The sequence below is a fragment of the Blastomonas sp. AAP53 genome, from assembly GCF_000331245.1.
Taxonomy (GTDB): domain Bacteria; phylum Pseudomonadota; class Alphaproteobacteria; order Sphingomonadales; family Sphingomonadaceae; genus Blastomonas.
On record NZ_ANFZ01000006.1, the window covers coordinates 1 to 56,412 of the forward strand.

The following is a 56,412-nucleotide window of genomic DNA, read 5'->3' on the forward strand; positions in this document are numbered from 1 at the left end:
CCCCCCCCATCACCCCCAAACCCCACCAATCCGCTCCGCTAGTACCCCGCGCACCCGCGCCATCACCGCCTCTGGCACCGCGTCCGCCTTGCGCACCAGCAGCCCCAAAGTCCGCATATGCGCGAAGTCTTCCATCGGCACGCGCGCCACGCCCGGTGCGGTGAAACAATCCGGCATCACCGTCACGCCGACGCCTGCTGCGACCAGCGCCAGGATGCGGTCGTCGTTGCGGGATCTTGCCGCGAAGAAGGGGCGGACGCCTCTTGCCGTGAAGTGCTGGCTGGTCGCAGTGAGCAGCTCGCAATGGCGGCGCACCAGCATCACGTTGTCGGCGAGCTCGTGCGCGGCGATTCTGGCGCGCTGGGCAAGCGGGTGGCTGGCGGGCAGGGCGAGGCCATAGCCTTCGGTTGCGACGGGATCGAACTGCGCGCGGTGGCGTCCCTGCGGCTCGGTGGTGATGGCCATGTCGATCCGCGCCGCGTCCAGCCGGTCCTGCAACTCGCTCGCGCGGCCCTCGACGAACTCGGTGCGCAGGCCGTCGATCTCGCTCAGGCTATGCGCGATCGCGGCGATGATGCCCGAGGGGAGGGTGGAAAGCACGCCCAGCCGCAGGATCGCATCGGGCCGATGCTGCTTCATCGCCTCTTCGGCCAGGTTGAACTGCGCCTCGATCCGCCGCGCGTGCTCGGCGAACTGCGCTCCCGTTGGCGTCAGGTCGACCCGCCGGTTCGATCGGTGGAACAGCCGCTGCCCCACGCTCTCCTCCAGCCGCGCGATGCCCACCGACAGCGTCGGCTGGGTGACGTTGCAGCTTTCCGCCGCGCGGGTGAAATTGCCATGCTCGACCACGGCGAGGAAGTAGCGCAGCAGATAGCGTTCGATCATAGATGCCGTCTAGGATAAACCCCGGTCGATATCAATTTTCCTTTGTTGACGGATGGCGATAAAACCGGCGCAATCATAAGCCTCTGGAGAGGATGCCATAATGTCCAATATGCCCGATTTCGACTTCGCTCTGGGCGAGGCCGCCGACATGATCCGCGACACCACCGCGCGCTTTTCCGCCGACAAGATCGCGCCGATCGCCGCGAAGATCGACGCCGAAGACTGGTTCCCGATCGAGCTGTGGCCGCAGATGGGCGCGCTCGGCCTGCACGGCATCACCGTGGGCGAGGAAGACGGTGGCCTGGGCCTTGGCTATCTGGAACACGTCATTGCGATGGAAGAGGTGAGCCGCGCGAGTGCCTCGCTGGGCCTGTCGTATGGCGCGCACTCGAACCTGTGCGTCAACCAGCTGCGCCGCTGGGGCAATCCGGAGCAGAAGGCCAAGTATCTGCCCGGGCTGATCTCGGGCGAGCATGTCGGATCGCTGGCGATGTCCGAAGTGGGCGCGGGCTCGGACGTGGTCTCGATGAAGCTCAAGGCAGACGCGGTTGCGGGTGGATACCGGCTCAACGGCACCAAGTTCTGGATCACCAACTCGGCTTATGCCCAGACGCTGATCGTCTATGCCAAGACGGGTGAGGGATCGGGCGGGATTACCGCGTTCATCATCGAAAAGGACATGCCGGGATTCAGCATCGGCCAGAAGATCCAGAAGATGGGGATGCGCGGCAGCCCCACGGCGGAGCTGGTGTTCAACGATTGCTTCGTGCCGGAAGAGAACATCATGGGCCCGCTGAACGGGGGCGTCGGCGTGCTGATGAGCGGGCTGGATTACGAGCGCGCGGTGCTCGCTGCCGGGCCGCTGGGCATCATGCAGGCGTGCCTCGACGTGGTGCTGCCCTATGTGCGCGAGCGCAAGCAGTTCGGATCGCCCATCGGATCGTTCCAGATGGTGCAGGCCAAGGTCGCCGACATGTACGTCGCGCTGAACAGTGCGCGCGCCTATGTCTATGCGGTGGCGCGGGCGTGCGATGCGGGCAAGACGACGCGCTTCGATGCCGCAGGCGCGATTTTGCTGGCCAGCGAGAACGCGGTGAAATGCTCGCTCGAGGCGATCCAGGCTTTGGGCGGGGCAGGCTACACCACCGACTGGCCGGTCGAACGCTTCCTGCGCGATGCCAAGCTGTACGATATCGGCGCGGGGACGAACGAGATCCGCCGCTTTCTGATCGCGCGCGAACTGATCGGAGCGCGGTGATGACCGCGCCCACGCTCGATACCAAGATCGACACGAATTCAGAGTCTTACCGCGCAGCATACGCGCACAACGTCACCTTGCGCGATGAGCTGTGGACCAAGGTCGCCGAGGCTGCCTTGGGCGGCAATGCCAAGTCGCGCGAGCGGCACACATCGCGGGGCAAGCTGCTGCCGCGCGAACGCGTCGAACGGCTACTCGATCCGGGCTCGCCTTTCCTCGAGATCGGCCAGCTGGCAGCGTGTGATCTGTATGATGGCGAGATCCCCGGCGCGGGCATGATCGCCGGAATCGGTCGCGTCTCGGGCCGCCAGTGCATGATCGTGTGCAACGACGCCACCGTCAAAGGCGGCACCTATTACCCGATGACGGTGAAGAAGCACCTTCGCGCGCAGGAGATCGCCGAGGCCAACCGGCTGCCGTGCATCTATCTGGTGGACTCGGGCGGCGCGAACCTGCCGCACCAGGCCGAGGTCTTCCCCGACCGCGACCATTTCGGCCGCATCTTCTTCAACCAGGCGAACATGAGCGCGAAAGGCATTCCGCAGATCGCCTGCGTGATGGGCAGCTGCACCGCGGGCGGCGCATACGTGCCCGCCATGTCTGACGAGAGCGTGATCGTCCGCAACCAGGGCACGATCTTCCTCGCTGGTCCCCCGCTGGTCAAGGCCGCGACTGGCGAGGAAATCAGCGCCGAAGATCTGGGCGGCGGCGACCTGCACGGGCGCAAGTCGGGCGTGGTCGATCATGTCGCGGAGAATGACGAGCACGCTCTCACCATCGTGCGCGATATCGTCTCGCACCTGGGGCCGATCCCCAAGCCCAATATCGACCTGCGCGATCCGCGGCCGCCCAAGTTCGATGGCGAAGAGCTGTACGGCATCATCCCGTCGGATGTCCGCGCGCCGTATGACGTGCACGAGGTGATCGCGCGGCTGGTCGACGGTAGCGAGTTCCACGAGTTCAAGGCGCTGTATGGCAGCTCTTTGGTGTGCGGCTTTGCGCATATCTGGGGGATGCCGGTCGCGATCCTCGCCAACAACGGCGTGCTGTTCAGCGAGAGCGCGGTCAAGGGCGCGCATTTCATCGAGCTCGCCTGCCAGCGGCGCATTCCGTTGCTGTTCCTGCAGAACATCAGCGGCTTCATGGTCGGCGGCAAGTATGAGGCGGAAGGCATCGCCAAGCATGGCGCCAAGCTGGTGACCGCGGTCGCAACCGCGAGCGTGCCCAAGGTCACCGTGCTGATCGGCGGCAGCTTCGGTGCGGGCAATTACGGAATGTGCGGGCGCGCGTATTCGCCCCGGTTCCTGTTCAGCTGGCCCAATTCGCGGATTTCGGTCATGGGCGGCGAACAGGCCGCGTCCGTGCTGGCGACCGTGCACCGCGATGCCGACAGCTGGACGCCCGAGCAGGCCGAGGCGTTCAAGCAGCCGATCCGCGACGACTATGAAGCGCAGGGCAGCCCCTATCACGCCACCTCGCGGTTGTGGGACGACGGCATCATCGACCCCGCGCAGACGAGGGATGTGCTGGGCCTGGCGTTTGCCGCGTGCCTGAATGCTCCGGTCGAGGAGGGCACGCGGTTCGGCGTGTTCCGGATGTGAGGGAAGGGGCAACCCAACTCCGTCACCCTGAACTTGTTTCAGGGCCCATGGCGCATGCCGCGCGGCGGCACAGGATTAAAGCCAAAGCCCACCGCCAGGTCCACCCAATGCGGGTTGTCGCTCTCGATCAGGTTGATCTTCCACTGCCGGTGCCAACGCTTGAGCTGCTTCTCCCGCTCGATGGCGCTTTCCATCCTGTCGAACAGTTCGAAGCGCATCAGACGATGGACCTGATAGCGCGAGGTGAAGCCTTTGAATGTATCGCTGCGGTGTTCGTGCAGGCGACCGAGAAGGTTGGACGTCACGCCGATGTACAGCGTGCCATAGGGTGCGCTGGCCAAGATATAGACGCACGGCTGGCGGTCGATCATCGCCCGGAAAATGCCGTGAAATGGGCCCTGAAACAAGTTCAGGGTGACGAAGAAGGTTGCGCCCCATGCTGAAATCCCTCCTCATCGCCAACCGGGGCGAGATTGCCTGCCGGATCATCCGCACCGCGCGCGCCATGGGTGTGCGCACGATCGCGGTGTATTCGGACGCCGACGCCAAGGCGCTGCATGTGCGCTCTGCCGATGAGGCAGTGCATATCGGGCCGTCGCCTGCGCGGGAATCCTACCTCGTGGGTGAGAAGATCATCGCTGCCGCTAAGCAAACCGGCGCGGAGGCGATCCATCCGGGCTATGGCTTCCTCTCCGAAAACGCCGAGTTCGCGCAGGCCGTGATCGACGCAGGGCTGATCTGGGTGGGGCCGAAGCCGGATTCGATCCGCGCGATGGGGCTCAAGGATGCGGCGAAGAAGCTGATGGATGCAGCGGGCGTTCCGACCACACCGGGCTATCTGGGCGACAATCAGGACCCCGATTTTCTCGCCCAACAGGCCGCTAACATCGGCTATCCGGTGCTGATCAAGGCGGTCGCGGGCGGCGGCGGCAAGGGGATGCGCAAGGTCGATGCACCGGCGGATTTCGCCGACGCACTCATCAGCTGCAAGCGCGAGGCGGCGGCGAGTTTCGGCAACGATGTCGTGCTGCTCGAAAAATGGATCGAAAGCCCGCGGCATATCGAGGTGCAGGTGTTCGGCGACTCTCACGGCAATGTCGTCCACCTGTTCGAACGCGATTGCTCGCTGCAGCGCCGCCACCAGAAGGTGATCGAGGAAGCGCCTGCGCCCGGCATGGATGCAGCGACGCGCGAGGCGGTGTGCGGTGCGGCAGTGCGCGCGGCCAAGGCAGTGGATTACGAAGGCGCAGGCACGATCGAGTTCATCGCCGACGGCTCCGAGGGGCTCCGCGCGGATCGCATCTGGTTCATGGAAATGAACACGCGGCTGCAGGTCGAGCATCCGGTGACCGAGGAAATCACCGGGGTCGATCTGGTCGAATGGCAACTGCGCGTGGCGAGCGGGGAGCCATTGCCCAAGCGGCAGGATGAGCTCAGCATCAACGGCTGGGCGATGGAAGCGCGGTTGTATGCGGAGGACCCGGCGAAGGGGTTCTTGCCGAGCACGGGGCGGCTGGAGAAATTCTACCTCTCACAAAGCAACCGGAGAGATGGTCCCGTTCGCATTGATACCGGTGTGGAACAGGGGGCAGAGGTTTCGCCCTTTTATGACCCGATGATTGCGAAAATGATCGTCCACAGGAGCTCGCGCGATGAGGCTATGGACGCGTTGGCAACCAAGCTGGGTCATTCTCACTGCTTTCCAGTCAAATGGAACGCCGGCTTTCTTCGAAATCTCGTAAGCCACCCTGAATTCGCGGCAGGTGAAGTTGATACAGGCTTTATCGAGCGAACGCTTGATGCTGTTCTTCCATCGAGTAAACCGCCAGAAAATGTCCTTGAAGCTGTTGGCCTCTTGGCATCGCAACATGCTCAAGGCCGATACCCAGAGGGAACCACTGACATTGATCAGGAAAGTGAGCAAGCTGCTGGTCTTACGGGTTTCAGACTTAATGCTACCCCACGGCCAGCAACAATCTTGGTCGAGTTTGATGGAGCGGTTCTTGAAGCACCTGTCTCAGACAAGTCCATCTGGGATATTCCCATGGCTAAGACGGTCGATGGGGGTATTTTTGCGTTTGACTACGAGGGCTGGTCAGGGTTTTTCCGCCTGTATCGCGCTGGTGGTTCGGGCGTGGGCGCAGCCTCTTCCGGTTCCATCCTCTCCCCCATGCCCGGCAAGGTCATCGCGGTGGATGTCACGGCAGGCCAATCGGTCACCAAGGGGCAGAAGCTGCTGACGCTCGAGGCGATGAAGATGGAGCATTCGCTCGTCGCGCCGTTCGATGGCGTGGTGGCGGAGCTGAATGCCAGCGAGGGCGCGCAGGTGCAGGTTGAGGCGTTGCTGGTGCGCATTGAGGCGGCGGAGTAGCGCGCAGTTGGATGAGGGTGATGGTGCGGCGCGTGACAACGCTGGTGTTGCTGCCCCCTCTCCCAGCTTCGACTAATTCGCTTCGCTCATAAGTCTTCGCAATCCTCTCCCTCGAAGGGGAGAGGGGGCGGGACGCGAAAGGGATAGGAAAAACAATGGCAGGCAAATTTTTCGACGAGTGGACCATCGGCGACAGGATCGAGCATGAGATCCGCCGGACGGTGACCGAGACCGACAATCTGCTGTTCAGCACGATGACGCACAATCCGCAGCCGCTGCACCTTGATGTCGAGGCGGCGAAGGCAAGCGAGTTCGGGCAGATCCTGGTCAACGGCACCTTCACCTTCAGCCTGATGGTCGGGCTGTCGGTGGGGGATACGACGCTCGGCACGCTGGTGGCGAACCTGGGCTATGACAAGCTGGTCATGCCCAAGCCGGTGTTCATCGGCGATACCATGCGCGCGACCAGCGAGGTGACCGACCTCAAGGAATCGAAATCGCGCCCCAATGCCGGGATCGTGACCTTCACGCACGAGTTGATCAACCAGCGGAACGAGGTGGTGTGCCGCTGCCTGCGATCGGCGTTGCTAAAGCGCAAGCCTGATTGACGATCGCTGTTCTCCGGCTTTCGTCGGAGAACGGCTTAGCATTAAGCGTTGGGCAATTTTCGTATACGAAAAGCTGGTCGCCCCCTTGACCCCGCGACACTGGCCTGCGTCTAATGCGACCCACCAAACTGCTGTCCATCCGGGGTCTCATCATGCGCGCATCTCCTGTTCTCCTTTCACTTCTGCTGGGCGCTGCAAGCCTTTCCGTCCCCGCGAAGGCGCAGGACGATGCGCCGCCGCCGACCGCCGCTGCCGCCAAGAAGCCTGCACCGGGCCCGATGGATGCGAAGCTGAAGGCGCTTTACGACGCCGAGTGGGAATGGCGGCAGAAGGAGAATGCGCAGGTCAGGGACGGCAAGGGCTGGGTGCAGGGCGACCGCTTTTCCAGCGAGACCGCGGCCGATCAGGCGCGGCGGCTGGCCTATTGGACCGATGTTCTGAAGCAGCTCGATGCCATCCCGATGGACCAGCTGTCGCCCGAAGAGCAGGTCAACGCCGCCGTGTTCCGCCAGTCGGTGTGGGAGAACGCCAACAGCATCGCCTACAAGACCTATGAAGCGCCGTTCAACAGCGACACGTTTTTCTGGGGCGGGCTGAACCCGCGCGCGGGCTATGCCAACGCTGCCGGATATCGCCGCTATCTCGGGCGGATGAACGATATCCCGCGCTATTTCGAAGAGAACACCGTCAACATGCGCGCTGGCCTTGCGCGCGGATACACCGTGCCGCGCGTCGGCATCGAAGGCCGCGACAAGACGATCGAGGCCTATACCGTCGCGGGCGAGGCGAACCCGTTCTACGACGCCTTTCGCACGATGCCCGAAAGCATCTCGGCAGCCGAGCAGGCCGCGCTGCGCGCCGAGGCGCTGAAGGCGATTCAGACATCGGTCGTGCCCGCGTACACCAAGCTGCTCACCTTCATGCGCAGCGAATACATGCCCCAGGCGCGCACGCAGATCGACGCCTATTCGCTGCCCGACGGCAAAGCATTCTATCAGGACCAGATCAGGCTCTACACCACGCTCGACCTGACGCCGGAGCAGATCCACGAGATCGGCCTCAAGGAGGTCGCGCGGATCGATGCGGACATGCAGGCGACGATGAAGCAGATCGGGTTCAAGGGCAGCTTCCCCGAGTTCCTCAATTTCATGCGCACCGATCCGCAATTCTACGCGAAGACCCCGCGCGAATTGCTGTCTTACGCGGCCTATGTCACCAAGAAGATGGACGGCAAGCTCAAGGAGACGTTCAACCTTCTGCCGCGCTATCGCTTCACCATCCGCCCAGTGCCCGACGAGATCGCGCCGATCTATACCTCCGGGCGCGGCGGGCTGGAGAGCTGCCTGTTCAACACCTATGATCTGCCGTCGCGGCCCTTGTACAACATTCCGGCGCTGGCGCTGCACGAGTGCAATCCGGGCCACAGCTTCCAGGCCGCCGTCGCACTGGAGGCCCCTGACCGGCCCGATTTCCGCCGCCAGATCTATTTCTCGGGCTATGGCGAAGGCTGGGGCCTGTACACCGAATGGCTGGGCACCAAGCTGGGCATCTATGAGACGCCCTATGAGGAGTTCGGCCGGCAGACGTTCGAGATGTGGCGCGCGGTGCGGCTGGTGATCGATACCGGCATCCACACCCAGGGCTGGAGCCGTCAGCGGGCTATCGATTATCTGGCCAGCCATACGGCGCTGGCGCAGCGCGATGTCGAGACCGAGGTCGACCGCTACATTTCCTGGCCCGCGCAGGCGCTGGCCTACAAGCTGGGCGAACTGGCGTTGCGCAAGATGCGAAGCAAGGCCGAGGCCGAGCTGGGCGCAGCGTTCGACCAGCGGCCGTTCCATGATGCGTATCTCGCGCTGGGATCGGTGCCGCTGCCGGTGATGGAGGCGCAGATGGAAAAGTTCATCGCGGGCGAAAAGGCGAAGCTCGCCAACGCGGGCAAGGATGCGAAGTGAGCGTATCACGCTTGCGGCGCTGTTCCTGACACCCTGCGTCGCCTTTGCTCAGGCGCCGACGCCAGAGGCCGAAATCCGCAACGTCATTGCCGATATGCAGGCGGCGTGGAACCGCGGCGACTTCGAGGGCTATATGCGGGGTTTTCAGAGCCCAGGCGTGGTGTTCGTCTCGCGCGGGCAGTTCCAGGACGACTGGCAGGGCACGCTCGACCATTATGTGCGCGATTATGGCGGCGCGCCTGAGCGGCGCGGTGCCTTGCATTTCTACGATATCGAGGTGGAGATGCTGAGCGATGATGCCGCGCAGCTGATCAGCCGCTATCATCTCGACCGCGCAGACAGCCCGCAATATGGCATCAACACCCGGCTGATGCGGCGGGTCGGCGGACGCTGGGTGATCGCGCTCAACCACGTATCGTCGACGGCAACGCCTGATCCGAACGATCCGGTCGCAGCGCACCGGCCATGAAAAACCCTCCCCATGGCGAGCACGGGGAGGGTCTCTCGAAATTCCAGCGAAAGCTTATGCCTTGCGCGTGCCAGTCATCGCCATGGTACCGAAGGCGCCTGCCTTGACCTGGCCGGTGATGGTGTCGCCATCGACGGTGGCGGAGCCTTCCAGCTTCATCGGCATCGGCACCTTCATATCCATCGTCCAGGTCAGCGTGTTGCCGTCGACCTTGCCGTCGGTGATGTCGAGCGCGCCCATCTGGCCGGCGTTCGATCCGGTCCAGCTGTCACCATCGACATTGACGGTCAGAACCGACTTCTGGTCGCCCATCGGCGATTTGGTCACGCAATCATATTGTCCAGCTACTGACATGTTCAGTCCTCTCTTGGGTGGTTGAAGTAAAATTACAGGCTTATTTGTCTCCGGCTGCCGGGGCAGCACGGCGAACTTCGATCGGCATGTTCAATGCCTTGAGCTGTTCCTCGATCTTGGCGGCATCGCCCACGATCACCCAGGTCAGCGTCTTGGGGTTGAGCGCTTCGCGCATCGCTCCGTTAAGCTTTTCAGCACTCATCGCGCGATATTTCGCCGCCAGGCTTTCGGCATAGTTGGTCGGGCGGCCGAACAGGGCATCCGACTGCATCTGCGACAGCACCGAAGCCGAGCGCTCATAGGTGCCCGCCAGCTCCAGGCTGTTGCCCTTCACCGTACGGTCCAGCTCTTCGGGCGTCACGCCCTTGTCACCGATGAAGCCGTTCATCTGCTCGATGATCGCGGCCACCGAAGGACCGGTCTGGTTGGTCTGCACCGGAGCGAAGGCGAGGAACGGCACGTCGTTCTTGGGTCGCTGGATCAGCGTGCGGGTGCCGTAGGACCAGCCCTTGGTCTCGCGCAGGTCCATGTTGATGCGCGACAGGAAATCACCGCCGAGGATGTCGTTGGCGGTTTCCAGTGCCAGCAGGTCGTCGGTGCCCTTGGCCTTCAGCACCTGGCCCGCCAGGATCAGCGACTGCGGCGAATTGGGACGGTCGATCAGGATGATGCGGCCCTGACCTTCGGGGATCGCTGCGCTGAAATCCTTCTGCATCAGCGCCATGCGGTTCGATGGCCACTTGCCGAAGCGCGCCTCGAGTATCGGCATGATGTCGGTGAGCGTGGTGTCGCCGACAACGAAGATCGACGCGCGCTCGGGCCGCATCCACTGGCTGTGATAGGCCGCGATCTGGTCGCGAGTCAGCTTGGAGACCACCGCCGGGTCACCGGTTCCGGTCAGCGGCACGCCATAGGGGTGGCTGGTGCCATAAAGAAGCGGCGGCAGGTTGCGCAGCGCGATGCCCTGGGGCTGGGTGTTTTCCGCCTGGATGCGGGTGAGCTGCTGCACGCGGACGCGCTCCAGCTCCTTGGCATCGAAAGCAGGCGTGCGGATGATATCCGCCAGCAGGTCGAGCGAGGCACCCAGGTTGGGCTTCATCGCGCTCATCGACACGATGGTGCGGTCAAGGTCCGACGATGCATTGATGTTGGTGCCCAGCCGCTCCTGCGCTTCGGCCAGCTGCACCGAATTGAGCTTTTGCGTGCCTTCCTGCAGCAGCGCGATCATCAGGCTGTTGGTGCCCAGCGCGTCCTTGGGATCGCTGGCAAAGCCCGCATCGAAGCTGACGGCGACACGCACCACCGGCACGGCGGTCCGGCGGGCAAAGCGCACCTTGACGCCGTTGGACAGCGTCGCTTCCTCGACATCGGGGAAATCGAGATCGGGCACCGCGCCTGCTTCGGGGAACTTCGAACGATCGATCGCCGCCAGCGGCTGCTTGCTGGCAGAGCCTGCCGCGATCGCATCTTCGGCCATGGTCGAATAGAATGCGGGTGCTGCCAGAACGCCCGTTCGAGCCAGGGGGGTGCGCATGGCGGGGCCAGAGCCGGTGGCCTGGCCAGCGCTGCCGCCGGCGACCTCTTCATACGCGTCGCGTTCGCCCGGCAGCACGTGCAGCTTGGCGACGGGGCGCGTCAGCCACTTCTTCATCGCGGTCGTGACCTTTTCAGGCGTCATCGCCGCCAGCATGTCGAGCTGCTTCTTGTAGAACGCAGGATCGTCCGAATAGAGCGCGCCTTCGGCCAGCGTGACGGCCTTGCCGCTGAAGCCGCCGACCTGTTCCAGGCCGGTGATGCGGCCTGCAGCTTCGCGCGTCGCAACGCGCTGCACTTCGTCGGCCGTGGGGCCATTGGCGATGAAATCGGCAAGGATGGCATCGAACCGCTTCGATACGGCATCGACGTCCGCGCCCGGCTTCACGTCGACATAGGCTTCGAACACACTGCCATGGACGAACGGTTGCGCAGATGCCGTGACAGCAACTGCGGTCTGCTCTTCCCGAACCAGAATGTTGTCGAGCCGCGAGCTGGCAAGTCCGCCCAGCACAGTGGCGGCCACATCAAGCGCGGCATAATCAGGATCGTTCAGTCCCGGCACGGTCCAGAAGCGATACAGGCGCGCGGTCGGCACCTTGTCCTTCATCACTGCGACCTTCTCGGCATCGAGCGTCGGCAGCGGTGGGTTCAGCCTGGCAACATCGGGCCCCTCGGCAATGTCGCCGAAATACTTTTCGACCAGCGGCCGGGCTTCGGCCACGTTGATGTCACCGGCGAGCACCAGAATGGCGTTGTTGGGCCCATAATGATCGGTGAACCACTTCTTCATGTCGTCGAGCGAGGCTGCCTGCAGGTCCGCCATCGATCCGATCGTCGAGTGGCCATAAGGATGCTCGGGCGGGGTCAGCATCTCGATCTGCTTGTATTCGACCAGGCCATAAGGCTGGTTGTCACCCTGGCGCTTTTCGTTCTGCACCACGCCGATCTGGTTGGTCAGCTTTTCCTGGGTGATGCCGTTGAGCAGATGGCCCATGCGGTCGCTTTCCAGGAACAGCGCGCCTTCGAGCCCTGCCTTGGGGACGGTCTGGAAATAGTTGGTGCGATCGAACCAGGTGGTGCCGTTGTAATCGGTCGCGCCCAGCTTTTTCAGATACTCGAAATAGTCGCCTTCGGCGTTTTCGGAGCCGTTGAACATGATGTGCTCGAACAGATGGGCATAGCCGGTCTTGCCCTTGGGCTCGTGCTTGGAGCCGACATCATACCAGATCGACACCGCGACGATGGGCGCCTTGCGATCCTCATGGATGATCACGGTCAGCCCGTTATCGAGCATGAACTGCTGATAGGGGATGTTGACCGTCTTGACGAGGTCGGCGACCGGGGCTGCCTGCTGGGCATGTGCCGGGGCGAGCGCCACGGCCAGGGCCAGCGAGGAAACGGCAATAAGCGAACGGAAGGGCTTGAGCATGGGAATGAGCCTCTCTTGGGAGCGTGTCTGTTTGTCTTGTTCGGGTGTCACCGGTCGGTCGATACACCGCCGGCGCCGCCACCCGTTGCTGATTGAAACCATAAGGACTGTCCGCCTCGTTTCAAGCTGCAATCATGGGCGATACCGTCGTTTGGCATGGGGCATCAGCGCTTCTCGGGTGAAATAGACGGGCTTCGTTTTGTGTTCGACGAACAGCTTGGCCTGATCGGTGTAATGCGGGCTGTCGGGCCGCGTGGTTGCTGCGCCAAAGGGCTGGATCGAGCGCGATACGACATTGCCGTCCGCATCCCATTCGACGAACTGGATGAAGCTGTCGCCATGGCGCACGGCAAAGCGGCCGTCCTTTTCGTCGACATCCCACAGCGTCGCCGCGCGCAGGGTATCCGATCCGCCGTCCATCGGCAGATCGACCTTGCCCTGGCGCAGCCGCAGCACGGTGCCCAGCTTGGGGTCGAGCGAGCCGAAATGCTTTTCCAGATGATCGATCGCGGCCACCAGCTCTTCGCGCGCATCGGGTAGCGGCAGGCGGCGATAGCTCTGCCGCATCGCCGGGCGCATCAATATCAACGCCAGCGCGTCACCCTTGCCCTTGCCGTCCATCTGCCAGTCCCACGCGCGCAGCAGCGCCTGCGCCTGTGTGATCCTCTTGTCGCCTGCGGGCTTCACCGCGAGCAGCGCGGTGACCCATCCGGTCGCGTAATCCGATTTGTCATAGCCGACATCGTACTTGATGCGATCCAGCGTCGCCGCATCAATGGGTCCAGTCGCCTCGAACAGCTTGATCGCTTGGCGCGCGCGGTTGGTCATGTCGGTTTCGATGCCCATCAGCGGGGAGAAGCTGGCGGGGTCAAGCTCATCGCCGGGGCCGGCGGCGACATAGGGCGTGTTGTTGGCGTTCATGATATAGCCCGAGGCCGGATTGACCAGCAGCGGCACCTGGCTCCACGGCAGATGGCTCTTCCAGATCAGCTCGCTGCGATTGCCCGGAAGCACGCCACGCCAGTCTGCGCCGGGCTTGCGCGCCGGGAACAGCGCATTGTACGACATCGCGATATTGCCCTTGGCATCGGCATAGATGAAGTTGGTCGCGGGCACGCCCTGGATCGCCATCGCCGCCTTCCACTCGTCAAAATCGCGCGCCTTGTTGATGCGGAAATACTGTTCGAGCATCTTCAGTTCGTCGATCCCGGCATAGCGGATCGCGAACGCGCCCTTGGCGTTCACGATCACCGGACCGTGCGCCGAACGATAGACGGTCTGCGGATAGGGCAAGGTGAACGGCCCCATCTTGACCTTCAGCCAGACGCGCCTGGCTTCAAGATTGCGCCACGTTCCGTCGAGCCGATACTGCGTCTTGTCGTCGTTGAGTTCGAGCTTGTAGACGTCGATCAGGTCGGGGCGGTTGACCGTGTTGGTCCAGCCCAGGGTCTTGTTGTGCCCCAGGAACGGATAGGGCGACCCGGGGAAGGTCGCGCCGGCGAAATCCCAGCCTTCTTCGGAATGCACCACCAGTTCATACCACGCCACGCCGCCGCGCCAGGGCTGGTGCGAGTTCGAGACCAGCCGGGTGACATTGTCGGCCGATCGGGCAGGCGCAACGGCAAAGGCGTTCGATCCGTTCATGTCCGGCTCGGGACCGATCGGCGTCACGCGCGCCAGCTCCTTGCCGGTGAGCCTGGGGCCGCCTTCGATCGGTAGATCCTTGTCCTCGACCAGCGCGCCAAGCACCGAATCAAGCCCGAAGAAGAACGGCGAGCGCAGCACGAATCCTGCGGCGATATCGCGGCCATTGAGCGGGAACAGGCCTGACAGGCGGACTTCGTCGGGGTGCTTGTCGGCGTAATGATTGAGGCCCGCCGCATAGGCATCGAGCAGCGCGCGGATGTCGGCGGGCAGGGTCTCGTACTTGCGGTCCACGGTGCCGCGAATGTCGAGCAGATGCGCGGCAAAATCGACTTTCGCGCCATCCGCCCCGGTCAACGCCCCGGTACGTGCGCGGGTCATTGCGGCGACCTCCTGGATCGTCGAGAAATCGTCCTCGCTATGCGCATAGGCGACGCCGTAAGCGACGTCGGCGTCGGTCCTGCCGAAGATATGCGGCACCCCGAAATCGTCGCGGACAATCTCGACGTCATAGGTGCGCTCAGGTGGCGCCTTGACCGACTCTGCAACCAGTGGCTCCCAGACGGCGAGCGCGATGGCGGTGACAGCGATGAGGACGACGAGGCCGAGAGCCAGGCGCTTGAGGATACGGAGCATGCCCGCACTGTATCAGCGTATTGCCGCGCGTCTACTGACAATGATGTAGGTAGGCGCGCGACGTGCAGGTCACCGCGCGCCCGATCAATCGCTTAAGCCGTTTCCGCCGCGATCGCCTGCTCGATCATCCGGCGCGAGCGCACCCCGCCCGCGTCGATGTTGAGCAGCAGCAGCTTCCGTTCGGGATAGCGGTCGAGGTTCTTCTGCTGGCGCTCGAGCATCTCCATGTCCTCGGCGAAGATCTTGCCCTGGCCGTCGCGGATCGAATCGGTGAGCTGCGTATCATCCACCGCAAACCGGCGCGCCATGCCCCAGAAATACCAGTGCGAGCCCTCGGTCTCGGGCGTCATGAAATCGACCACCACCGAATAGGCCTTGCGGTCGAGCGGCGCATCATAGCCGCCTTCGCCGACCGGTGCGACGCCGACCTCGATCTCGACGCTGCTCGGCAGGTGGAAATGGCAGACCTGCCAGCGATCGACCGGGCCGTCATCGGGCAGGCCAGCGCCGCGCAATGCCATCGCCCAGAACGGCGGGGCGCTGATCGCGTCCATGAAGCGGCTGGTCACCACCTCGTCGCCGACGATCCGGGTCTTGACCGGAGCCTCGTCGATTTCCTTCTGGCCGATGCTGGTCGAATGCACATAGGTCTCGTGCGTCAGGTCCATCAGGTTGTCGACCATCAGCCGGTAATCGCAAGCGATGTGATACAGTCCGCCGCCATAGGACCAGCCTGTGTCCTCGGCCCATTCCAGGTGGCGCAGCTTGGCGGGGTCGGCCTGATCGGCATCGCCGGGCCATACCCAGATGAAGCCATAGCGTTCGATCACCGGGAAGGTCCGGATGGGCGGAAAGCCGCCGACGCGCTGGCCGGGCATGCCAGTCGTCTTGCCTTTGCACCCCATCGCGAGGCCATGATAGCCGCAGACAAGCGCGCCATCGCGCAGGAAGCCAAGCGAGAGCGGCGCGCCGCGATGCGGGCAGAAATCCTCGAGCGCCGCGACTTCGCCTTCGGGGCCGCGAAAGAACACCATCTGTTCGCCGCAAATGGTGCGGCCGAGTGGCTTGCCGTCGATCTCGTCCGGCATGCAGGCGACATACCAGGCGTTGCGCGGCCAGGGGGCCGTCGCGCCCTGCGCTGCGCGGTCTTCCAGATCGGGGGCGGTGGCCATGAACGTCTCTCCCTGCAATGTTCTTATTGGATCCAATAATATCGTTTTGTGATCGGTGCAAGCAGGAACAGGGGGCTTGCCGCGCGATACGCAACGGCTATGAACACGCGGCATGGATCAAGCGATGAAGCCCGGCCAGCGCGTGCTGTTTGCGCTGCGCAAGATGATCGTTTCGGGCGAGATTCCCGATGGCACGCGGATCGCGGAGATCGGCACGGCAGAGCGTTTCGGCGTCTCGCGCATGCCGGTACGCACCGCGCTGCGCACGCTCGAGCAGGAGGGACTGGTCGCCCGGCTCGGGCGGCGCGGCTATGCCGCGCGCGGGCCCACGCCGACCTCGATCGAGGATGCGATCGAGGTGCGCGGCGTGCTCGAAGGGCTGGCGGTGCGGATCATCGCCTCAAGGCCGATTGCGCCCGCCTTTGCGCGCAAGCTCAAGGCGTGTCTGGCGCAAGGCGACGCACTGTTTGCAGGCGACGATTTCGTGGCCGACGATATCGACCGGTTCTACAGCTACAACCTCGCGTTCCACGACCTGCTGCTCGACGCGAGCGGCAACAGCGCGATCACGGTTGCCCTGTCGCGCAACAACCACCTCCCGCTGGCCTCGGCAGGCGCGCTGGCCGTGGATTGGGACGACCTCGCCAGCGCCCGCCACCACCTGCACGCCGCGCACCAGGACCATCACGCGGTTGCCGCCGCGATCCTTGCAGGCCAGCCGGACGAAGCCGAGTCCCGCATGAGACGCCACGCCCGCGCCGCGCTGATCCCCGGCATGATGCCGCTGGTCGGGCCGCTTTGAGGGGGGCGAGGGGGGCGAGGGGGGCGTAGATTGACTCTCCTCCCGTGCACGTGGGGAACGTCTAATTCCTTCCCGATCCGGATGCGAAACTAACCACCCGCGCTCATTCCTGAAACAAGTTCAGGACAGGCCCTGAGCCGCGGGCTTCAAGAAAGCTGCCTTGTAGCAAGCGACCCGATATCAGCCTTTTGCATTTTCCGCATTATGAGGCTTGCTGGCGATTGAAAAAGCGAAGATGTTTCAAAAACGCGGGCGCGCTGGCAGCTTACCTTGTATGCTTGATGCTTTGTTTTGTTTTGTATCGTGCTCATCTCATCGACAGCTACCCGTTTTCCAGCTAATGATGGCTCGAATAGAAATAAAGCTTCGACAATGTGATATTCTACCCACAGAACAGAGCCGGGGTACAGGATGCAAATAAGACGACTGCGGGTGCGGAATTTCCGCTCTATACGGGAGGAAACTGTCGAGTTCGGAGCCCAAACGGCCCTTCTCGGTCCCAACGGAGCAGGCAAATCCACCATCCTTCGCGCTCTGGATCGCTTCTACGGCCAATCTACCCAGATGGACCCTGACGACTTTTTTGGGCGCAACTTCGCGGAACCCATTGAGATCGGGATTACTTTCGGGTCCTTGTCAGAAGCTGAGCTTGAGCAGTTCGGATCACGGGTTCAGGGCGGCGAAATGACCGTCGTGAGGATATTCGAAGCCGGCGCCCGAAACACTGGACGGTTCCACGGGATGGCTTTTCAGCACGCCGGCTTTCAACCCATCCGTACCGCCGACAACGGAGTGCTCCGCCGGCAGACCTACTCTGCCATCCGAAACCAGGGCGGAATTTACGCGGACCTCGCAACCGCCACGAACGCCGATCAAGTCACTAAAGGCATGGCCGAATGGGAACAGCATCATCCCGATCAGTGCGAGCCGATGCTGGATGATGGGCAGTTTTTTGGGTTTACCAACGTCGCCAAAGGGATGCTCAATAAGGCGAGTATGCTAGTGTTCATCCCTGCCATCCGGGACGTCGTCGCAGACGCTGCAGACTCGAAGGGCGCTGTTGTCGCTCAACTTATCGAACTGCTGGTGCGAAGCGCCATCCAGCGCCGTAATGACGTTCGCGATTGGCAAGCGAGGGCGTCCGAGGAGTATCGTGCGCTCACCGATCCAGAGAACCTCCATGAACTTGGAGAGCTTTCGGACCAGTTGTCCGACACCCTACGTGTTTTCTACCGGGACGCTGCGGTCGCCCTGCAATGGAAGCCCGCCGTGGATATCTCTGTTCCCCTTCCAACGGCTGATGTTCGCTTGGATGACGACGGGTTTGAGGGACCAGTCGACCGCAAGGGCCACGGTCTCCAGCGAGCACTCATTCTCACGCTGCTGCAGCACCTTGCGGTTGCGGTCTCGGCAAACGCCAACGACCCCAATCAAGACGAAGCAGAAGAACTTCAAGATGAAGTTCCGGAGGCCCAAGGCGGTGGCTGGGAAATGCCCGGGTTGATTTTGGCGGTTGAAGAACCCGAGCTTTACCAGCACCCTACGAAACAGCGTCATTTTGCTTCGGTCTTGACGAAACTAAGCAGCGGCGCATTGCCGGGTGTCGCCACCAACACCCAGGTTATTTTTGCCTCACACTCCCCGCTTTTTATCTCTACAGACCGCTTCGACGAGATACGTCTGGCTAGGCGGAGATTGGTCGCCGGACAGGACTTCAAAGAGTGCCATCTATCGAGTGCCAGCTTGGATCAGATTGCGAGGCGGCTTGAGGAAATTCACGCAGTTCCCGAGGGCAACTTCAACGCGGAGAGCGTCAGGGCTCGGCTCCACGTCCTTCACCAAGAGGTTGCAGAAGGGTTCTTTGCCGACTTGGCTGTTCTTGTTGAGGGGCCTGGCGATAAAGCAGCATTGCTCGCTACAGCCGGGATGCTCGGGATTGATCTCGAAGGCCTCGGGGTTGCCATACTGCCGATCGGCGGCAAGACGCAGATCGACCGACCGGCGCTAATCTTCGAGGTCCTTGGTATCCCCACGTTCGTCCTGTGGGATTGCGACAATGGCGAGGCTGCGGAATGCAACCGCGCCCTGCTGCGGATGTGCGGTGTTCCCAATGAACAGCTCGTCAATGCAGTGCACAAGATCGAACCTCGTTTCGCTTGCTTTGAGGACAAACTGGAGACGATCTTGGAATCGGAAATCGTTGACCTAGAAGCTCATATTAACACGGTACGCAATGCGTTTGGCATTCAAAAGAAGGCGCAGGTTCTCAAGTCAGAGTTTGCAATGAGGGAAGTTCTGGTTCGCGCTGGTGAAGCGGGGCAGCGAAGCGCTACAATCGAGAACATCGTCCACGCTATAGCTGCTTTGGCGGGACATGTACCGACCTAACCATCTGGGACGCAGCGAAGATTTTGACGTTATCTGATCATGGCTTTTCTATCATCGTTCAAAGGAAGAGTCGCCTTCTCTGGCCCAAGGATGCGAATGGCATGTCTCCACCAAGATGCCACCAGTCCCCCCGATAGCACTTCACCCGAAACGCAGCCGCCAACTGAAACGCCGCTTCCAGCCGCTTATCCCCCAACCGCTATCGCAATCCACTCCACCAAAGCCGCGCTGACGGCGTCTGGCGTTTCCATCGGCGCCATATGGCCTGCGCCCTCGAACACGACCATGCGCGCGTTCGGGATAGCGGCGGCCATCGGTTCATGCTGGTCAGGCGGGCTCCAGCGGTCGAGTTCGCCGACGCCGATCAGGACGGGGCAGGCGATCTGCGGGAGCAAAGGCGCGGCGTCGGGGCGGTTCACCAGCGCTGTGATCTGCTGGCGGTGAATCGCGGGGGTCATGCGTTCGACCATCGCGTACAGCTGCGCGCGCAGGACGGTGTCGCTTTCCAGCAGGCCGGGTTTGACCATCGGCGGCAGCCAGATATCGGCGAGCGCGGTCATGCCTTGCCCGGCGCTGATATCGAGCATCGCCTGGCGCTTGGGTAGCTCCTCGGCGCTGGCCGGGTGCACGCCGGTATCGAGCAGCGCGAGCCGGGTGACTCGTCCTGGTGCCTGCCGCCAGACCTCGAGCGCCACGCGCGCGCCCATCGAATGCCCTGCGATCGCAAACCGTTCGGGCGCGAGGCTGAGCACGTGCTCAGCCATCGCGGCCATCGAATCCTGCTGCGTCAGCGCGGGGATGATGACGTCGTAATGCTCCGACAGGGCAGCAGTCTGATGCTCCCAGACCACTGCATCGCACAGCAGGCCGGGGACGAGGATGACGGTTTCGCGGGTGCTCATGATGTCAGGGCTCTACATCGGGCAGGGGCACCCCGTCCACTGTCACCGGTGCGGCCTCGATCAGCACGAAGACGATCCGGCATGTCTCAGTGGCCGACGGATTGCGCCACAGGTGGATCGTGCCGCGCTGGACGATGATGTCGCCCGCTTGTGCTGTGGTCACAGCGCCGTCGTCGAGCTCGAGCTCGACCGCGCCCGACAGCACGATGCCGTAATCGATGCTGCTGCTGCGGTGGAATGGGGACGTGCCCCCTGGAACCATGTCGACGATGCGGATCACCGACCCCTGGTGCAGCGTTAGCCCGGCTTCGCGAAGGCGGCCGTCGGTCTCGTCGTTGTTGTCGGCGGGAACGGTGGCGGTGGTCCACACGAGGCTGAACGCTGCGTCGCCCGAGGGGATCGGCTCGACCGGCAGCAGGTCGTCGCTGCGGATGATCGCGCGGCCGCCCGCGTCATGGCCGGTGACGATGCGGCGGACGGGAGGCGAGGCGGGGGCGCTCATCCCTTGACCACCTTCTGGTCGATCGCGCCGAACAGCACGCTGCCATCGGGCAGGCGGCTTTCCATGCGCACGGTATCGCCAAAGCGCATGAACTGGGTGCTGGGCTTGCCTTCGTCGAGCATCTCGATGCCGCGCCGCTCGGCGATGCACGAAGAGCCGATCTCGCGGAAGTTGCTGTTCGAGACCGTGCCCGATCCGATGATCGTGCCCGCGCACAGCGAACGCGTGCTCGCGGCATGCGCGACCAATTCGTGGAAGCCGAACTCCATGACCCCGCCCAATGCATCGCCGAACCGCTTGCCGTTCCAGTCGACGCTGAGTGGAAGATGCACGCGGCCTTCGCGCCAGGCGTCGCCCAGCACGTCGGGCGTCACCGCGAATGGCGCGAACGAACAGGCGGGCTTGGCCTGTACCCAACCGAAGCCGGTCTTCATCTCGATCGGCGCGATGGCCCGCAACGACCAGTCGTTGATCTGCACCAGCAGCTTGATGTGCGCCATCGCCTCATCAGGAGTGACGCCCATCGGCACGAAATCGGTAATGATGCCGAACTCGCCCTCGAAATCGATGCCGTCTTCCTCGCGCGGCAACGGAACATCAGCGGTAGCGGAGAGGAACTCGTGCGACAGGCCCTGATACATCAGCGGACGCCCCGGCGGCGGCGGTTCGGTACCGAACAATGTCTCCATCAGCTCGCCATGGCTGCGGAAGGCGGAGCCATCGAGCCATTGCCACGCGCGCGGCAACGGCGCGGCAAAAGAAGCGCTATCGGTGCCGTCGCCTTCGCCAGCCGCCAGCCGGTCGGCGAGGGCGCGCAGTGCGGGTTCGGCGGTGGCCCAGCTCTCGATCGCGGCCTGCAGCGTGCCAGCGACGGCGGTGGCAGGGAGGTAATGGCTGCCATCGGCGCTGACGACGACCAGCGCGCCATCGGGCATACCGTTATCCAGGGTGGCGAGTTTCATGGGGTTGGCGGTCCTTTCGTGAATCAAAGGTCGGCAAGGGCGTGATCGACCAGGGCAGCGAGGCTGCCATCGTGGTGCAGGCCCAGAGCGTCGGCGGCGAAGGTGGTGAGCGGCGGCTGGCAGCCAAAGGCGGCTTCTATCGCCGGATCGGGTGCGTAGCCGACCAGTGCCGCTTCGTGCCCGGTCTGGCGAGCCACCTCGGCCACCAGATCGCCGATGCGCACACGCAGCGCGGGCAGGTTGAGGCGGCGGCTGGCAGGATCGTTCTTCAGGTCGAGCGCCGCAACCAGTTGTCCGGTCAGCGCGCGACGCGACAGCAGCCAGCACGTCGCTTGCGCAGAAACCGGCAAGGTGATCGGCTCGCCTGCCTTGATTGCGTGAAACAGGTTGCTCAGGAACGCCGATTTCATGCCGGACGGAGCCATCGGACGCGCGACAATGCCGGGCAGCCGCAGCGAAAGCCCGCGCACTCCGCCGCGCCGGGTCAGCGTGGCGATCCACTCCTCCATCATCGCCTTGTGCGCGCCGTAGCGCAGCATGGGGCGCACAAGCGTATCGTCATCGACATGCGCAGGCAGCGGTTCGCCGAACACCGCGATGCTGCTGGCGAACAGCAGGCGCGGGGCGTTGCCGTGCGCGGCGGCGGCGTCGATCAAGGCCATGGGGGCAGCGACATTGATCCGCGCGGCCAGCGCCGGGTCGGTTTCCGCAGCTCCCCCGGGGATGGTGGCAAGGTGGATGATCGCGCTCAGGGGCTCTGCGGTCAGCTGTGCGACCAGCGCCGGATCGTCGATTTCGCCGGGCAGGGCGGAGACGCTGGACAGGCCGGCGCAATCCAGGTTCGTCCGGTCAGTGGCGATGACACGGTGGTGCGGGGCGAGCGCGCGCACCAAAGCCTGACCGACAAAGCCGCCCGCGCCGGTGACGAGGATCGGAGGGCGTTCAGCTGCCATCGGTAATCGACGTTCCGCCATCGACGGCAATCTGCTGGCCTGTGATAAAGGCCCCCGCATCCGAGGCGAGGAACAGGCAGGTCGCGGCGACATCGGCAATTTCGCCCACCCGGCGCAAAGGCGTCATTTGCAGCCGGCGCGCCATGAACGCTTCATTCGCCATCAGCGGTTCGGACAGCGGCGTGCGGATCAGGCCCGGCGCGACCGCGTTGACGCGCACGCCCTTGGGCCCCCATTGCACCGCCAGATTGCGCGCCAGCTGCGCCACCCCGGCCTTGGCGAGCGCATAGGCATTGATCGTAGCATTGCCGCGCAGGGCCGACAGGCTGGACATCAGGATGATGCTGCCGCCACCGCGCGCGGCGATATGCGGCAGCGAAAGGCCGGTCAGCGCGACGATCGAGCGCAGGTTGATCGCCATCACCTGGTCGAAATCGTCGAGCGACCAGCTGCCCGCCTGCCCGGTGATCCCTGCGTTGCACACCAGAATGTCGAGGCCACCAAAAGCTGCCAGCGTGCTCTCGACCAAGGCTTCCAGTGCCGCCGCGTCGGAGACATCGCAGGCGATGCCGTGCGCGCTATGGCCCTGGTCTGTCAGTTGGCGAGCGGCCTGTGCCACGTCATCATGGTTCTCGCTCGCTACGACCACATTGGCTCCGGCCTGCGCATAGGCCTGCGCAACACCCAGGCCTATGCCGCGCGTTCCGCCGGTGACGATGGCCGTGCGGCCAGCAAGGTCGAAAGCACCGGCCAGCATCGATCAGTCTTCGATGATCGCCACTGCACGCGTCCAGCCCGCCGAAGCGCCGCGGATCTTGTGCGGAAAGCAGCTGACGGTAAAGCCGTGCGGCGGCAGGCTTTCCAGATTGTGCAGCTTTTCGAGGTGGCAATAGCCGATGTCGCGTCCGGCCTTGTGGCCCTCCCAGATCAGCGATGTGTCGCCGCTTTCGGCGACCTTCTGGGCGGTGTAGCTGAACGGGGCATCCCAGCTCCAGGCATCGGTGCCGGTAACGCGGATGCCGCGTTCAAGCAGATACATCGTCGCTTCATAGCCCATGCCGCAGCCGGTATCGACAAAGTCGGGCTTGCCGACCGCGCCGCCCGCAGCGGTGTTGACCAGCACGATCTCGAACGGCTGCAACTCGTGGTCGATGCGCTTGAGCTCGGCCTCGACATCGGCGGCGGTGACGACATAGCCGTTTTCGAAATGGCGGAAGTCCAGCTTCACGCCGGGGTTGAAGCACCATTCGAGCGGCACCTCGTCGATCGTGATTGCGCGCTGGCCGCCATCCATGGTCGGGTGGAAATGCCAGGGCGCATCCAGATGCGTGCCGTTGTGCGTGGTCAGCGTCACCCATTCGGCAGCGGCAAAGCCCGCGCCGTCGGGCAGTTGCTCGGCGGTGACTCCGGGGAAGAAATGGCCAAGCTCGGTCACCGTATCGGCATGCTGCTGATAGGTGATCTTGGGTCGCATGAACGGCGGATCGGTGATCACGTCGTTTTCCAGATAGATCGAAAGGTCGATGAATTGGCGGGCCATGGTTTATCCTTTTGTCAGCGCGGCGCGCACTGCAGGTGGTGTGATGATCAATCCCAGAAGCGCCCCGTATGCGACCTTGATAGCAAATGCGGCGGTCCAGTCGAAGGTCACGATACCGCTGAGCTTCAGCGTCCCTATGACGACACCGGCCAACCCCAATGCCAGCAGTGCTAGCAGGATAGCGCGCACGACGATCGAGCGAACGCTTGGCGGCGTGCCCGGAAGCTGACCTTTCGCAATGGCAGCGCGGGCCTGCAGCGCGGGCATCAGCGCCGCCATAAAGGCTGCTGCCCCCGATTGCGGCAGAAAATCGAGCGCCAGATTGTTGGGTGCCCATACCGCAATCGGATCGATGCTGCCGAAAACCAGCAGGAAGAACCCCGCGCTGATCGCCATCGTGATGACGACCGAGATCATCGTCTGCTTGCGCACATAGCCGCGCGGACCGGTCATCCGTCGGTCCAGTTATAGGCCAGCGGCACCTCGCGGAAGGCAAAGCGGTCGATATGCCGCTCCAGCGCACCCTTCAGGCCATCGCGCTGCCCTTCGGCGCTGGCGGAGATGGTGCAGACGAGCGCGTCATCCTGAGCATCGAGCGTCACCAGCGCGTCGGCGGGCCAGTCCGCCCCGCGCGCATCCTTGGCAAAGGTGATCTCGCCATGATCCTTGTCAAAGGTCACCGGCAGATTGTGCTCCCAATGCTTGCAGACCTGCTGCAGATATTTGGACGCGCTCTGCGTGGGGATGCGGGCGGTGGCGACATAGCTCATGGTCAGGCGGCTCCCGATGTGTGACCGCCCAGCGTTTCGGCGAACCAGTCGGCGATATAGTCGCGACCATAAGACATGTTGTCCGCGCCGACATGCTCAACACCGCCCTCGCGCGCGGTGAAGATCTTCAGCTCGCGCTGCGGGCTGTTGGTCAGCTGCTCATAGCTCTGGTGCGCGTATTCGAGGCCGATCTGACGATCGTGCTCGCCGTGCGTCACCAGGAACGGCACCTTGATCCGCTCCATCACGCCGTTCAGCGTCATGTCGGCCGACTTGACGTGGAAATCGTCCATGTCGGTTGCGCCGAACACCCACATCACATGGCCCCAATAATGCGGGACGGGGTTCTCGCCCTCGCGGCGCAGACGCTTCTGCTGGACTTCGGCCCAGTTGTGGTTCGCACCCCAGACCGCGCCGGATGCAAAGCGCGGCTCGAAGGCGACGGCGCGTGGGGCGAAGTGACCGCCCAGCGAAATGCCGGTCATGCCGATGCGGGCAGGGTCGACATCCGGCTGCTGGAGCAACCAGTCCACTGCGGGCGTTGCCCATTTTTCCGAATGCGGCGTCGCCGGCAGGTTGTAGATCCGCAGCGCCTCACCGGTGCCCGGCTGGTCGACGCACAGGGTGGAAATGCCGCGCGCAGCCAGCGCATGCGGCAGCTTCGACCAGTAGAGCAGCTCCTTCGAGCTATCGAGGCCGTTGCAATACATCACCACGGGCTTGGGGCCTTCGCCCGGCGCGCGGCAATACAGCGCAGGATATTCGCTGCCTTCGTACGGGATCATCACACGCTCGACCGGGTGCTTGCCCAGCGTCATCGCCTTGGCAAACGTGTCCTGCGCCTTGGCGAAGGTGGTTACGCGCTCGGGATTGCCATGGCCCTGCATGCGTTCGCCGACCAGCAGGTACAGCGCAGCACGCTCCAGCTTGGCGGCGGCCGACAGGCTGCGGCCCCTGGCTTCGTCTTCTGCGGCAAGGCCGATCAGCTTGTCGCCCATCGCCACCCATTGCTGCAGGAACTGCGCCGTTCCGGCATCGGCGCCATTGGCCGCCGCATCGCGGATCGGCTGGCACATGTCGATGATCTCGCCGATCTGGCCGCCGCTTTCGATCGCAATGGAGACCGACAGGTTCCAGATATAATTGGGGAAATATTCAAAAAGGGCCATGGGGCTCAGACTCCTGCAGGCTGGAAAAGGCCTGCGTCGGGCGCAGGATGGGGCATGGTTTGCGGGCCGCCGATGCCGATGCCCCATTGGTCCATCACCAGCGGCGCAGGAGCATGCACGGTCGCCTGCCATGTGGCGTCGTCGACCTCTTCCAGATCGGCGGTATATTCGACCGCGAAGCCGCCCGGCGTCGTGAAATAGCTGAAGGTGTTGTTGCCAGCGGTGTGGCGACCGGGGCCCCAGCGAATATCGGTGCCCTTCTGCTTGAGCCGGTGGATGCCGCGCATCATGTCATCGACACCCAGCATGTCATAGGCGACATGGTTGAGACACGCAGGGCCCGGCAGCAGGGCGATGCGGTGGTGCCACTGGTTGCAGCGCAGGAAGCACATGAAGTCGCCCAGCCAGTCGCTGACCTTGAAGCCCAGCACATCGGTGAAGAAGCGCACCATCTCCTGATGGTCGGGCGAATGCAGCACGATATGGCTGATCTTCTGCGGAATGCCTTCCCAGCGGGTCAGTTCGCGCGACGTGCCACGTGCGACATCGCTCGAAATCTCGAACGGCAGGCCATCCTTGCTGAAGAAACGAAAGCCATAGCCGCCGCCATGTGTTTCGAGTTCCCTAGGCGCGAACACGATCTGGCAGCCATAGTCGGCCACCTTGGTGTGCAGCGCATCGACATCGGCGCGGCTGTCTGCTGCCAGGGTGATAATGTCGATCCGCTGCTGGTCTGCCGCGCGCAGGCGCACGACGTACAGCTCGTCATTTCCTTCGGCGGCAAAGTGCAGCATGCCGTCCTTTTCGCCGGCGTCCTTCAGACCCCAGACATCACGATAGAATGCTGCCTCTGCAGCCAGATCGGTGACGGCATAGCCGACATGGCGGATTTCACTTACGCGTGCCATGATATAGATAACTCCTTGAACCCATTAGAAAGACTGCCAGCCGATCAGATCGGCTCAGCTACCTTGATGAACATTTCCCGGGTGGCCGTGGCATTGTCGACCAGCGGTCCCTTGCCGATCTGGCCAAAGCAGATGGCGCGCGAGGATTCGACGATGTAGCGGCAGCGCTCGAAGCGACGGTCGCGATAAGCGGTGAGCGCATCCTCGATCGTCTCGGCTGCGAGCAGTTCCTCGGTCAGCACCAGCGCATCCTCGATCGCCATGCCGGCGCCCTGACCCAGATGCGGCGTCGTGGCATGCACGGCATCGCCGAGCAGGGCGACCCGGCCCTTGTGCCACGGACCTTCCAGGAACATCCATTCGAGCGGCTTGTAGACCACCTCGTCGTCCTGGGTGATCTGGCCGACCAAGGCCTGGATGGCGGGCGAGGGGACACCGGCGATCTTGCTGCGCATGGCGCTGGCAAGATCTTCCTTGGCATACCACGGATTGCCCGGCTCGGGCGTGGTGACATACATGTACATCAGCTCGTCGGACAACGGCACCAGGCCGATGCCGGTTTCGCCTTCATAGGCCTGCAGTGCGATGACATCGGGCGTGCGCTGGAAATTGTAGCGCCACACCGACTGGCCGGTGAACTCGGGCCTGGGTGCATCCGGAAAGATGGCGCTGCGCGTCTGCGAATACAGGCCGTCGGCACCGATCACCAGATCGTAGCGGCCCGTGCTGCCATCGCTGAACGTGACCGATACGCCTTCGCCATTATCGTCGAGCACGTCTGCGGTGATGCCGAGGCGGATGTCGGCGCCTGCACCCTTGGCACGGTCGCCCAGCACCTTGTGCAGCGCGCGCCGTCCGATACCGACATTGCCGGGATAGCCTTCGACCAGCCGGGGCGTGGGGATGTCCGCAACGCACTGTCCGGTGGGGATATAGACCTGGACGCGGTCAAAACCGAAGCCGGCGCTGATGTAATCGTCGATCAGGCCCAGCTCGGTCATCGCGCGGACAACATTGCCCTGCTGGATGATGCCGACGCCGTAGACGGACCAGTCGGGGTCGCGCTCGATCACGTCGACGTCAAAGCCTTTGCGGCGCAGGGCGATCGCAGACGTGAGCCCACCGATGCCACCACCAATGACCAGAATTCGCATGTCTTTCATGCAGTAAACCCTCTCCCGTGCCCGGCACCAGCGCCCGGGCATCTTCATCCCGCTTTCAATAGGGGGTGAGGGTATAATCTGTAAATTTTATTGTATTGATCCATAGGCATTAGGTTTATGAATGGATTGGGCCTCACTGGATGGCGCTGTCGCGGCGCAGTTCTTCACGGAGCCATTTCAGCCCCTCATCGGCGCTGCGCGCGTGGTTGAACTGCATCATTTCGCGCATGACCGGAAAGGCGAAGGGAATGGGCGCGATGGCCAAAGGAAACATGCGCGCCATGCACAAAGCCAGCCGCTCGTGCATCAGCGCCAGCCGGTTGGTCTCTATGATCAGCCAGGGGACGACGGTGAACGACGATGCAGTGACATCCATCCGCCGGAAGCGACCCGATTGCTCCATCGTGCTGTCGGCAAATGCGGCGGTGCGCTGGTTCCCCATCTGGATGCCGACATGTCCGGTCTGCATCAGGTCGTCTTCTGTCAACGGCCGGCTGAACACCGGGTTCTTGGTCCATCCGACCACGACATGCCGTTCCTCGAACAGCAGTTCGGCGGGTTGGCTGGGGTTGATGAACTCTTCCGGGGTGATCAGCAGGTCGAACGCCCCTTGCGCGATCAGGTCTGCGCTGCCGTCCGACGGCAGCACCGCTTCGAGCCGGATGCCGGGCGCGATCTGTGCCAGCCTGCGCGAAAGCGGGGCGATCACGGCGGCGGTGATATAGTCCGATGCGATCAGCCGGAAGATGCGTTGAGAGGTCGCCGGGTCGAAGTTGGTCGAGGTGGTGATCAGTGCATCGATTCGGCGCAAAGTATCCTGCACGCCTGGAACCAGCGATTCGGCATAAGGTGTCGGGAACATGCGCTTGCCGTGCAGCACCAGCAGATCATCGCCGAAATAGTCGCGCAACCGGCCCAGTGCGGCGCTCATGGCCGGCTGGCTCAGGTGCAATTGCTCTGCAGCACGCGAAACGCTGCGCGTCTCCATCAGCACGTTGAACGCGACCAGCAGGTTGAGATCGAGACCCTTGAAGCGCATCGGATAGATCCATCCATTTAATTATTGGATGATGATTAAAACAAAAGATTTCACCTATGGCTAGCCCTTGCCTTACATCCACAGTCAACAAGGCGATGGCCCGTGGAGGCTTTCGGCGCATTTTGGGGAGATGAAAAATGAAGGCATGTTTGCTGGCGACCACCTTTCTGGCCGCATTGGCCATTCCAGGGGCCGCATTCGCGCAGGACGCCACCACCAACGCCGCTGAAGATCCGCAGAGCGAAGGGCTGAGCGAAATTGTCGTCACCGCCCAGCGCCGCGAGGAAAGCCTGCAGCGCGCCGCCGTTGCGGTGACTGCCGTCACTGGCGATGATCTCACCAAGTCGGGCATTACCGAAACCGCCAACCTGGGCCGCCTGGTCCCGTCGCTGGTGGTCCAGCCCACCGGCGGAACGACCAGCTTCTTCCTGCGCGGTGTCGGCACCAATTCGCAGAACTCGTTCGCCGAAAACGCGGTCGCGTTCAACTTCAACGGCATCTATGTCGGCCGCCCCACCGCGCCTGCTGGCGTGTTCTACGATCTGGAACGCGTCGAGGTGGTAAAGGGACCGCAGGGCACGCTCTATGGCCGCAACGCCACCGGCGGCGCGATCAACGTCATCCCCAAGAAGCCGGTGCTGGGCACATTCAGCGCCGAAGGCTTGTTCGAGTATGGCAATTACGACAGCAAAAAGGCCTCGCTGGCGCTGAACGTTCCGCTCGGTGAAACCGTTGCGCTCCGCGTGGCCGGGCAGATCGTCGATCGCGATGGCTTCATCTCGGACGGCTATGACGACGACAAGGGCGAGGCTTTCCGCGCATCTTTGCTGATCGAGCCATCCGACATGTGGTCGATGACGCTGGTTGCCGATTACTACAACCAGCGCGGCAAGGGTGCAGGCGCGGTGCTGCTGCCCGAAGCACGCTATGCCGTTCCGCCGCTGGAAGATCGCGTGAGCATTTCCGATCCGCGTGCGCAGGCATCGATCCGCCAGCTGGCATCGGGCATCTTTGCTCCGCCGTTCTGCGGTGGCTTCGGTAATTTCGTCAACAGCGGCTGTGTCGCTCTGGCGGGAACCGACGGTTTCCTCGACAACCAGTTCTTTGGTGTCAGCGCTACTGTCGTCGGTGACATGGGCTTTGGCACGCTGACCGTCATTCCGGCCTATCGCCGGTCCGACGTGAGCGTTCTGACCTATCTGCCGGGCTTTGCCGGTACGATCCAGGATGTCGCCGAGCAGACCTCGCTGGAAGTGCGGCTCGCCTCGAACGAAGACCAGCGGCTGCGCTATGTCCTGGGCGCATTCTATTTCGGCGAAAACCAGGTCACCGAGAACTTCTTTCGCCAGGGCAACATCTCGACGACCCGCTTCACGCCGCGGCTGAGCACGGAAAGCATCGCCGCGTTCGGCCAGCTGACCTTTGACATCGCCGATACTCTGCGCATCGTCGCGGGTGGCCGCTATACCAGGGAAGACAAGGAGCAGTTCACCTCCGTCGCCGCTGGCGGACTTCCCGGTCCCATCAACCCTCCGCTCAGCGCGCCCTTTACTGGTGATCTTTCGTTCGAGAAGTTCACTTGGAAGGCCGGACTGGAATGGGATGCCGGGCCAGCATCTTTGGTCTATGCCAATGTTGCGACCGGCTTCAAGTCGGGCGGCTTCTTCGTCGCCCAGCCACCTGCCAACACCTTCGCTCCCGAAGAGCTGACCGCCTATACGGTCGGTGCCAAGAACCGCTTCTTCGGCAACAAGCTGCAGTTGAACATCGAAGCGTTCTACTGGGACTACAAGGACCAGCAGATCACGTTTGTCGGCGGCGTGCGCACCGCAGGCGGCATCTTCGCGCAGGGATCGACCACGGTCAACGCGGGCAAGTCGCGCATCTATGGCGCCGAGTTCGAGGCCAAGTTCGCGCCCAGCCGCAATGATCTGTTCAATCTCAACGTCCAGTATCTCAACGGCAAGTACAACAGCCTGACAACGGCCAACTTCTCGCCCACCGGCGCGCCGGTCACGACGGGATGCACCACCCTGGGCAGCCGCCTGGCCAATCCGGGCGTCAATGGTGCGCGCTTCTTCGACATCGATTGCTCGGGACGGCCGACGGTCAACTCGCCGAAATGGGCGATCAACCTGGGGTATGAACGCACGTTCGAGCTGAACGGCGATCTGGACCTGATCTTCGGCGCACGAGGGAATATCGAAAGCAGCCGGTTCCTCAACTCGAACTATCGGCCCGAGGAGCGTCAAGGCGGTTTTGCCATGGCTGATGCCTATTTGACGCTGGAAAGCGCAAGCGGCTGGAATGTGACCGGCTTCATCAATAACATCACCGATGAAGTGGTGCTGGCGCGCGCGGGCACCCGCCCGATCCTCGACTTCCCGGTGGGCACGCTGCGCCCGCCGCGGACCTATGGCGTGCGGTTCGGGTTCAACTTCTGATGGCGGGGGGCGCCATCGTGTCGGTGCTGGCAGCCTTGCTGGCCGCTGCACCGGCTGTGGCACAACCAGTGCCTCAGGGGGATGGTTTCGTCACGCTGGGCACCATGGGGGGGCCAGTGCCCGCGCCCGACAGGGCGCAGCCATCCAATGCGCTGATCCATCAAGGCCAGGTGTATCTGGTCGATGCAGGCGACGGGACCGTACAGCAGCTGGCGCGCGCAGGGATCCTGCTGCCCCGCGTCCGCGCGGTGTTCCTGAGCCATCTGCATGCCGACCACACCGGCGGGCTGTCCGCCGTGCTAGCCTTACGCAACCAGACCAATGTGCGCGATCCCATCACCGTTTATGGTCCACCAGGGACGCGCGAGCTGGTGGGGGGCATGGTCGCATCGATGCAGCCTGCAGCGCATGTCGGCTATGGCATTCCGGGCCAGCCCTGGACTCCGCCTGCCGACACGGTCAGCGTGATCGAGCTGGCCGATGGCGAGCGCGTGCCGCTCGGCGACATGGCGGTGACGGCAGCGCAGAACTCGCATTATGACTTCGCGCCGGGCAGCGTGGAAGACCGCAACTACAAGTCGCTGAGCTTCCGCTTCGATCTGCCGGGTCGCTCGATCGTCTATACCGGCGATACCGGGCCGAGCGCGGCGGTCGAAACGCTGGCGAAGGGCGCGGACCTTCTGGTCAGCGAGATGATCGACATGGGCGGCACCATGGCCAATGTCGCGCGCAATTCACCCAACATGCCGCCCGAGGCGAAGCAGCGGCTCGAACAGCATCTCTCCACCCATCATCTGACGCCCGATGCCGTGGGGCAACTGGCTAAGCGCGCCGGCGTCAAGGCGCTGGCGATCACGCATTTTGCTGCAGGCACGCCCGATCCTGAGCGGACCAAAGGCTATGTCGCGCAGATCCGGACGCATTTTCAGGGGCCGGTCACGCTGGCCAACGACCTCGACCGGTTCTGAGCGGCGCTCAGTCGGCCCAATACAATCGCATCGGATTGGCGACGAGCAGCTTGTGCTGCAGCTCTGCCGTCGGAGCAATCTGCGGAATCGTATCAACCAGATGCCCGTCATCGGGCAGTATCTTTTCCATGTTGGGGTGCGGCCAGTCGGTGCCCCACAGCACGCGGTCCGAATACGCCTCGACCAGCGGGCGCACGGCGGCGACGAAATCCGCATAAGGCGGGCCAGCGGCATCGAGCCGGTCGGCGCAGGTGACCTTGGTCCAGATGTCGTCGCGGCTGTCGAGCAGGCGGCGGAACGCGGTCATGTCCGCGCCGTCGGGACCCTGGGTCACGTCGGGGCGACCCATGTGATCGATCACGATCGGTACCGGGATCGCGGCGAGGAACGGCAGCATCTCTTCGAGAATGTCGGCCTCGAAATAGACCACGACATGCCAGCCCAGCCGCTCGATCCGGCGTGCGACCTCAAGGAACTTGTCCTTGGGCGCGTCATCGACCAGCCGCTTGAGGAAGTTGAAGCGCACCCCGCGGATGCCGCCTGCGTGCAGCGCGTCGAGTTCGGCATCCGAAATCGCCGGATCTACCACCGCAACGCCCCGCGCCAGACCGTTAGACCGGGCGATGGCGTCCAGCGTTGCGCGGTTGTCGGTGCCGTGGCAGCTCGCCTGGACGATGACGTTGCGCGCAAAGCCCAGATGACCGCGCAGCGCAAACAGCGCGTCGGGTCCGGCATCCTGCGGCAGATACTTGGCCTTGGCGCTGAACGGAAACTGCGCCATCGGCCCAAAGACATGGCAATGCGCATCGACCGCGCACGGCGGGGGTGTGAAGCGCGGCTTGGAAGGGCTCAGCGTCCAGCTGCGGACCCGGCCATCGGCGTCGGTGCTCATGCGAAAACCTCTCCATCCATCAGCTTGCGCGCGGTGCGCAGCATGCCCGCTTCGACCGGCTGGCCACTGTCATCAACGGTGACCACGCATTCGGTGACGCCGCTGGGGTGCTCGACGCCCAAGGTCTTGTTCGCGCCCTCGGGCACCTTGGCGATGCGCGCGGCCGGCGATCCTTCGATCAGGCAGGCGGTTGCGACGCTCACCGCGCCGAGCACGCCGATCGAGGCGTGGACGCGGTGCGGGATCAGCGAGCGGACGGCAATCGCGCCACCTTCGCGCGGGGCCGCGACCAGCATCATCTTGGGTACCGATTTGGCGGTGACATCGCCCAGGTTCATCAGCGGCCCGGCCTGCAGCCGGATTGCCTCGACCCTGGCCTTCATGGCCGTGTCGGCATCGAGTGTGTCGCGGTCTTCATAGCCGGTGATGCCCATGTCGGCAGCGGCAATGACCACGCAGGGCATGCCGTTGTCGATCATCGTCACCGCGACGCCGTCGATCACATCCACGCCGTTGCCGGTGGGCAGCAGCGCGCCGCACGACGAGCCCGCGGTATCGCGAAATGCCAGCGGGATTGGCGAGGCCGTGCCCGGCACGCCGCTGATCGCGGCATCGCCGGCATAATCCACCACGCCGCCGGGCGTGGCAACGGTCGCGACCGCCACCTGGCCGGTGTTCTCCATGTAAATGGCAACGCGCGTCGTGCCGTCGCTCGCCGCGACCAGCCCGCGCTCGATCGCGAACGGGCCGACGCCCGCGAGGATATTGCCGCAGTTCTGCGCGTCGGTGACGATTGCCTGATCGACGAACACCTGGAGGAACAGGTAATCGACATCGACCCCGGGCCGGTCGGATTTGCTGACCACGGCGACCTTGCTGGTCAGTGGGTCCGCGCCGCCCATGCCATCAATCTGGCGCTCGTCGGGCGACCCCATCACACGCAGCAGAAACGCATCGCGCGCAGCGGTATCAGCGGGCAGGTCGTGCTTCAGGAAGAACCCGCCCTTCGACGTCCCCCCGCGCATCCACATGCAGCGGGCGCTCTTGTGGACGCCCACTCCGGGCGGAAAACCGGTTTCCACTTTTCCTGAGCGGGCGTCGTCAGACATATTTCAGGCCCATCTCTGCCAGACGTGGGCGCATGTTGTAGATGTCGAGCCCCAGTTCACCTGCCGCCAGCCGCTGGCGCTTGGCCTCTTCGGCGGCTTCGCGCGCCTGCGCCTTTTCGAGCACGGAGGCGGCATCGGCGCGCTTGACCACGCACACGCCATCGTCATCGGCGACGATGACATCGCCGGGTTCGATCGCGGCACCGGCGCACACGATCGGCACGTTGACGCTGCCGAGCGTGTTCTTGACCGTCCCTTGTGCAAACACCGCCTTCGACCAGACCGGAAAGCCCATCTGGGTGAGATCGCGAACATCGCGCACGCCTGCATCGATCACCAGCCCGCGACAGCCGCGCGCCATCGCACTGGTCGCCAGCAGATCGCCGAAATAGCCATCGACGCACGGGCTGGTGGGGGTGAGCACCAGAATGTCGCCCGGCTGCAACTGCTCGATCGCGACATGGATCATCCAGTTGTCGCCCGGGGGCGCCGAGATGGTGACCGCATTGCCCGCGATCCGCGCACCGGCATAGATCGGGCGCATGTGATGCGCGAGCAGGCCGATGCGGCCCTGCGCCTCGTGCACCGTCGCGACGCCCGCCGCGCCAAGGCCATCTACCACCGCAAGATCGGTGCGCTCGATATTCTGGACCACAATTGCCATCGTCAAACTCCTTGTTGTCCCGCCGTGCCCGCGTGGCTGCCCCTTCTGCCAATCCAACTTGTGGACAGGCAATAAGTTTTTGCTATGTCTTGTGGCCATGACGACACCGTTCGACCTCAATCTGCGCCATCTGCGCGCGCTTGTCAGCGTCGTCGCGCTGCGCAGCCTCAACCGCGCGGCGGAAACGGCGGGTTTGTCGCAACCCGCGCTGACGCAGGGGCTGGCCAAGCTGGAGCGGCAGCTGGGTGTGCTGCTGTTCGACCGGCATTCGGGCGGGGTCGAACCGACGTTTGCTGGCATCGCATTGGCCGAGCGGGTCGAGCGCGCGTTCGCGCATCTCGCCGCCGCCGTGCGCCGGCCCGGGCGATCGGCAGCGCGCGGCTTTTCGCGGCCCGAACAGCTGATGACCGCGACTCAGCTACAGGCGTTCCTGTATTTTGCCGATGCCCAGGGGTTTGCCGGCGCCGCGGCGGCGAGCGGGCTTTCGCAGCCCGGCATTCACCGCGCGGTGCGCGAACTCGAACAGATCAGCGGGCAGGTGCTGGCCGAACGCCGCGGGCGCGGCATGGCGCTGACGCCTGCGGGGCGGGCGATGGCGCGCGGCGTGCGGCTGGCCTCGGGCGAGATTGCCGCCGGGATCGCCGAGGCGCTGGGCGAGACGAGCGCCGCCAGCCGGATCGCGATCGGCGCGATGCCGCTCAGCCGTGCGCTGGTGGTGCCGCGTGCGATCGCGCATTTTCTGCGCGACTGCCCCGGCACCGTGGTCGATGTCGTCGAAGGATCATGGCGCGAGTTGATTGATCCGTTGCTCGACGGCGTCATCGACCTGATGATCGGCGCATTGCGCGAACTGCCCCCGCCCGAGGTGGAGCAGGTGCCGCTGTTCACCGACCGGCTGGCGGTGTTCGGGCGCAAGGGCCACCCGCTCGCGGGCAGGCGGGTAGCGCTGGACGAGCTGCAGGCGCAATCCTGGGTGGTGGGGCCGCAGGGCACGCCGCTGCGCGCGCACTGGCAGGCGCTGTTCACGGGTGATCCGCCGCCGGTGCCGGTCGAATGCGGGTCGGTGATGGTGATCCGCGGGCTGGTGATGCAGAGCGATCTTCTGACGCTGTTGTCGCCCGATCAGATTTCGATGGAAATGGATGCACAGATGCTGGTGCGGATCGATGTCGATCTGCCCGGAAGCGTGCGCACGATCGGGTTGACGACGCGGCGTGGATGGCGACCCACCGCCGCGCAGCAGCGACTGGTCGATCTGTTGCATCAGGCCTCGACGGAGACCAGACTTCACGAAAACCAATAGGGGGCCGTGCAATTGGATTGGTGGCGGATCGCGCTCGTCCTTTAGGGGACGGGCATGACCAGCAACGTCACCTTTATCGGCTTCGGAGAAGCAGGCCGCGCCTTTGCCCCGGCAGGGGTACGCGCGTTCGACTTCAAGGCGCACGATACTGCGACCCGGCCCGATATGCTCGCTGCCTTTGCGTCGTCCGGGGTGGAGGGTTTCGACGATCCGGCAGAGGCCTTGTCCCAGGCGCAGGTCGTGCTGTGCCTCGTCACTGCCGACCAGGCCGTGGCGGCGGCGCGCGATTATGCACCGATGCTGCCCAAAGGCGCGCTGTGGCTCGACATGAACAGCGTTGCGCCAAGCTCCAAGCGGCGGGCGGCGGCGTTGATCGAAGCAGCGGGCGGGCGTTATGCCGATGTCGCGGTGATGGCACCGGTGCTGCCGCAGCGCCTGGGCGTTCCGCTGCTCGTGGCAGGCCCACATGCCGATGCCGCAGCAACCGCGCTGCAGGCATCGGGTTTTGCCAAGGTTTCCATCGCAGGCGAAAACGTCGGCGAAGCCTCGGCGATCAAGATGATCCGCTCGGTCATGGTCAAGGGTCTCGAGGCGCTGACCACCGAATGCGCGCTGGCCGCCGAGCGGGCAGGGGTGTCTGACGCCGTCATCGCCTCGCTCGATGCCAGCTGGAAGGACCAGAGCTGGGGGCAAAGGTTCGATTACAATCTCGACCGGATGATGGCGCATGGCCTGCGCCGCGCCGCCGAGATGGAAGAGGTCGCCGTCACGCTCTCCGATCTGGGCGTCGATCCGGTGATGACGCGCGGTACGATCGAACGCCAGCGGGCAATCGGCGCGCTGGCTGTTTCTCCACCCGAAGGCCTGGCCGCCAAACTGGCTGCCATTCAAACCCCCGAACCTGCGAGTGCTGCATGACCCTGATCATCGATTGCCACGGCCATTACACGGTCCTGCCCAAGGCGCACGACGCCTGGCGCGAGGAGCAGAAGGCCGCGTTCAAGGCAGGGACGCCGTGTCCGCCGTACCCGCACATTTCCGACGACGACATCCGCGAGACGATTCAAGCGAACCAGCTGCGATTGATCAAGGAGCGCGGCGCGGACCTCACCATCTTTTCACCCCGCGCCTCGGCGATGGCGCCGCATGTCGGTGACGAGGCGGTGGCACGCGAATGGGCGCGGCGCTGCAACGATCTGATCGCGCGCGTCGTCGGCCTGTTTCCGGATGTGTTCGCGGGCGTATGCATGCTGCCGCAGAGCCCCAAGGCGGATATGCAGGGCTCGATCGAGGAGCTCGAACGCTGCGTCACCGAGCTCGGGTTCATCGGCTGCAACCTCAACCCCGATCCGGGCGGCGGCCGTTTCGAGCACCCGCCGCTGACCGACCGCTTCTGGTACCCATTCTACGAGAAGATGGTCGAGCTCGACGTGCCCGCGATGATCCACGTTTCGGGCAGCTGCAACCCGGCGATGCATGCCACCGGCGGCTATTACATCGCGGCGGACACGATCGCGTTCATGCAGTTGCTCGAAGGCGATCTGTTCGCCGATTTCCCGACGCTGCGCTTCATCATCCCGCACGGCGGCGGCGCGGTGCCCTACCACTGGGGGCGCTATCGCGGATTGGCCGATATGCTGAAAAAGCCCGCGCTCGACACGCATCTGATGAACAACATCTTCTTCGATACCTGTGTCTACCACCAGCCGGGCATCGATCTGCTCGCCGATGTCATCGACAACAAGAACATCCTGTTCGGCAGCGAGATGGTCGGCGCGGTGCGCGGCATCGATCCCACCACCGGGCATTATTTCGATGACACCAAGCGCTATGTCGATGCGCTCGAGATCAGCGATACCGAACGCCACATGATCTTCGAGGGCAATGCCCGCCGCGTCTTCCCCCGGCTGGATGCGCAACTGAAGGAGCGCGGCCTGTGAGCGTTCCAACCGACATCCACGCCTATCTCGCCGAGTTCGAGGACATTCCCGGAACGCGCGTGTTTACCGCAGCCCGCGCGCGGCAGGGCTATCATCTCAACCAGTTCGCGATGAGCCTGATGAGTGCCGACAATCGCGCGCGGTTCAAGGCCGACGAACGCGCCTATCTCGATGAATGGGCGATTTCGGAAGCGGCCAAGCTGGCGGTGATGGCGCGCGATTACAACGCGATGATCGACCTGGGGGGCAACATCTATTTCCTCTCCAAGCTCTTCTCGACCGACGGCATCGCCTTTGCCGAAGCGGTGAGCACGATGACCGACATGAGCTGGCCCGAATACCGGCAGATGATGATGGATGGAGGCCGCTCGCCCGAGGGCATGCGGTCGATCAGGGAGAAACGCTGATGGCCCGGATTACCGCAGGCGTGGCGTCGAGCCACGTGCCGCTGCTGGGCGTGGCGCACGACCAGGGCAAGGAACGCGACGACTATTTCGGCCCGATCTTCGCAGGCTATGACTGGACCCGCGAATGGGAGAAGGCGCAGAAGCCCGATGTCGTGATCCTGGTCTATAACGACCATGCGTCTGCCTTCGACATGCGCTTCATCCCGACCTTTGCGATCGGCTGCGGTGAACGCTACAAGCCGGCGGACGAGGGCTGGGGGCCGCGCAAGGTGCCCGATGTCATCGGCCACCCGGACCTCGCCTGGCATATTGCGCAGAGCCTGATCCTCGACGAGTTCGACATGACGATCATCAACGAGATGGACGTCGACCACGGCCTCACCGTGCCCTTGAGCATGATGTTCGGTGCGTGTGACGAATGGCCGACCACGGTCATTCCGCTCGCGGTCAATGTCGTCACCTATCCGCCGCCCTCGGGTAACCGCTGCTGGGCGCTGGGCGAAGCGATCGCGCGCGCCGTCGCCAGCTTCCCGGAGGATCTGAACGTGCAGATTTGGGGCACCGGCGGCATGAGCCATCAGCTGCAGGGACCGCGCGCAGGCCTGCTCAACCGCGAGTGGGACAACCGCTTCCTCGACATGCTCGAGTCGGACGACGACGCGGTGCGGCACATTCCGCACATCGAATATCTGCGCGAGACCGGCAGCGAAGGCATCGAGATGGTCATGTGGCTGATCATGCGCGGCGCGCTCGGCAAGAGCGTGAAGACCCTGCATCGCCATTACCACATCCCGTGTAGCAATACGGCCATCGGACATCTAGTATTGGAGCCACAGACATGAGAATTGCCCTCGCAGGCGCAGGTGCCTTTGGTGAAAAGCATCTCGACGGATTGAAGCTGATCGACGGGGTGGAGATCACCTCGATCATCAGCCGCCGTCTGGAACAGGCCGAAGAGGTCGCGTACAAATATGGCGCGGTGCATGCCACCACCGAACTCGACGACGCGCTGGCGCGCGACGACGTTGACGCGGTCATCCTGTGCACGCCGACCCAGATGCACGCCGCGCAGGCCATCGCCTGCATGAACGCAGGCAAGCATGTGCAGGTCGAGATCCCGCTGGCCGACAGCTGGGCCGATGCACAGGCGGTGGTGGACAAGCAGAAGGAAACCGGGCTGGTCTGCATGGTCGGCCACACGCGGCGCTTCAACCCCAGCCACCAGTATGTCCATAACCAGATCAAGGCGGGCGAGTTCAACATCCAGCAGATGGATGTGCAGACCTACTTCTTCCGCCGCAAGAACATGAACGCCAAGGGTCAGCCGCGCAGCTGGACCGACCATCTGCTGTGGCACCACGCCGCGCATACGGTCGATCTGTTCGCCTATCAGGCGGGCCGCATCGTCAAGGCGAACGTGCTCGAAGGCCCGCATCATCCGGACCTTGGCATCGCGATGGACATGTCGATCCAGCTCAAGAGCGAAACCGGCGCGATCTGCACTTTGTCGCTCAGCTTCAACAACGATGGCCCGCTGGGCACCTTCTTCCGCTATATCGGCGACACCGCGACCTATATCGCACGCTACGACGATCTGGTGAACGGCAAGGAAGAGCCGATCGACGTGAGCAAGGTGGACGTTTCGATGAACGGCATCGAGCTGCAGGACCGCGAGTTCATCGCAGCGATCCGCGAGGGGCGCGAGCCCAACAGTTCGGTCGGCCAGGTGCTCGATTGCTATCGCGTGCTGGGCGACCTCGAACGGCAGCTCACGGCATGAGCGCACGTCGCACCCAGGTCGCGATCATCGGATCGGGGCCCGCCGGGCTGCTGCTCGGCCATCTGTTGAAGGCCGAAGGCATCGACTGTATCGTGCTCGAACGCCAGACCCGCGAGCATGTCGAAAGCCGCATCCGCGCAGGCGTGCTGGAGACGGTGACCACTGATCTGATGCACCGGTTGGGGCTCGACGAGCGGATGAACCGCGAGGCGATGGTCGAGGACGGCTTCAACCTGGCCGATGGCGACATGCTGGTGCGCATCGACATCAAGGCGCTGACCGGCAAGACCGTGGTGGTCTATGGCCAGACCGAGCTGACCCGCGACCTGATCGCCGCCGCGCCCCAGCGCGAGCTCGAGATCGTGTTCGAGGCGCAAGACCTGGCGCTGCACGATGTCGACAGCGACCAGCCCAGCGTGACCTATACCAAGGACGGGGTCGTAACCACGCTGGCATGCGATCTGATCGCCGGGTGCGACGGCTTCCATGGCCCCTCGCGCCGCGCCATTCCGGCGCATCTGGTGCGCGAGTACATGCACGAATATCCGTTTGGCTGGCTGGGCATCCTGGCCGATGTGCCGCCCTGCCATGACGAGCTGATCTACGCCAATGGCCCGCGCGGCTTTGCGCTCGCCTCGATGCGGTCGACCACGCGCAGCCGTTATTACATCCAGGTTCCGCTGACGGAACGCATCGAGGATTGGCCCGAGGATCGGCTGTGGGACGAGCTGGAAGGCCGCTTCAATGGCATATCGCAGCACGGCGTCACACGCGGGCCTGCGCTGGAAATGTCGATCGCACCGCTCAGGTCCTATGTGTTCGAAACCATGCGCCACGGCCGCCTGTTCCTGGCGGGCGATGCCGCGCATATCGTGCCGCCGACCGGGGCCAAGGGGCTCAACCTGGCCGCGTCGGATGTCCATTATCTGTCCGATGCGATCATCGGCTTTTACCGGCGGCAGGACGAGCAGGCGATGCTGGGCTATCAGGCCAAGGCGCTGTCGCGCATCTGGAAGGCGGAGCGCTTCAGCTGGTCGCTCACCAAGCTGATGCACAGCTTCCCCGATCAGGGTCCGTTCGAGCGGCGGATGCAGATGGCAGAGCTGGATTACCTCTCGCGTTCGCCCGCGATGCAGACCGCGATTGCGGAGAACTACGTCGGTCTGCCGGTGTAACGCATCCGGCAGGCCCGCGCTTTCCTTTACGGTATCGGGCGTTAGCGTCCTGCCCCTCATCGACTGCCTTCAAACCGGGGGCAGTAACTTGCATTGACGAACCTTTCTCTTAGGTTTAGTATTGCAAGTGACCGGCGATAAGCGCTGGCGATGAGGGGAGGAACTGATTGATGCCAAGCCACAATTGTGCCGCGCGTTGCCAACTCAACCGTGTTTCGATGACCGCGCTGGGCCTGGCGCTGATGGCTGGGGTCGCTGCCCCCGCCGCCGCGCAGGATACAGGGGAGCAGGAGTCTCGGGGGCCGCAGATTGCCGATATCGTCGTGACCGCGCAGCGGCGCGATTCCACGGTGCAGGATACATCCGCCGCGATCTCGGCGTTCAGCGCAGAATCGATCGAAACCGCTCGGATCCTGAGCTTCGAAGACCTCGCCGGGCAGGCGACATCGCTGAGCTTCACCGCGCTCTCGCCGATCGACCAGGAATTCAACATTCGTGGCATCACCAACACGCGTCTCGACAGCCCGTCGGCTGACCAGTCGATCGGTATCTTCGTCGATGACGTCTATGTCGGCCGCTCGGGCCTGTTCAATTTCGATATGTACGATATCGAGCGGGTCGAGGTGGTGCGCGGGCCGCAGGGCGTGCTGCTGGGCCGCAATGTCGTCGGCGGTGCGATCAGCATCTACAGCGCCAGGCCGCAGGCCGACACCGGGGGCAGCCTGGCCGTGTCCTATGGCAATTATAACGAGAAACTGGCGCGCGGGCACATTACCGGCACGATCAGCGGGCCTTTGACCGGGCGTCTGAGCTTCCAGTATCGCAACCGCGACGGCTTCAACCAGGATCTGCTGCACGATGTCGATCTGGACGATGTCGACAGCATCCAGTTTCGCGGCCAGTTGATGGTCGAACCCGACGACAGCGATTTCACCGCGCGGCTGGTGTTCGATTACACCAAGGACAATTCCAACGGCTTCCATTCGGTCGCCATCGACGGGCCAGCGGCGGGCTCCGGCCCGTGGAGCGCGGCGCGCGCTGCCATCGGCACGATCCGGGGGCGTCCGCTGGGCTTGCGTGAAGGCCTGCCCGAATGGCCGCGCTACAAGGGCGACACCGCCGATACGCCGCAGCAGCTCAACCGCGAAGCCTGGGGCCTGTCGCTGCGCATGGACCAGGGGCTGGGGGGCGTCGGCACGCTGTCGTCGATCACCGGCTATCGCAAGGGCAGTGCGTTCAACGTCTATGACCAGACCGGCATCGGACCGGACAACGGCTTTGGCGTGATATCGCCGACGCTGTTCACCTTCCCGGTCAACGAGGACGAGGATATCAAGCAGTTCAGCCAGGAACTGCGCGTGGTGTCCGAAGAGCAGTCCGATCGCGGGTTCGACTGGATTTTCGGGGCCTATTACCAGAAGGACAAGGTCAACAAGTTCGACCGTTTCTGGGCAGAGGTGCCGTTGACGGTGCTCACCACGCTGTCGGGCGAAAGCCACTGGGATAACCGGGCCACCAACGAGAGCTACGCGTTCTTCGGTCAGCTGGGCTATCGCTTTTCGCCGCAGCTTCGGATCGTGGCCGGCATCCGGTATTCCAAGGACCGCAAGTCGGGCACCGTCACCGGGATCGCGGTTGAAGGTGGCGACAAGTTCAACCCCAATGATCAGGTCGCGCTGACTCCGCTGGCAGGCACCTTCCGCGAGGGGCAGAGCTTCACCGCGCGCTATTCGGACAGCTGGAGCGAGATCACGCCGCAGGCGACGATCGAGTTCAAGCCCAATGACGACATGCTGTTCTATGGCACGTTCTCGACCGGCTACAAGGGCGGCGGTTTCGAGGACGATCCGGCCAACGCCGCTGCAGCGGTATCGAGCTACGATCCCGAAACGGTGACCAGCATCGAGATCGGCGGAAAGGTCGATCTGTTCGATCGAAGGTTGAGGCTCAATGTCGCGGTGTTCGACATGAAGTACAAGAACCTGCAGGTCACGCAGACCTCTGCGGCGTGCCTGTGCAACATCACCGACAACGCAGCTGACGCGAAAATCCAGGGGGTCGAGGCCGAAGCGACGGTCGCCGTGGCGACAGGGCTGACGCTTTCGGGCGGGATGACGCTGCTCGACACGAAGTACATCGCGTTCATCGATTCTCTCGGCAACAACAATTCGGGCAACTTCCTGCAGCGCACGCCCAAGGCGCAGTGGAATGTCGCAGCCGATTTTGTCACCGACATCGGCGATTGGTCGGATGCACTGCGCTTCAACGTCAATTACAGCCACCAGGCACGGCTGTTCTGGGCGCCGGACAACCTTCAGCGCGAAGGCGGCTATGGCCAGCTTGGCAGCCGGGTCTCGTTCACCCCGGGCAATGGCAACATCACCTTCTCGCTGTGGGGCCGCAACCTGACCAACACCCTGTACCGCACCAACATCATCGCGTTCTTCGGTGACGAGGTCAGCCGCCTGGGCGCCCCGCGCCAGTACGGCGCGGAGGTTTCGGTCAAGTTCTGAACCAGCCTGGCCGGGCAACAGAAAGGGGCAGCCGGAGCGATCCGGCTGCCCCTTTTTCGTGGTGGAAACGTGAAGGTCAGAAGCGGCTGTAACTCAGATCCCCCGTGCCCTTTTCGCCGATATGCATGCGCGGGTCCTCGGGCTTGAACAGCCCCAGGCACCAGCCTTCAGCCATCGGCATGTCGCGGTTCCAGTCGAGCGTGATCTTGCGGTGCGCGATCCGCCATTCGCCATCGCGCTTCTCGAACCGGTCGACGATCCGCCCACCGGTGAGCGTATCCCATTTCTCGCCCTGCTTGGCAAAGCGCGCGAAGGTCAGCACATAGCATTCGGCATAAGCGAGCGTATCGCTCTCGAACTCGACATGCAGGTTGCACAGATAATGCCCCATCACGTCGCTCGCGCGCATCCGCTCCATGGCGCCATCGATATACGCGCGCGCCGGGCCCGAATAGCTCGATCCATGTTCCTCGATGCTGTCATCGAAATAGCAGCTGTGCAGCATCTCGGCATCGGCGCGGTCCACGCCGCGGGCATAGCGGGCGAGGCAATCGGCAATGTCCTGCTTGGCAAGCATCGTCTCGAGCGTGTTGGCGTATTTCATGTCAGCGCCTCCCATCGTGCAGCGCCTTGACCATCGAGCGCTTGAGCGTGTGCGGATCGCGCGCCAGGAACGCGCGGACCGATTCCGCATGCGGATCGGTATCGTGTTCATCGATGCGGCGTGATGCGGCCATCAGCCCCGCCTTGCCGATATCGCGCGGCGACGATTTGGCCTGCCAGGTGACATGCTCGGCCATGCGGGTGTCGACCGAACCGACGATCAGCGCGGCGACATGGGTGCCCTGCGGCTCCAGTTCGGCGCGCAGGCAGTCGCTTGCGGCGCGCGCGGCGAACTTGCTGGGGCTGTAGCCACCCATATTGGGCACCGCGCAGATGCCGCCCGCCGACAGCACGTTGACGATGGCCCCGCCGCCATTGGCCTTGAGGATCGGCGCGAACGCGCGGACCATCGCCAGCATGCCCAGATAATTGGTCTCGATCTCGTCGCGCGCGGAACTGATATCGGGCGCTTCGAGCAACGTCACGCGGTGGAACGCGCCGGCGTTGTTGACCAGCAGGTTGACATCGGTGCAGCGCTCTGCGGCTGCTGCGACCTCGTCATGCTTCGTGACATCAAGCTGGATCGGCACGACGCGGGCATCGCTCGTCTGCGCAGCGGCGGCCTCAGCATCGGCCAGCTTGCGCGCGGCCAGATAGACGCGGGCTGCACCCTGCGCGAGCAGTTCCTCGACAAAGCCGAAGCCGATACCGCGATTGGAACCGGTGACGATGGCGGTGCATCCGTCGATCTTCATGCCGCTGCCTCCGCTGTGCTGCGCTCGCGCGCCCAGGCGCCGTAGAGAATGTCGTCGGGCTTCTTCGCGCCGCGCACCGCCTTGCCCATGTCGGGGATGATCATGCCGCGACCCCAGGTCTCGTTGATTTCCATTTCGTGGTTCCATTCCCATGCCAGGCGGCGATGCGCGATCTTCCACGCGCCCTCGCGCCGTTCGAACCGGTCGACGCAGCGCGCCATGGTGAGGCTGTCGAACGATCCGCTGTCCGCCTGACGGCGCGAAAAGGTGAGGAAATAGCATTCGGTCACGGCCAGATCGTCCTCGACGAACTCGACCGAAATGTTGGTGCAGATGTGCGACATCAGCGGCGCGGTGGGCAGGATCTTGGCCATCAGCGCGACATAGTCCGCCGCTGGCCCGACATAGACTCCGCCATGATCCTCGATCGCATCCGGATGGTAAGCGGCGTGGATCAGATCGACATCGGCGCGGTCTGCCCCGCGCGCATAGCCGATCAAGATGTCCTCTATTTCCTGCCTGTCGAGCAGTTGTTCCACGGTCAGTCGCATCCTCATCCTCCGGTTTCTGGGTGTTCCATGCTGGCGTAGAGGTCGGCAAAGGCCGCCTCTGCACCGGTAAATTCGCGGGCATCGTCCATCGCGGCGATGGCGGCGATGTTGGCCTCGACCCAGCCACTGCCGTTATCGGGTGCTGTCGCGCCGCGCCCTTCGATCGTGCGGGCGCGGCGATAGCGGCGTCCGCCTGCGAGAAAGATCTGCCCGTTGAGGGTGCACGCTGCGCTGGCCAGATAGGCCGCCATCCCCGCTGCACGTTCAGGCGCAAGCCGGGGGTCGTCGGCCACGCCGTCCTGCGCGGTCATCGGCGTTGCGGCATAGGGGCAGAGCACGTTGACGCGCACCTGTGTCCGCTTCAATTCATCGGCCAGCGTCAGCGCCATGGCGTTGAGCGCACCCTTGGATGCTGCATAGGGGATGCGCCCGCGCACGCCGTGCAGCCCGGCAGATGAGGAAACGAACAGCATCCGTCCGGAAGGGCTGGCCAGCAGATGGGGCAGGGCTGCCTGCGCCAGCGCGGCCTGGGCGAGGAAATTGGTGTTCAGCACATCGTGCAGCGCGGACAGGTCCATCTCGGGCAGCTTGGCAGCGGGCCCCATGATGCCCGCATTGAACACCACCGCGTCGATCCGCCCAAAGGCATCGAGCGCTGCCTGCGCTAGCGCTTCGGCCGCGCCCGGGGCCGCGACATCCTGATGGTTGGCGACCGCCACCCCGCCACCGGCGCAAATCGCCTCGGCAATGGCTTTTGCGCTGTCGGGCTGGTCATTGCGCAGGCGGTTGTTGACCAGCACCGCTGCTCCGTCACTGGCGAGCGCGTGCGCAAATGCCGCGCCTAGGCCCTTGCCTGCACCCGTGACGATGACCGCGCGTTCGACGCTGGAAACCATGGCCTGTTCTCTCCCGATCGGGAAAGGCTAGCCAGTTTGGTATGATAATGAAAGCGTTAAATTGGCCCGCTGCTCGCAGACGATCAGGCCGGAATGGCTTGATTTTCCGTGCCCGTCTCGTCGGCCATCTCGACAATGCGGAAGTCCACCTGATGCGCCTCGATCGGTTCGCGGCAATGCGAGCACACCACCTGCGGCTCGAGCCGATGGCCGCAGTCGCGGTGGGTCAGCAGCACCGGCGGACCTGCGGGCGAGCAGTAATATTTGTCGCCCCACATCATCAGCATCAGCAGCGCGGGGTAATAATCCACCCCCTTGCGGCGCAGGCGATATTCGAAGCGCGGCGGGCTTTCGACATATTGCTGCTGGCGGATCACCCCGATCGAGGTCAGCCATGCCAGCCGCTCGGCCAGGATGTTGGTGGCGATCGCGGTGTCGCGGCGGATGTCGTCGAAGCGGTTGATGTTGGTGAAGATCGACCGCATGATCAGGCTGGCCCAGCGGTCGCCGATGATGCGCGCGGCTTCATCGAACAGCGATGTCGCATCCTGCGTCGTCTCGCGCTGCTGGCGGCGGCGCGAATAGACCGGCTCCATCATGCCGACACCGGGGCCGGCCTCCCATTCGACCTGGGTCGCATCGATCGTCGCGTTGCACGCGCGGCACGCCGGTTCGGGTTCGAACGTGTGGCCGCAAGTCTGGTGGGTCAGTTCGACCTTGATCTTGTTGCGGCCTAGGCCCCAGCGCTGTTCCCAGCGCAGCAACATCAGCGAGGTCCAGTAGAGGTCACGCCCCTTTTGCGTGAGCACATATTCGTGGCGGTTGCCGCCATCGCTGCTCGGGCATTTCTCGATCATGCCGTTGGCGATCAGCCGCTTGAGCCGGTCGCTGAGCAGCGCCTTCAACAGCCCGGTGCGCTTGCGCAGGGCATCGAAGCGGCGCGTGCCCAGCCAGATCGCCTCGATCACCAGCACCGTGGGGGCATCACCCACCACTTCCAAAGCGCGCCAGATCGAGCAGGTACGGATTAATTGCGGTTCAACAGTCACGGGCGTGACAATAAGCGCGCCGGAGCGTTCCGTCGAGCCTTTCGCTCCGGCGCGCTCACCTTCAAGGCGCTGGCGCGTGGAATTCTTCCTTGATCCCCATCTCGCGCAGCAGCTCGGCGCGGTCGTAATATTCGCGCCAGACCTTCACATGATCGCCCTCGACTTCCAGGATACCCACCACCGGCACCTTGCCCTTGTGGCCGTTGTAGGTGAACTCGTCGGTGCGCTCGATCACCACGACATCGCCGATGCGGCCGATATTGTGGATGTGCAGCGTGATGCTTTCGATGCCCGCGCCCAGTGCATTGATCCGTTCGGCGATCGCCGGGCGGCCGTTGACCGGTTCGATCATCATCGAATGCAGCACGCCGTCTTCGGAAAACAGGTCGCCCACCATCTTCCAGTCGCGGCGGTTCCAGGCGTCGATCATCTTCTCGACGACGGCAATCTTGGGGTCGGTCATTGCGCTCTCCTTGGCTGCGGAACTGGCTGCCACGTCATCCTTCGCCCAGGCCGTGCCGGGCATCGCCGCGCCTGCGGTCAACGACAGGGCGGCAAGCGCCCATGCGGCGGTACGGAATTGGGTCATGGCATCCTCCTTGTTGATTGTGATGCGACCGGTGCACCCGGCCTGCTGCATCGGTGTACCGCAAACAGACTTGCGTAACCAGACCATTCTGCTATCCGATCATCATAGGACTGAAAAACCCAGAGGATGAGGCCATGGCCATGAGGATCGAACGGTTGCCTGCGATCCGTTCCACGTTGCAGCCCAGCAATCACCCCTATCTCACCGGGCCCTGGACCCCGCAGTACGAGGAGGTGAATGCTTTCGATCTCGAAGTCATCGAAGGCGCGATCCCCGAGGATCTGGACGGCATCTACCTGCGCAACACCGAAAATCAGGTGCACCAGCCGCTGGGCCGTTACCATCCGTTCGACGGCGACGGCATGATCCACCAGATCGATTTCCGCCGTGGCACCGCGCATTATCGCAATCGCTTCGTCCGCTCGCGCTGCTTCCAGGCGGAGCAGGAGGCGGGCGGATCGCTGTGGGGCGGGCTGCAGGACAGGCCCAGCCTTTCGCGCCGTCCGGGCTTCGGCGCGCATGGCAGCCTGAAGGACAGCGCCTCCACCGACATCATCGTGCATGCCGGCCAGGCGATCGCCACCTTCTATCAGTGCGGCGAGGGCTATGTGCTCGACCCCGAAACGCTCGAATCCATGGGCCCTGCGCCTTGGGTGCCGATCGACGGCATCTCTGCGCACCCCAAGGTCGACGAGCGCACCGGCGAGCTGCTGTTCTTCAACTATTCGAAGCACGCGCCGTTCATGCATTACGGCGTGGTCGATGCCGAAGGACGGTTGACCACCTATGCGCCGGTGCCGTTGCCCGGTCCGCGTCTGCCGCACGACATGGCGTTCAGCGAGAACTGGGCGATTCTCAACGATTTCCCGGTGTTCTGGGACGAGCAGCTGCTCGAGAAGAATATCCATGCGGTGCGGATGCACGATCTGCCCTCGCGCTTTGCGCTGGTGAACCGCAACGATCCGTCCGACATCCGCTGGTTCGATGCCGCGCCCACCTATGTGCTGCACTGGCTGAACGCCTGGGAAGAAGGCGAAGAGGTGGTCCTCGACGGCTATTTCCAGAACAATCCCACGCCCGATCCGCTCGAGCATGAGGGCGGGCACGGCGCGATGATGGCGCATATCGACGAGAACAGCTTCAAGCCCACGCTTCACCGCTGGCGGTTCAACCTGCGCACCGGCGAGACGCGCGAGCAGTCGCTGGGCGATCAGCTGGTCGAGTTCGGCATGATCAACCAGCGTTATCTGGCGCAGCCCTATCGCTATGCCTATTCGACCACCACCCGGCCCGGCTGGTTCCTGTTCAACGGCTTCGTCAAGCACGACCTGCACACAGGCGAATCGACCACGATCACCCTGCAAGAGGGGCGGTACGCCTCGGAAGCGCCGTTCGCGCCGCGCGTCGGGGCGCAGGACGAGGACGATGGCTATCTGGTGAGCTTCGTTATTGACGAGAACCAGGGCACGTCGGAATGCATCATCATCGACTGCAAGCGCTTCGCCGACGGCCCCGTCTGCCGCATCGCGCTGCCGCACAAGATCAGCAGCGGCACCCATTCGCACTGGGTTGAGCGCGATGTTCTGGAGCGCGACAAGGCGGCGCGCCGCGACCGGGCGATGGGAGTGGCGGCCTAAACCGCCCCGTCCATCGCTGCCAGCACAGCCTCGCGCAGATCTGCGCGCACCACCTTGTTCATCGCGTTGCGCGGCAGCGCGGGCAGCATCACCAGCCGTTCCGGGCGCTTGAACACCGCGACGCCGGCCGCTGCCAGATGCGCACCGATGCTCGCGATATCCGGCGGGTTCGTGCCGTCGTCCACCACCACGGCCACCGCAATCCGTTCGCCCAGATCCGCATCGGGAATGCCCACCACTGCGGCCTCTCGGACGTTCGGAAGGTTGACCAGCAGCTCGTCGATTTCCGCCGGTGAGATATTCACGCCGCCGCGCACGATGATCTCCTTCGATCGCCCGACGAAGCGGTAGAAGCGCGCGAGTGGTCCTGTCCCTGCGATCTCGAACAGGTCGCCGGTGCGAAACCAGTCGCCGTCGAAGGCGGCGGCGGTCAGCTCGGGCGAGCGCCAATAGCCGGACATGACGTTGCCGCCTGCAATGTGCATCTCGCCGGACTGGCCGGGCTCGGTGATCACCGAGCCGCTCGAAGGATCGACCAGCCGGGTGCGCATCACCCCCGAAACCGGGTTGGACCATTCGACACCCTCGGCACCGAAGCGGGGGAAATAATGCGCGCGCTCGGTGCGGTCGGGGACGTCGCCGGGCGAGGACATCAGCGCCATGCCCTCGTTCGATCCGAAAATGTTGCAGATCTCTATGCCGTGGTCGTTCGCCCAGCCCTCGATCAGCCAGGGGGTGAGCGGCGCCGAACCGCTGCCGATCGCGCGCAGCGATGACAGGTCCACCGAGGCGGCAATCTGTGGCTGCTTGAGCAACGCCGTCAGCACGGCGGGCGGCGCGATGGTATAGGTCACACGCTCGGCCTCGATCTGCTTGAGGAATACGCCGAGGTCGAACGGATGGTGCAGCACCAACGTGCCGCGCACCTCCAGCCAGGGCAGCACCAGCCCGCCGATCGAGGCGATGTTGACCAAGGGGAAGGGGTTCAGCAGCACGTCGCCTGCCACCATGCCGGTGCCCCAGACGATGACCTTGGCGTTGAGCACCCAATGGTTGTGATCGCGCGGCACGCCTTTGGGGCGTGCCTCGGTGCCCGACGTCCAGCAGATCGTCAGCACCTCGCCGCCATCGACGGGGTTCACCGCGCACCACTCGGCGACGGGCGCAGGGTCGGCGGTGGCGGCGAGCGCCTTCAGGTCAGTGCCGCACTCTGCCGGGCCTATCGTCAACACCTGCATTCCGGGGCGTGCCTCGGCCAGACCTGCCGCCATCGCAGCATGGTCATGGCCGTGGAAAGCGGGCACGGTGACGAAGGCGCGCGCATCGGTGAGCGACAGGATATGCGCTAGCTCATGCTCGCGATACTGCATCACCACCGGGCTGATGATCAGCCCAAGCCGGGCCGCAGCAAGGAACAGGATCACCGCATCGACCGTATTGGGCAGTTGCGCGCAGATCACATCGTCCCTGGCGAGCTCCAGCCCGATCAGCGCGGCGGCCATCGCATCAACACGTGCATCCAGTGCCGTCCAGCTCAGCTGTTCGGGTGCGCACCCATCAAGCGCCTCGCGGTTCATCGGATCGACGATTGCAATTGCTTCACCGCGTTCGGCCACAGCACGGCGCAGCATGGCATCGACGCTGATCCCCTCCCACCAGCCGCGCGCCATATGGTCCGCAATCCGCTCTGCCGAGGTCAGAAACATCGCGCTCTCCTGTCTTGTGCTTTACAGCTTTCATAAAGATACCTAAACCCTTCGCAAGCCAAAGCTGCGGCCCGGGGGCGATTAATCGCCCCCTCAAAAGAAACGGAACCGGGGAGGCGGGCGTGACCTGCAAAGTCATCCAATGGGCGACCGGCGCGATGGGGCGCACGGCGCTCCGCCGGATCATCGACGATCCGGCGCTCACCCTTGCAGGCGTCCATGTCTATTCGCCCAAAAAGGCGGGCAAGGATGCAGGCGAGATCGCGCGCCGTCCGCTGACCGGCGTGCTGGCGACCGCCGATCTGGCCCAGACGCTGGCGATCGACGCCGATGTCGTCATCCACACGCCGCGCATCACCTTGCCCTATGACGCGCTGGTCCCCGACGTCGAGGCGCTGCTGCGGTCGGGCAAGAACGTCATTTCCACCGCCGGTTTCCATTGGCCGGCGGCGCAAGGGCCGGACTATGCCGATCGGCTGCACCGCGCCGCGATCGAGGGTGGCGCGACGCTGGCGGGCGTCGGGGTGAGCCCCGGCATGATCGTCGAGCGGATCGCGCTTGCGGCTACTGCGATGTCGGTCGAGGTCGATCATATCCATGTCAGCGAGACCGTTGATGCCTCAGCGATGGCAAGCGCTGCGTTCGTGTTCGATCTGATGGGGCTGGGCAGCGACCCTGCGGTCCGCGATATTCGCACTGGGCCTTTGGCGGAGCTTTACCGCGCGCTGTTTTCCGAGGTGCTGGTCTTTGCTGCGTACCAAATGGGTACGCAAGTGGATCGGATTGAACCAGATCATCAGTTGACACTGGCACCTGCCGATATCGTGATCCCGGCAGGAGCGATTCCCCAGTGCACCGTGGCGGCGACCGAATGGCGCTGGACCGCGCATTACACCTGCGGCACGCGCTTTACCCTCGCGATCCTGTGGACCGCCGATCCCGCGCTGCACGAGGGCGGGCGCGGGCACTGGGATGTGCGCATTGAAGGACGACCCAACATCCACCTGACGATGGACATCGCCGAGGCCGATCCGAACGCGCCGCCTTCGCGCGCGCTCACCGATGCGACCGTGGCGGTGGCGATCAACGCCATTCCCGCCGTCATCGCTGCGCCGCCGGGGCTGTTCGCATTCCAGCCGCCCAGCGCGTGGAGGGCACCGGCATGAGCGAGGCGTATCTGCATGTCGCACTGCGCACCCCGCGTGGACGCGCGCGGCCCGATGGCGGTCTGGCGAGCGAGACGCCGCATGGCCTCGTCGCGCACCTCGTCGATGCAATGGAGGCGCGCGGGGTCGAGCCGCGTGGACGCGCCGAGCGGATGACCTTGGGCTGCGTGGGCCAGGTCGGCGCGCAGGGCGGGCATATCGCTCTGGTCAGCAAGCTGAAGGCCGAACTGCCCGATAGCGTAGCGGTGCACACGCTCAACAACTTCTGCGCCTCGGGACTGTCCGCCGTCGGTGCAGCAGCCGCGGCGGTCGCCTCGGGCCAGGCGCAATGGGCGCTCGGCGGCGGGGTGGAGATGCTGTCGAAGGTCGCGTTCATGGCCGACAAGGCGGACTATTATACCGCCGCCGACATGCCGCCCGCCCGGCGGTACATCCAGGTCGCGCTGGCGGCCGACATGCTCGCCGAAAAGGAGGGCATTACCCGCGCCGAGCTCGATGCAGTCGCGATGACCTCGCAGGCGCGCGCGGCGGCTGCGGAAGGCACGCCCGAACTGCTCGCCTCGCGGATCGCGGTGGCGGGGCTGGATCGCGAGGAAGCGGTGCGCCCGATGACGCTGGAGCGACTGCAGGCGCTGCCACCTGCATTTCCGGCGCTGGCCGAGGGTTATCGCGATATCCTGGGCGACCGGGTGATCGACCATCGTCACAGCGTCGCGCACGCCCCGCCGATGACCGATGGCGCGGGGCTCGCGCTGGTCGGACCGCGCGAAGGGGCGACCGCGCGCATCGTCGCGCATGTCGAGGTCGGCGGCGATCCGTGGGATTCGCTCACCGCAGGCTTCACCGCGATGGACCGGGCGCTCGCCAAAGCGGGGTTTGCGCTAGCGGATATGGACCGCATCGAGTTCATGGAAGCGTTCGCGGTCACCCATGCCAAGTTCCTGCGCGACCGTGCACCCGATCCGGACAAGGTCAATGTCAGCGGCGGGCATGTCGCCAAGGGGCATCCGATGGGCGCGACCGGTGCGATCCTGCTCTCGACGCTGATCGATGCGCTGACGGCATCGGGCGGTACTCTGGGCCTCGTGGTGGCGACCGGTGCGCAGGGCGTGGGCGTGGCGACAATCGTGGAGCGAATTTGAATGATGATCGACAGATTGCGCCTGCCGGTGGTGGCTGCGCCGATGTTTCTGGTGTCTGGGCCGGAGATGGTGATCGCGGCAGCACGCTCGGGCATCATCGGCTCGTTCCCCACGCCCAATTGCCGCACGGTCACCGATCTTGACGCCTGGATGACGCGGATCGCGGCGGAGGCGGCAGGGGCGCCCGGCCTATGGGCGGCGAACCTCGTCACGCACAGCAGCAACCAGCGGCTCGCCGATGATCTGGCGCTGATCGCGAAGCACAAGCCGCCGATCGTGATCACTGCCCTTGGCAGCCCGGCCCCGGCGATTGAGACGGTGCACGGCTATGGCGGCATCGTGCTCGCCGATGTCATCACCGTGGCCTTGGGTCGCAAGGCGGCGGCAGCGGGCGCGGATGGCCTGGTCTGCGTCTCGGCAGGGGCGGGCGGGCACACCGGCTTCCTCTCGCCCTTCGCCTTCATCACCGCGTTGCGCGCCGAGTTCGGCGGGATCATCTGCGTCGGCGGGGGAATTTCCGATGGCGCGGCGCTGGCGGGCGCGATCGCGGCGGGTGCGGACCTCGTCTATATGGGCACGCGGTTCCTCGCAGCGGAAGAAAGCATGGCGGTGCCGGGCTACAAGCAGATGGTGGTCGACAGCGGGCTCGAGGATCTCGTCGTCAGCCCCGCGATCACCGGCACGCCCGCATCCTGGCTGATCCCGTCACTCGTCGCGTGCGGCTATGATCCCAAGGACTTGGGTAAGCCCGCCACCCGCGATTACGGCGGCGATCCGCATGCCAAGTGGAAGGACCTCTGGGCGGCAGGGCAGGGTGTCGGCACGGTCCGGAGCATCGAACCCGTCGCCACAATCGTGGACGAGATCGAAGCCGGTTTCCGCGCCGCCGCCGAGCGACTGGGGCAGCGGGCCGGGACCCACTGACCCAAGGGCCAGGCTCAGCCACGTTTCGGCGGCAACGGAATGAAGCCCGAGGTGCGTGCGACATACTCCGCATAGCCCTCGCGCGTCTTCGCCAGTCGCCGCTCGACCGTCGGCGCGCCCGACCATTTCATCAGCGTCCAGGTGAGCAGCACCGGGCCGACGATGGCGGCAAGGCCGGTCGAGGTCTCGGCCGCGATCAGCCACAGCCCCCACCAGGTCGTGGCATCGCCGAAATAATTGGGGTGACGGGTATAGCGCCACAGGCCGCCGGTCATCAGTTTGCCCTGGTTTTCGGGCCTGGCCTTGAACGCCACCAGCTGCGCATCGCCGATCGTCTCGAACGCGATGCCGAACAAGGCTATACCCGCGCCGATCAGGCCCAGAGTGCCGAACGCGGGCTCGGCATCGATCTGCCCCAATTGAACGGGGAGGCAGACGACGAACAGCAACGGGGCCTGAGTCGCGAACACCAGCTGGCCCGAGGCGCGGGCGAAGCTCCAGCCCTTGTGCTGCTGTGCCTTGCCGAGCAGCGCCGAATAGCGCCGGTCGGGCCCATGGCTGCGCCAGCGCCACAGCATGAAGCTGCCCAGCCGTGCCGCCCACAGGCCGCAGATGCTGAGCAGCGCCAGCATCCGCGTCGGGTCGCCTTCGGCCTGCACATAGGTCGATGCCGCCATCACCAGCATGCCCCACGCCCAGAAGCTGTCCACCGGGGTCACGTCGCGCGTGCCTAGGCAGATCAGCCACAGCGCGACAAAGCACCCCACCAGCACAGCGGCGTTGATCGCCAGAATCGTCAGCATCCCGTTTTCTCCCGATTATCGTTGATAGTGCGCGGCGTCAGCCAGTCGCGGCGACGCCATCGCCTGGCGGATCGGCAAACACTCGGCCCACCCATTCGCGCCGCCCGTCGAGCACTGCGCGGCGGTTGATCGTGCCCTTGTCGGAGAGCTCGTGCGCAGCTGCATTGGGTGGGCTGTCGAACAGCGCCACCCGCTTGATCATTGCGCCGCCGCGCGCGTCCGCGTTGTAGCTGCGCACCGCATCAGCCACCGCCTCCAGCGTCGCGCCGGGCTTAGGCCAGGCGAGCATGGCAAGATACGGCCTGCCATCATCGGCCAAGACCAGTTCGGCGATCAGCCCTGAGCATGCCTTGAGCAGTTTCTCGCGCACTGCGCCGCCA

52 protein-coding genes (1 of these 52 only partly in view) are annotated in these 56,412 nt (G+C 64.1%); 22 read left to right on the forward strand and 30 right to left on the reverse strand.

Features of this window, described 5'->3' with window-relative positions; genetic code table 11:
• Positions 1–9: 9 nt before the first annotated feature.
• The gene (locus D618_RS0102950; RefSeq protein WP_017669995.1) at positions 10–885 is read right to left on the reverse strand and encodes a LysR family transcriptional regulator; all 876 of its coding nucleotides are present in this window, start codon (positions 883–885) and stop codon (positions 10–12) included.
• Positions 886–985: 100 nt separating this feature from the next.
• Here D618_RS0102950 and D618_RS0102955 point away from each other — a divergent pair, with 100 nt between their 5' ends.
• Positions 986–2,143 carry an acyl-CoA dehydrogenase family protein gene (locus D618_RS0102955; protein WP_017669996.1) on the forward strand — a complete coding sequence of 386 codons (1,158 nt, stop codon included), beginning with the start codon at positions 986–988 and terminating at the stop codon, positions 2,141–2,143.
• Positions 2,143–3,744, forward strand: coding sequence for a carboxyl transferase domain-containing protein (locus tag D618_RS0102960; RefSeq protein WP_017669997.1), 1,602 nt, complete (start codon positions 2,143–2,145; stop codon positions 3,742–3,744). Before D618_RS0102955 ends, D618_RS0102960 begins: the two co-directional genes overlap by 1 nt.
• A gap of 38 nt (positions 3,745–3,782) precedes the next feature.
• On the opposite strand, the gene D618_RS0102965 is transcribed toward D618_RS0102960, so the two are convergent.
• On the reverse strand, positions 3,783–4,115 hold the full coding sequence (locus tag D618_RS0102965) for a GIY-YIG nuclease family protein (RefSeq protein WP_017669998.1): 333 nt from the start codon (positions 4,113–4,115) through the stop codon (positions 3,783–3,785).
• A gap of 65 nt (positions 4,116–4,180) precedes the next feature.
• Between D618_RS0102965 and D618_RS0102970 the strand changes: the two genes are divergently transcribed.
• From D618_RS0102970 to D618_RS0102985, 4 genes are all read left to right on the forward strand, one after another.
• A complete protein-coding gene (locus tag D618_RS0102970) occupies positions 4,181–6,115 on the forward strand; it encodes an acetyl/propionyl/methylcrotonyl-CoA carboxylase subunit alpha (RefSeq protein WP_017669999.1) in 1,935 nt (644 codons plus the stop codon).
• Between the two features lie 155 nt (positions 6,116–6,270).
• Positions 6,271–6,723 carry a MaoC family dehydratase gene (locus tag D618_RS0102975; protein ID WP_017670000.1) on the forward strand — a complete coding sequence of 151 codons (453 nt, stop codon included), beginning with the start codon at positions 6,271–6,273 and terminating at the stop codon, positions 6,721–6,723.
• A gap of 278 nt (positions 6,724–7,001) precedes the next feature.
• Positions 7,002–8,678, forward strand: coding sequence for a DUF885 family protein (locus D618_RS0102980; RefSeq protein WP_238550591.1), 1,677 nt, complete (start codon positions 7,002–7,004; stop codon positions 8,676–8,678).
• A complete protein-coding gene (locus D618_RS0102985; RefSeq protein WP_017670002.1) occupies positions 8,668–9,147 on the forward strand; it encodes a nuclear transport factor 2 family protein in 480 nt (159 codons plus the stop codon). Before D618_RS0102980 ends, D618_RS0102985 begins: the two co-directional genes overlap by 11 nt.
• A gap of 54 nt (positions 9,148–9,201) precedes the next feature.
• Here the strand turns inward: D618_RS0102985 and D618_RS0102990 are convergent, their stop codons facing one another.
• The 4 genes from D618_RS0102990 to D618_RS0103005 form a co-directional block, all read right to left on the reverse strand.
• Positions 9,202–9,501, reverse strand: coding sequence for a hypothetical protein (locus D618_RS0102990; protein WP_026091224.1), 300 nt, complete (start codon positions 9,499–9,501; stop codon positions 9,202–9,204).
• A gap of 40 nt (positions 9,502–9,541) precedes the next feature.
• Complete coding sequence (locus D618_RS0102995) at positions 9,542–12,466, reverse strand: pitrilysin family protein (RefSeq protein WP_017670004.1); 2,925 nt, start codon at positions 12,464–12,466, stop codon at positions 9,542–9,544.
• 132 nt (positions 12,467–12,598) lie between these two features.
• Positions 12,599–14,746, reverse strand: a complete 2,148-nt coding sequence (locus D618_RS0103000) for an acylase (RefSeq protein ID WP_017670005.1) — start codon at positions 14,744–14,746, stop codon at positions 12,599–12,601.
• Positions 14,747–14,838: 92 nt separating this feature from the next.
• Positions 14,839–15,918 (reverse strand): aromatic ring-hydroxylating dioxygenase subunit alpha, encoded by a 1,080-nt coding sequence (locus D618_RS0103005; protein WP_017670006.1) that lies wholly within the window; start codon positions 15,916–15,918, stop codon positions 14,839–14,841.
• Between the two features lie 112 nt (positions 15,919–16,030).
• Here D618_RS0103005 and D618_RS0103010 point away from each other — a divergent pair, with 112 nt between their 5' ends.
• On the forward strand, positions 16,031–16,720 hold the full coding sequence (locus D618_RS0103010; RefSeq protein ID WP_017670007.1) for a GntR family transcriptional regulator: 690 nt from the start codon (positions 16,031–16,033) through the stop codon (positions 16,718–16,720).
• A gap of 411 nt (positions 16,721–17,131) precedes the next feature.
• Entirely contained in the window at positions 17,132–19,108 is a 1,977-nt protein-coding gene (locus D618_RS0103015; protein ID WP_017670008.1) for an AAA family ATPase, read from the forward strand.
• Positions 19,109–19,293: 185 nt separating this feature from the next.
• Here D618_RS0103015 and D618_RS0103020 read toward each other — a convergent pair whose 3' ends face one another.
• The 12 genes from D618_RS0103020 to D618_RS0103075 all read right to left on the reverse strand — a co-directional run bounded on the left by D618_RS0103020 (position 19,294) and on the right by D618_RS0103075 (position 29,016).
• Entirely contained in the window at positions 19,294–20,010 is a 717-nt protein-coding gene (locus tag D618_RS0103020; protein WP_017670009.1) for an alpha/beta hydrolase, read from the reverse strand.
• A 4-nt stretch (positions 20,011–20,014) separates the two neighbouring features.
• Positions 20,015–20,512, reverse strand: a complete 498-nt coding sequence (locus D618_RS0103025) for a cupin domain-containing protein (protein WP_017670010.1) — start codon at positions 20,510–20,512, stop codon at positions 20,015–20,017.
• Positions 20,509–21,474 (reverse strand): fumarylacetoacetate hydrolase family protein, encoded by a 966-nt coding sequence (locus D618_RS0103030; protein ID WP_017670011.1) that lies wholly within the window; start codon positions 21,472–21,474, stop codon positions 20,509–20,511. The genes D618_RS0103025 and D618_RS0103030 overlap by 4 nt, the downstream gene beginning before the upstream one ends.
• 23 nt (positions 21,475–21,497) lie before the next feature.
• Positions 21,498–22,427 carry an NAD-dependent epimerase/dehydratase family protein gene (locus D618_RS0103035; RefSeq protein WP_017670012.1) on the reverse strand — a complete coding sequence of 310 codons (930 nt, stop codon included), beginning with the start codon at positions 22,425–22,427 and terminating at the stop codon, positions 21,498–21,500.
• Positions 22,417–23,184, reverse strand: a complete 768-nt coding sequence (locus D618_RS0103040) for an SDR family oxidoreductase (RefSeq protein WP_017670013.1) — start codon at positions 23,182–23,184, stop codon at positions 22,417–22,419. The genes D618_RS0103035 and D618_RS0103040 overlap by 11 nt, the downstream gene beginning before the upstream one ends.
• Before the next feature lie 3 nt (positions 23,185–23,187).
• On the reverse strand, positions 23,188–23,967 hold the full coding sequence (locus tag D618_RS0103045) for a cyclase family protein (RefSeq protein WP_017670014.1): 780 nt from the start codon (positions 23,965–23,967) through the stop codon (positions 23,188–23,190).
• Positions 23,968–23,970: 3 nt separating this feature from the next.
• On the reverse strand, positions 23,971–24,420 hold the full coding sequence (locus D618_RS0103050) for a hypothetical protein (RefSeq protein WP_017670015.1): 450 nt from the start codon (positions 24,418–24,420) through the stop codon (positions 23,971–23,973).
• On the reverse strand, positions 24,417–24,737 hold the full coding sequence (locus D618_RS0103055) for a DUF2218 domain-containing protein (protein WP_017670016.1): 321 nt from the start codon (positions 24,735–24,737) through the stop codon (positions 24,417–24,419). The genes D618_RS0103050 and D618_RS0103055 overlap by 4 nt, the downstream gene beginning before the upstream one ends.
• Before the next feature lie 2 nt (positions 24,738–24,739).
• Positions 24,740–25,906, reverse strand: coding sequence for an alpha/beta hydrolase (locus D618_RS0103060; RefSeq protein ID WP_017670017.1), 1,167 nt, complete (start codon positions 25,904–25,906; stop codon positions 24,740–24,742).
• A 5-nt stretch (positions 25,907–25,911) separates the two neighbouring features.
• On the reverse strand, positions 25,912–26,814 hold the full coding sequence (locus D618_RS0103065; protein ID WP_017670018.1) for a VOC family protein: 903 nt from the start codon (positions 26,812–26,814) through the stop codon (positions 25,912–25,914).
• Between the two features lie 44 nt (positions 26,815–26,858).
• The gene (locus tag D618_RS0103070; RefSeq protein ID WP_017670019.1) at positions 26,859–27,977 is read right to left on the reverse strand and encodes an FAD-dependent oxidoreductase; all 1,119 of its coding nucleotides are present in this window, start codon (positions 27,975–27,977) and stop codon (positions 26,859–26,861) included.
• Positions 27,978–28,110: 133 nt separating this feature from the next.
• The gene (locus D618_RS0103075) at positions 28,111–29,016 is read right to left on the reverse strand and encodes a LysR family transcriptional regulator (RefSeq protein ID WP_017670020.1); all 906 of its coding nucleotides are present in this window, start codon (positions 29,014–29,016) and stop codon (positions 28,111–28,113) included.
• A gap of 137 nt (positions 29,017–29,153) precedes the next feature.
• On the opposite strand from D618_RS0103075, the gene D618_RS0103080 reads away from it, so the two are divergent.
• Together D618_RS0103080 and D618_RS0103085 are read left to right on the forward strand one after the other, a co-directional pair.
• Positions 29,154–31,460, forward strand: coding sequence for a TonB-dependent receptor (locus D618_RS0103080; protein WP_017670021.1), 2,307 nt, complete (start codon positions 29,154–29,156; stop codon positions 31,458–31,460).
• Positions 31,460–32,428, forward strand: coding sequence for an MBL fold metallo-hydrolase (locus tag D618_RS0103085; protein ID WP_017670022.1), 969 nt, complete (start codon positions 31,460–31,462; stop codon positions 32,426–32,428). Before D618_RS0103080 ends, D618_RS0103085 begins: the two co-directional genes overlap by 1 nt.
• Positions 32,429–32,435: 7 nt before the next feature.
• On the opposite strand, the gene D618_RS0103090 is transcribed toward D618_RS0103085, so the two are convergent.
• The 3 genes from D618_RS0103090 to D618_RS0103100 all read right to left on the reverse strand — a co-directional run bounded on the left by D618_RS0103090 (position 32,436) and on the right by D618_RS0103100 (position 35,093).
• Positions 32,436–33,320: an amidohydrolase family protein gene (locus D618_RS0103090; protein WP_017670023.1), complete on the reverse strand. Its 885-nt coding sequence runs from the start codon at positions 33,318–33,320 to the stop codon at positions 32,436–32,438.
• Positions 33,317–34,351 (reverse strand): 4-oxalomesaconate tautomerase, encoded by a 1,035-nt coding sequence (locus D618_RS0103095; RefSeq protein WP_017670024.1) that lies wholly within the window; start codon positions 34,349–34,351, stop codon positions 33,317–33,319. The genes D618_RS0103090 and D618_RS0103095 overlap by 4 nt, the downstream gene beginning before the upstream one ends.
• A gap of 70 nt (positions 34,352–34,421) precedes the next feature.
• Positions 34,422–35,093: a 4-carboxy-4-hydroxy-2-oxoadipate aldolase/oxaloacetate decarboxylase gene (locus tag D618_RS0103100; protein WP_017670025.1), complete on the reverse strand. Its 672-nt coding sequence runs from the start codon at positions 35,091–35,093 to the stop codon at positions 34,422–34,424.
• 97 nt (positions 35,094–35,190) lie between these two features.
• On the opposite strand from D618_RS0103100, the gene D618_RS0103105 reads away from it, so the two are divergent.
• From D618_RS0103105 to D618_RS0103140, 8 genes are all read left to right on the forward strand, one after another.
• The gene (locus D618_RS0103105) at positions 35,191–36,396 is read left to right on the forward strand and encodes a LysR family transcriptional regulator (protein ID WP_017670026.1); all 1,206 of its coding nucleotides are present in this window, start codon (positions 35,191–35,193) and stop codon (positions 36,394–36,396) included.
• A gap of 54 nt (positions 36,397–36,450) precedes the next feature.
• Entirely contained in the window at positions 36,451–37,314 is an 864-nt protein-coding gene (locus D618_RS0103110; RefSeq protein ID WP_017670027.1) for an NAD(P)-dependent oxidoreductase, read from the forward strand.
• Positions 37,311–38,336 (forward strand): amidohydrolase family protein, encoded by a 1,026-nt coding sequence (locus D618_RS0103115; protein WP_017670028.1) that lies wholly within the window; start codon positions 37,311–37,313, stop codon positions 38,334–38,336. The genes D618_RS0103110 and D618_RS0103115 overlap by 4 nt, the downstream gene beginning before the upstream one ends.
• Complete coding sequence (ligA, locus tag D618_RS0103120) at positions 38,333–38,743, forward strand: protocatechuate 4,5-dioxygenase subunit alpha (RefSeq protein WP_017670029.1); 411 nt, start codon at positions 38,333–38,335, stop codon at positions 38,741–38,743. The genes D618_RS0103115 and ligA overlap by 4 nt, the downstream gene beginning before the upstream one ends.
• On the forward strand, positions 38,743–39,585 hold the full coding sequence (locus tag D618_RS0103125) for a class III extradiol dioxygenase subunit beta (protein WP_017670030.1): 843 nt from the start codon (positions 38,743–38,745) through the stop codon (positions 39,583–39,585). The genes ligA and D618_RS0103125 overlap by 1 nt, the downstream gene beginning before the upstream one ends.
• Positions 39,582–40,523 carry a Gfo/Idh/MocA family oxidoreductase gene (locus D618_RS0103130; protein WP_017670031.1) on the forward strand — a complete coding sequence of 314 codons (942 nt, stop codon included), beginning with the start codon at positions 39,582–39,584 and terminating at the stop codon, positions 40,521–40,523. Before D618_RS0103125 ends, D618_RS0103130 begins: the two co-directional genes overlap by 4 nt.
• Entirely contained in the window at positions 40,520–41,698 is a 1,179-nt protein-coding gene (pobA, locus tag D618_RS0103135) for a 4-hydroxybenzoate 3-monooxygenase (protein ID WP_017670032.1), read from the forward strand. Before D618_RS0103130 ends, pobA begins: the two co-directional genes overlap by 4 nt.
• A 170-nt stretch (positions 41,699–41,868) precedes the next feature.
• Positions 41,869–44,211 carry a TonB-dependent receptor gene (locus tag D618_RS0103140; RefSeq protein ID WP_081590398.1) on the forward strand — a complete coding sequence of 781 codons (2,343 nt, stop codon included), beginning with the start codon at positions 41,869–41,871 and terminating at the stop codon, positions 44,209–44,211.
• Positions 44,212–44,287: 76 nt separating this feature from the next.
• On the opposite strand, the gene D618_RS17500 is transcribed toward D618_RS0103140, so the two are convergent.
• The 6 genes from D618_RS17500 to D618_RS0103170 all read right to left on the reverse strand — a co-directional run bounded on the left by D618_RS17500 (position 44,288) and on the right by D618_RS0103170 (position 48,654).
• Entirely contained in the window at positions 44,288–44,830 is a 543-nt protein-coding gene (locus D618_RS17500; protein WP_017670034.1) for a nuclear transport factor 2 family protein, read from the reverse strand.
• Complete coding sequence (locus tag D618_RS0103150) at positions 44,817–45,569, reverse strand: SDR family oxidoreductase (RefSeq protein ID WP_017670035.1); 753 nt, start codon at positions 45,567–45,569, stop codon at positions 44,817–44,819. The genes D618_RS17500 and D618_RS0103150 overlap by 14 nt, the downstream gene beginning before the upstream one ends.
• On the reverse strand, positions 45,566–46,120 hold the full coding sequence (locus D618_RS17505) for a nuclear transport factor 2 family protein (RefSeq protein WP_051041225.1): 555 nt from the start codon (positions 46,118–46,120) through the stop codon (positions 45,566–45,568). Before D618_RS17505 ends, D618_RS0103150 begins: the two co-directional genes overlap by 4 nt.
• A 2-nt stretch (positions 46,121–46,122) precedes the next feature.
• Positions 46,123–47,016 (reverse strand): SDR family oxidoreductase, encoded by an 894-nt coding sequence (locus tag D618_RS17510; protein WP_017670037.1) that lies wholly within the window; start codon positions 47,014–47,016, stop codon positions 46,123–46,125.
• A gap of 83 nt (positions 47,017–47,099) precedes the next feature.
• On the reverse strand, positions 47,100–48,065 hold the full coding sequence (locus D618_RS0103165; protein ID WP_040370195.1) for a helix-turn-helix domain-containing protein: 966 nt from the start codon (positions 48,063–48,065) through the stop codon (positions 47,100–47,102).
• Between the two features lie 61 nt (positions 48,066–48,126).
• Positions 48,127–48,654 carry a nuclear transport factor 2 family protein gene (locus D618_RS0103170; protein ID WP_081590418.1) on the reverse strand — a complete coding sequence of 176 codons (528 nt, stop codon included), beginning with the start codon at positions 48,652–48,654 and terminating at the stop codon, positions 48,127–48,129.
• Positions 48,655–48,788: 134 nt separating this feature from the next.
• On the opposite strand from D618_RS0103170, the gene D618_RS0103175 reads away from it, so the two are divergent.
• Positions 48,789–50,291: a carotenoid oxygenase family protein gene (locus tag D618_RS0103175; protein ID WP_238550576.1), complete on the forward strand. Its 1,503-nt coding sequence runs from the start codon at positions 48,789–48,791 to the stop codon at positions 50,289–50,291.
• Here D618_RS0103175 and D618_RS0103180 read toward each other — a convergent pair.
• Complete coding sequence (locus D618_RS0103180) at positions 50,288–51,997, reverse strand: class I adenylate-forming enzyme family protein (RefSeq protein ID WP_017670041.1); 1,710 nt, start codon at positions 51,995–51,997, stop codon at positions 50,288–50,290. The genes D618_RS0103175 and D618_RS0103180 overlap by 4 nt on opposite strands.
• A 122-nt stretch (positions 51,998–52,119) precedes the next feature.
• On the opposite strand from D618_RS0103180, the gene D618_RS0103185 reads away from it, so the two are divergent.
• The 3 genes from D618_RS0103185 to D618_RS0103195 are packed head-to-tail and all read left to right on the forward strand — an operon-like array spanning position 52,120 to position 55,229.
• Positions 52,120–53,163 (forward strand): hypothetical protein, encoded by a 1,044-nt coding sequence (locus D618_RS0103185; protein ID WP_017670042.1) that lies wholly within the window; start codon positions 52,120–52,122, stop codon positions 53,161–53,163.
• Positions 53,160–54,305 (forward strand): acyl-CoA thiolase, encoded by a 1,146-nt coding sequence (locus D618_RS0103190; RefSeq protein ID WP_040370235.1) that lies wholly within the window; start codon positions 53,160–53,162, stop codon positions 54,303–54,305. Before D618_RS0103185 ends, D618_RS0103190 begins: the two co-directional genes overlap by 4 nt.
• Complete coding sequence (locus tag D618_RS0103195) at positions 54,306–55,229, forward strand: nitronate monooxygenase (protein ID WP_017670044.1); 924 nt, start codon at positions 54,306–54,308, stop codon at positions 55,227–55,229.
• Positions 55,230–55,243: 14 nt separating this feature from the next.
• Here D618_RS0103195 and D618_RS0103200 read toward each other — a convergent pair whose 3' ends face one another.
• Together D618_RS0103200 and D618_RS0103205 are read right to left on the reverse strand one after the other, a co-directional pair.
• Positions 55,244–56,032: a DUF1295 domain-containing protein gene (locus D618_RS0103200; RefSeq protein ID WP_017670045.1), complete on the reverse strand. Its 789-nt coding sequence runs from the start codon at positions 56,030–56,032 to the stop codon at positions 55,244–55,246.
• Positions 56,033–56,069: 37 nt separating this feature from the next.
• Positions 56,070–56,412, reverse strand: the final stretch of a protein-coding gene (locus tag D618_RS0103205; protein WP_017670046.1) for an AMP-binding protein. The gene runs 1,436 nt beyond the window's last position; only the last 343 of its 1,779 coding nucleotides appear in the window; its start codon lies off the right edge, out of view — the gene reads right to left on this strand; the stop codon is at positions 56,070–56,072.

What these genes read in the sequence shown, in the direction of transcription:
- D618_RS0102950 (WP_017669995.1), bottom strand. Translation starts at nt 885, where the DNA reads ATGATCGAACGCTATCTGCTGCGCTACTTCCTCGCCGTGGTCGAGCAT.
- D618_RS0102955 (WP_017669996.1), top strand. Translation starts at nt 986, where the DNA reads ATGTCCAATATGCCCGATTTCGACTTCGCTCTGGGCGAGGCCGCCGAC.
- D618_RS0102960 (WP_017669997.1), top strand. Translation starts at nt 2,143, where the DNA reads ATGACCGCGCCCACGCTCGATACCAAGATCGACACGAATTCAGAGTCT.
- D618_RS0102965 (WP_017669998.1), bottom strand. Translation starts at nt 4,115, where the DNA reads ATGATCGACCGCCAGCCGTGCGTCTATATCTTGGCCAGCGCACCCTAT.
- D618_RS0102970 (WP_017669999.1), top strand. Translation starts at nt 4,181, where the DNA reads ATGCTGAAATCCCTCCTCATCGCCAACCGGGGCGAGATTGCCTGCCGG.
- D618_RS0102975 (WP_017670000.1), top strand. Translation starts at nt 6,271, where the DNA reads ATGGCAGGCAAATTTTTCGACGAGTGGACCATCGGCGACAGGATCGAG.
- D618_RS0102980 (WP_238550591.1), top strand. Translation starts at nt 7,002, where the DNA reads ATGGATGCGAAGCTGAAGGCGCTTTACGACGCCGAGTGGGAATGGCGG.
- D618_RS0102985 (WP_017670002.1), top strand. Translation starts at nt 8,668, where the DNA reads ATGCGAAGTGAGCGTATCACGCTTGCGGCGCTGTTCCTGACACCCTGC.
- D618_RS0102990 (WP_026091224.1), bottom strand. Translation starts at nt 9,501, where the DNA reads ATGTCAGTAGCTGGACAATATGATTGCGTGACCAAATCGCCGATGGGC.
- D618_RS0102995 (WP_017670004.1), bottom strand. Translation starts at nt 12,466, where the DNA reads ATGCTCAAGCCCTTCCGTTCGCTTATTGCCGTTTCCTCGCTGGCCCTG.
- D618_RS0103000 (WP_017670005.1), bottom strand. Translation starts at nt 14,746, where the DNA reads ATGCTCCGTATCCTCAAGCGCCTGGCTCTCGGCCTCGTCGTCCTCATC.
- D618_RS0103005 (WP_017670006.1), bottom strand. Translation starts at nt 15,918, where the DNA reads ATGGCCACCGCCCCCGATCTGGAAGACCGCGCAGCGCAGGGCGCGACG.
- D618_RS0103010 (WP_017670007.1), top strand. Translation starts at nt 16,031, where the DNA reads ATGGATCAAGCGATGAAGCCCGGCCAGCGCGTGCTGTTTGCGCTGCGC.
- D618_RS0103015 (WP_017670008.1), top strand. Translation starts at nt 17,132, where the DNA reads ATGCAAATAAGACGACTGCGGGTGCGGAATTTCCGCTCTATACGGGAG.
- D618_RS0103020 (WP_017670009.1), bottom strand. Translation starts at nt 20,010, where the DNA reads ATGAGCACCCGCGAAACCGTCATCCTCGTCCCCGGCCTGCTGTGCGAT.
- D618_RS0103025 (WP_017670010.1), bottom strand. Translation starts at nt 20,512, where the DNA reads ATGAGCGCCCCCGCCTCGCCTCCCGTCCGCCGCATCGTCACCGGCCAT.
- D618_RS0103030 (WP_017670011.1), bottom strand. Translation starts at nt 21,474, where the DNA reads ATGAAACTCGCCACCCTGGATAACGGTATGCCCGATGGCGCGCTGGTC.
- D618_RS0103035 (WP_017670012.1), bottom strand. Translation starts at nt 22,427, where the DNA reads ATGGCAGCTGAACGCCCTCCGATCCTCGTCACCGGCGCGGGCGGCTTT.
- D618_RS0103040 (WP_017670013.1), bottom strand. Translation starts at nt 23,184, where the DNA reads ATGCTGGCCGGTGCTTTCGACCTTGCTGGCCGCACGGCCATCGTCACC.
- D618_RS0103045 (WP_017670014.1), bottom strand. Translation starts at nt 23,967, where the DNA reads ATGGCCCGCCAATTCATCGACCTTTCGATCTATCTGGAAAACGACGTG.
- D618_RS0103050 (WP_017670015.1), bottom strand. Translation starts at nt 24,420, where the DNA reads ATGACCGGTCCGCGCGGCTATGTGCGCAAGCAGACGATGATCTCGGTC.
- D618_RS0103055 (WP_017670016.1), bottom strand. Translation starts at nt 24,737, where the DNA reads ATGAGCTATGTCGCCACCGCCCGCATCCCCACGCAGAGCGCGTCCAAA.
- D618_RS0103060 (WP_017670017.1), bottom strand. Translation starts at nt 25,906, where the DNA reads ATGGCCCTTTTTGAATATTTCCCCAATTATATCTGGAACCTGTCGGTC.
- D618_RS0103065 (WP_017670018.1), bottom strand. Translation starts at nt 26,814, where the DNA reads ATGGCACGCGTAAGTGAAATCCGCCATGTCGGCTATGCCGTCACCGAT.
- D618_RS0103070 (WP_017670019.1), bottom strand. Translation starts at nt 27,977, where the DNA reads ATGAAAGACATGCGAATTCTGGTCATTGGTGGTGGCATCGGTGGGCTC.
- D618_RS0103075 (WP_017670020.1), bottom strand. Translation starts at nt 29,016, where the DNA reads ATGCGCTTCAAGGGTCTCGATCTCAACCTGCTGGTCGCGTTCAACGTG.
- D618_RS0103080 (WP_017670021.1), top strand. Translation starts at nt 29,154, where the DNA reads ATGAAGGCATGTTTGCTGGCGACCACCTTTCTGGCCGCATTGGCCATT.
- D618_RS0103085 (WP_017670022.1), top strand. Translation starts at nt 31,460, where the DNA reads ATGGCGGGGGGCGCCATCGTGTCGGTGCTGGCAGCCTTGCTGGCCGCT.
- D618_RS0103090 (WP_017670023.1), bottom strand. Translation starts at nt 33,320, where the DNA reads ATGAGCACCGACGCCGATGGCCGGGTCCGCAGCTGGACGCTGAGCCCT.
- D618_RS0103095 (WP_017670024.1), bottom strand. Translation starts at nt 34,351, where the DNA reads ATGTGGATGCGCGGGGGGACGTCGAAGGGCGGGTTCTTCCTGAAGCAC.
- D618_RS0103100 (WP_017670025.1), bottom strand. Translation starts at nt 35,093, where the DNA reads ATGGCAATTGTGGTCCAGAATATCGAGCGCACCGATCTTGCGGTGGTA.
- D618_RS0103105 (WP_017670026.1), top strand. Translation starts at nt 35,191, where the DNA reads ATGACGACACCGTTCGACCTCAATCTGCGCCATCTGCGCGCGCTTGTC.
- D618_RS0103110 (WP_017670027.1), top strand. Translation starts at nt 36,451, where the DNA reads ATGACCAGCAACGTCACCTTTATCGGCTTCGGAGAAGCAGGCCGCGCC.
- D618_RS0103115 (WP_017670028.1), top strand. Translation starts at nt 37,311, where the DNA reads ATGACCCTGATCATCGATTGCCACGGCCATTACACGGTCCTGCCCAAG.
- D618_RS0103125 (WP_017670030.1), top strand. Translation starts at nt 38,743, where the DNA reads ATGGCCCGGATTACCGCAGGCGTGGCGTCGAGCCACGTGCCGCTGCTG.
- D618_RS0103130 (WP_017670031.1), top strand. Translation starts at nt 39,582, where the DNA reads ATGAGAATTGCCCTCGCAGGCGCAGGTGCCTTTGGTGAAAAGCATCTC.
- pobA (WP_017670032.1), top strand. Translation starts at nt 40,520, where the DNA reads ATGAGCGCACGTCGCACCCAGGTCGCGATCATCGGATCGGGGCCCGCC.
- D618_RS0103140 (WP_081590398.1), top strand. Translation starts at nt 41,869, where the DNA reads ATGCCAAGCCACAATTGTGCCGCGCGTTGCCAACTCAACCGTGTTTCG.
- D618_RS17500 (WP_017670034.1), bottom strand. Translation starts at nt 44,830, where the DNA reads ATGGGAGGCGCTGACATGAAATACGCCAACACGCTCGAGACGATGCTT.
- D618_RS0103150 (WP_017670035.1), bottom strand. Translation starts at nt 45,569, where the DNA reads ATGAAGATCGACGGATGCACCGCCATCGTCACCGGTTCCAATCGCGGT.
- D618_RS17505 (WP_051041225.1), bottom strand. Translation starts at nt 46,120, where the DNA reads ATGCGACTGACCGTGGAACAACTGCTCGACAGGCAGGAAATAGAGGAC.
- D618_RS17510 (WP_017670037.1), bottom strand. Translation starts at nt 47,016, where the DNA reads ATGGTTTCCAGCGTCGAACGCGCGGTCATCGTCACGGGTGCAGGCAAG.
- D618_RS0103170 (WP_081590418.1), bottom strand. Translation starts at nt 48,654, where the DNA reads ATGACCCAATTCCGTACCGCCGCATGGGCGCTTGCCGCCCTGTCGTTG.
- D618_RS0103175 (WP_238550576.1), top strand. Translation starts at nt 48,789, where the DNA reads ATGGCCATGAGGATCGAACGGTTGCCTGCGATCCGTTCCACGTTGCAG.
- D618_RS0103180 (WP_017670041.1), bottom strand. Translation starts at nt 51,997, where the DNA reads ATGTTTCTGACCTCGGCAGAGCGGATTGCGGACCATATGGCGCGCGGC.
- D618_RS0103190 (WP_040370235.1), top strand. Translation starts at nt 53,160, where the DNA reads ATGAGCGAGGCGTATCTGCATGTCGCACTGCGCACCCCGCGTGGACGC.
- D618_RS0103195 (WP_017670044.1), top strand. Translation starts at nt 54,306, where the DNA reads ATGATGATCGACAGATTGCGCCTGCCGGTGGTGGCTGCGCCGATGTTT.
- D618_RS0103200 (WP_017670045.1), bottom strand. Translation starts at nt 56,032, where the DNA reads ATGCTGACGATTCTGGCGATCAACGCCGCTGTGCTGGTGGGGTGCTTT.